Raw genomic sequence first — 56294 nt, 5'->3', positions numbered from 1 at the left:
CCGCAAATGGGAGAATTTGCGATCAGACTGGTCGACGTCCCGTTCGCGCTCTACACGCATCGTGACAGCCGGTTTGACGAGACCGGCTGGGTTTCGCTGCTCGACGCATGCACAACCCGCCGTCCGCCCGCCAAATTTCTTGAGAAATACCGGAGGCGGGGCGAACCCCTGCACATGACGGCAAATGACCCGGGATTGCTGTCCGCAGCGATCGAAAATGGTCTTGGCAAGGGACTGCTGCCGGTTTGCCTGGGTGAGGCACTCCCAAATCTGAAACGTGTCGGCGGCGCCGAAGCGGAAGTCGTGCGCACGCTGCATATTCATGCGCATCCCGATACCGTGCAGTCACTAAGGGTGCAGACTGTCATTCGGAAATTGCGTGAAAATGCCGGCTCACTGTTTTCGCCCTCGCGCTATGAAGAGGAGAGCCGCGTCGCTGCGTGCGGGTGACCGTTGGCCGGGAGTGCAGGGCACAGAGGACGCGTCTTTCGCGGTCGTGATACCGGTCCTGCGGCCGTTTATGGCTTTTAATCAATGAATTGGCACCGGTGACCTGATGCCAGGACCAGTACTGCCATCACCGGCTGGATCAAGTTGCCAGCCGGTTGTATTTCTTGACCCTAGGTAAATTTACTTGCGCTGATCATGCGAGTGATCTAATGCCGTAGATATGCACAAGGCCAAGCGATATCACACAGCCACTGCAGGTGTGAGCGCTACTTCGATCACCTCGGATCGAAGTTTTCCGCGCCACGCCCATGACGATTTTGCGTTCGGCTATATGTTGACGCAAGGGCATGAAAGCTGGTGCTGCCGCGGTCTCGTCGGTGTCGATGCTGGTGACGTCATTGCGATCAGCCCGGAAGAAATTCATGACGGTCTCGGCCGTAAGGGCGAACCAAGGGCCTGGTGCATGATCAATCTGCCGGTTGAGACCGTTGCCGAGCTCATGGATCAGAAGCCGGATCAGCTCGAATTCAGCGCGCCTGTTTTCACCGATGATGCGACTGATATTGTGCGCTCGGTCATCGATGTCGCCATGCAACCACATGCCCATGCTTCGGAGCTGGAAGAATTGCTGCGCATCGCTCTGGGCCGCATGTTGAGGTCTCTTGATAGCCGGCAGGAAGAGATCAGGTCGCCTGAAGCCATCTTGCGCGTTGTCGACCACATACACTCTTGCTGGTCCGACCCGCTTACTCTTGACGAACTCGCCGAGACGGCGGGCATGAACAAGTACCAGACAGTCCGGGCGTTTGCGCGTGAGATCGGGGCGACTCCCTATGCCTATCTGATGCAGTACCGTTTGAACCGGGCGCGGGAAATGATAGTTGATGGGGAAGGGCTCGCCGAAGCTGCCGCCGCCTCTGGATTTTCTGACCAAAGCCACATGACACGGGCCTTCAAAAGGCAGTTCGGTCTGTCACCGGGCCGGTATCTGAGCGCCGGCTAGACGCTGCCGGTGCATTGATTTTTTAGGCCGTTTCTTTACAAATTTCGCCATGTCCGACGAAAGAGATGACCCGGTTCATATCGTTTTGCTGGTGACGCCGCACTTCAATGTTTCGGCTACGACTTCGTTCGTCGATCCATTTCGTGTCGCCAACTACCTGACGGGAACCACCACTTTCTCCTGGGATTTCGTGTCCGAAACCGGAGGGCTGATCCCCTCAAGCAGCGGATTGTCGGTCCAGACGAAATCCTTGGCCGACATCGGAATTGGCAATCCCGCTCTGGTCGTTGTCAGCACAAGCTGGACGCCCGAGCGTCACTACACAGACGTGATTGTCGGGACACTCAAGAAATGGATGCGCGCAGGCGTAACCGTTGGTGCGCTCGACACGGGCGCATTTGTGCTCGCAAAGTCCGGTCTCCTTTCGGGAAAAACCGCCACTGTGCACTACGAACACATCGATGCGCTGATAGAAATAGCGCCCAAAACGACGGTATCGGAAAACCTTTTCACCCTGGACGAGAGGGTGTTCACCTGCTGCGGCGGTTCGGCCTCCACCGATATTGCGCTGCACTTCCTGCGTTCTTATTGCGGGGTCAGTCTTGCGAACGCCGCTTCGCGCTATCTCTTTCATCATGAGGTGCGAGGAGAGGGAAGTACTCAAAATCCGAAAGGAACGGAGCCGACCGGATATGCAACGCCGGGAACGGTCAGACGTGCCATCGATCTGATGGAAGCGCATCTGGAGGAGCCGTTGCCGATACCGGTCATCTGTCAACGCCTCGGTGTTTCACAGCGACAGCTCAGCCGGCTCTTTGGGCAATATGTGCGCCGTTCGCCCGTCGAATACTACCGGGATATCCGTCTGGACAGGGCGCGCGGGCTGGTGACGCAGACCGAAATGAAACTGAGTGAGGTCGCCGCGGCGTCGGGCTTCAACAGTCAGGTGCATTTCAGCCGGGCCTACAAACAACGCTTCGGGCTGGCGCCCGGTGCCGACCGCATCGAAGGCAGAGTGCCGTTCGAGTTTCGCGCCTGGCCGATGCACAGCCCGAAAGCTAGGTCCGATATGGACGGCTAGCCGCCTGCAGGGCCACGAGCATCTCGTCGCGGATCTTGGCAAGTTCGCGGGGGTCCCGGCCTTTCGCCTGATCTTTCATGCCTGCAACAAGTTGCTTGATGACCTCATCATCAAGGCGTGGATCGCCAAGGTTTTCCCACCATCCGTTGAATGTCTCTCTGAAATGGTCGCAAAAGGCCTGAAGTCCGCCATCGCCCGCGCCCAGATGAAACAGCATGGTCGGTCCCATCGCGGCCCATCTTAGACCCGGGCCTGCCCACATTGCCTTGTCGATGTCTTCGACACTGGCAACACCTTCCATCGCCATGAAGACGGCTTCCCGCCAGACTGCCGCCTGAAGCCGGTTGGCTACATGTCCGGGCAGACCTTTCCTGATGCGGATCGTGACCTTGCCGATGTCCTCGTAGAACGCTTCGGTCCTGTCCAGTACATCCGCTGCTGTCTTGTCGTTGGCGGTGAGTTCCACCAGCGGAATGAGGTGGGGTGGATTGAACGGATGGCCGAGGACCAGCCGGCCCGGGTCCTTCCAGCCTGCTTGCAGGTCTTCCAGCGTGAGGCCTGAGGTGGAGCTTGAGACAATCGCGTTCCCTGACAGGACCGGCTCAATATCACGATAGGTCGCGTGTTTGACCGGCAGGCGTTCTGGCACGTTTTCCTGGATGAAATCCGCGCCCTCAACAGCGTTTGCCGACGTATCCGCAAACGAGAGCGCATCGGGCGTGGCACGCTTCGTCAGCCCCAGCGTTTCCAGGGAAGGCCAGGCTGTCTCGATATAGCTGCGCACTTTCCTTTCCGCGTCCGGATCCGGATCGTGGACACAAACGCTGCGGCCTGACGCGAGGAAAAGCGCGGTCCAACTTGCGCCGATGACGCCCGCACCCAATACCGCAACATGAGAGATTCCGGCCATCAGAACAGTCCTGGATTGAGCGGGGATGCAGCGGTCATGCCGCCGTCGATCGTAAAGAGCTGACCGGTCGCGAAGCCGGCCTCGTCCGAGGCAAGCCAGACAGCCATGGCCGCGATGTCAGCCGGCTTCCCGAACCGTCTCACGGCATGACGGGCGATGGCATCCGTCTTTGCCCGGGCCGGATTGTTCGCAAGATCGAAGCCTGCATCCAGCATCCCTGTTTCAATCCAGCCCGGGCAGATCGCATTGCAGCGGATCTTCGGGCCGTGGTCGACTGCAATTGATCGTGTCAGGCCGTGGACGAAAGCCTTTGAAGCGTTGTAGAGCGCCATCGACGGATCGGCGACGGTGCCGGAGATCGACCCAAGATTGATGATCGACCCGCCCTCACGCATGTGCGGGATTGCTGCCCGGCACAGATTGAAGACACCCCGCGCATTGGTATCGATCACGAGATCCCAATCCGCGTCCGTGCTGTCGACAACAGTCTTTTCCACCTGAACGCCGGCATTGTTGACCAGAACATCGAACGCGCCGAGATACTGTATTGTATCCGCGACCGCCTTTGGATCGCAGACATCCAGCGTCAGCCACTCCGTCTCCAGGTCGTCCGGTTTCGGACCACGGCCGCAGGTAACAACGTCAGCGCCTTCGGCAAGAAACGCGTCGACGATGCCCCTGCCGATCCCCTGCCTGCCACCGGTGACAAAAGCTTTCTTTGAGGCAAGGCGCATCAGTGCGCCACCATCACGTGGCGGATCGCGGTATAGGCATCGAGGGCATAGACGGACATGTCGCAGCCCGTGCCCGATCCCTTCATGGCAGCCCAGGGCATTTCAGGTGTCGCAACACCATGGGTGTTTACCCAGGTGAAACCGTAGCGCAGCCTGGAAGTCATGCGCATGGCAAGGCCGACATCGCGGGTCCAGACCGAAGACGCAAGACCGTACGGCCCTGTGTTCGCAATTTTCAGGGCTTCATCCGCATCGGAGAACCGCGAGATCGTGACGACCGGGCCAAAGACTTCGTTGCAGGCAACTTCTGAAGAATTGTCCACATTGGCGATGACAGTGGGATCAAAGAAAAACCCGGGGCCGCTTCCCGCATTTCCTCCCAGTACGATTTCGGCTCCAGTCCGGGCGCGTTCGACAAAGCCTGAGACCCTGTCTCTTTGCGTGGCTGACACGAGAGGCCCCATCTCGGTGCCTTCATCCTTTGGGGCACCTGTCTTGATCTGTCCCACTTGGCCCGCAATCGCCGCGACGAGGCGCTCGTAAGCGCTATCGGCCACCAGAACGCGGCAGGGCTGCGCGCAATCCTGGCCTGCGTTGAAATAACTGCCGTAGCGAATGGTTTCGGCAACGGCGTCAAGATCGGCGTCGTCAAAGACGATGACGGGGGCCTTTCCGCCGAGCTCCAGGTGCACGTGCCGGATCTTGTTGGACGCTGCGCGCATCGCCGCCATGCCGGTCGCCGGAGAACCGGTGACGCTGATTGCCTCCATCTGCGAGCTGTTCATGAGCCTGTCGCCGATCGTCGGCCCGCGCCCGTGGATGATGTTCAATACGCCTTTCGGCAGGACGTCCTGCAAAAGACCGGCGAGATGGAGTGTCGACAAAGGCGTGATTTCAGATGGCTTCAAAACCACAGGGCACCCTGCCGCGATTGGCGCTGCCAGTTTCCAGGAGGCCATCATCAGCGGATAGTTCCAGGGCGCGATGGCCGCGACAGGACCGATTGGGTCCCGGCGGATCATGGACGTGTGTCCGGCAACGTATTCGCCCGCCGCCGATCCCGTCATCGTCCGGGCGGCCCCGGCAAAAAAGCGGAACACATCTATTGTCAGCGGCATCTCGTCGTCATGGGCGGAGGGCCAGGGTTTGCCGACATCCAGGCTTTCCAGTTCGGCCAGTTCCTGGCTATGGGTTTCAATCACCGCTGCGATCTGCAAAAGCAGCTCGGAACGTTCGGCCGGCGATGTCATTGAGAAGGTTTCAAAGGCCTCAGCGGCGCTTCTGACCGCGGCTTCTACCTGTTCTTCACCTGCTTCCCTGACCTCAGCGATGGTCTCACCGCTTGCCGGATTGAGGACACTCAGGGCGTCGCCTGTGCCGTCCACAAGCTCCCCGTCGATCAACATGCGCGTTTGCATTTCTTGCTCCCTAGAATCCGACCCGGTCGCCACCCTTGAGGGCCAGCCTCTGACGGGCTTCCGATGGGGTTGCGACGGTAAGGCCCAGATTTTCCAGAATGTCCCGGATGCGTTTGACCTGTTGGGCGTTGGACGTTGCCAGCTCGCCCTTGCCGATAAAGAGGCTGTCTTCCAGGCCAACCCTGAGATTGCCGCCCAGCATCGCGCTTTGCGTGGCAAACGGCATCTGATGACGCCCGGCGGCCAGCACCGACCATTCGTAGTTTTCGGGTCCGAACAACTTGTCGGCTTTCTTGTGCAGAAAAACCAGGTTGTCGAGGTCAGCGCCCATTCCGCCGAGAATTCCAAAAACCATCTGGATGAAGAAGGGCGGTTTGATCAGTCCCTGATCGACGAACCATTTCACCGTATAGAGGTGCCCAAGGTCGTAGCACTCGAATTCGAACTGGGTTCCGTGCTCACCCGACAGTTTCTCGATGGCGTACCGAATGGTCCTGAAAGTGTTGGGGAAGATGAAATCTTCGGTCATCTCCAGGAAGGGACGCTCCCAGTCGTGCTGAAACTCAGTGTATTTCTGAAGCATCGGGAAGATGCCGAAATTCATGGACCCCATGTTCAGCGACGCCATTTCCGGACTGGCGGTGGTTGCGGCGAGGAGGCGTTCGTCCATCGTCATACCAAGGCCGCCGCCTGTCGAGACGTTGATCACCGCTTCTGTCGATTGTTTGATAACGGGCAGAAACTGCTGGAAAATCTCCGGTCTTGGATCGGGCCTGCCGGTTTCGGGGTCGCGGGCATGCAGGTGAATAATGGACGCACCGGCCTCCGCCGCCTCGATGCTGGCCCGGGCAATTTCGGCCGGTGTGACGGGCAAATGGGGAGACATGGACGGCGTATGAATGCCACCGGTGGGGGCGCAGGTAATGATGACGGATTTGGGCATCAGAGTCTCATTTGCTGAACTTGGGCCGACAGGCCGCCATCCAGAACCCAGAGCTGCCCGGAGGCGTAGCGCGCTTCGTCGGATGCCAGCCAATTGACCAGATTGGCGATGTCTTCCGGCGTACCGTAAGTGCGCATCGGATGCACGTCACGCACTGCTTTCTGCAGGGTTTCGATATTGCCGCCACCGCCACCGGACCCGTCGCCGTTGAAGAAACTCTGCAGCATCGGTGTATCGATGTAGCCAGGGCAGATCGCATTGACGCGGATGCCTTCCGGACCGTGATCGCAAGCCATGGCGCGGGTCAGCGCGTGGACAGCGCCTTTTGTCGCGCAATAGGCGGCCAGCCCGGGATCGGCGATGAAGCCGTCATAGGAACCGAAATTTATGAGGCTTGCACTTTTTCCAAGCTTGGCGGCTTCCCGCAAAAGCGGCAGGGCATATTTCGAAGTCAAAAACGTTCCGGTGACATTGACCGCAAAGGACCGGTTCCACTCAGCCAGAGACGTTTCCTCGATGGTTTTCTCGATCTCGATCCCGGCAGCGTTGACAAGTATATCGAGTCGTCCGTGTTCTTCCCGGACGCGATCCATCGCTGCAACCGCGTCTGCTTCGTGCGTGACGTCAAGTTTCACGAAATGACTGCCGTCTTCGACATGCGCCGCAAGCGAGCCTTCCGGTGTCAGGTCGGCTGCAAAGACCGTTGCGCCCTCTTTAACGAACCGGGCCACGATCGCCCGGCCGATTCCGCCCCTTGCGCCGGTTACCAATGCAATCTTGCCATCCAGCATCATTCGGTCGGGTCCTTTCTGGGCGGGTACCGGTAGCGGCTTGCGGCCACGGTCCAATCCATGTGGTTTCTGACATATTGCCGGCTGGCGTCAGAAGGCGGGTTGTAGTCCCAGGGCTCGCTTGCGCCGGCCTCCATCGCTGCGTGAAGTGCCCGGCGCGACTTCTGTGTTGCCATGATCTTCCTGCGAAGGTCCTCGCCGTTCCAGCGCCGGGCGATTTCATTTTGAAAACCCGCCACGATGTTGTGGTACTTCGGGTCGCCGGCAAGATTCCGTCTTTCCTGAGGATCGGACTTCACGTCGTAGAGCTGCGGCGGATCGTAGTCGCAATGAATGTACTTCATCGCTCCGCGGCGGATCATGATCACCGGGTAGCTTGTCATTTCCGCGCAGTATTCGCCGATCGCCTCATCCACCGGGTCCGCTTCGCCCCTGGCCAGCGGCATGAGGCTGCGGCCGTCTATGGGGTCTCCGAGCATATCCGGAGTGCCGCCCCCGATCTCGATGAAAGTCGGCAGAAGATCGACGAGGGAACACGCATTGCCGGCTGTTCCTTTGGCGACGCCGGGACCAGCCATAACCAGGGGAACGCGGGCAGAGTTCTCAAAGAAGTTCATTTTGTACCAGAGGCCGCGCTCACCCAGCATGTCGCCGTGGTCCGCGGTCACGATCACTACGGTGTTGTCGAGTTCTCCGATCTCCGTGAGTGTTTCGACAATTTCGCCGATTTTGCTGTCGAAGTAGCTGACATTGGCAAGATAGGCGTGCCGGGCACGGCGCACCTCTTCTTCTTCGAGCGGGACGTAAGATGCCTCAATCCCGTCAAGCAACCGGCGTGAAAACGGGTCCTGCTGCTCCAACTCCGGGACATAGTCGGGCATCGGGATGTCGTCATCTTCGTAAAGATCCCACCATTCGGGCCGCGCCACATAAGGGTCGTGCGGATGGATGAAAGAGGCAACCAGGGCAAACGGGGCATCGTTTCCCGAGGCCTTATCGCGCGCAACGTTGAATAGCCAGCGCTTTGCGGCAAACCCAACTTCATCGTCGTAGTCGATCTGGAACGTGGCACTCGCAACACCGCTTTCCTTGACGGTCTGCATGTTGTGGTACCACTTGTCGATGCGCTCGTCCGGCGCTTCCCAGTCAGGTGTCCAGGCGAAATCAGCCGGATAGATGTCGGTGGTGACCCGGTCCTCAAATCCGTGCATCTGATCCGGGCCGACGAAGTGCATTTTGCCAGAAAGGCAGGTTCTGTAGCCCAGGGACTTGAGGTAATGCGCGAAAGTCGGGATCGAGGCTTTGAATTCTGATGCGTTGTCATAGGCCGCAATGCGGCTGATCAGCTGACCCGACATGAACGCAAAGCGGGACGGGGCGCAAAGCGGTGAATTGCAGTAGGCCGCATCAAAGCGCATGCCGCGTTCGGCAAGTGCGTCAAGGTTCGGTGTTCTGGCAACGGGGTGGCCGTAGGCACCCGTGAAATGCGGTGCCAGCTGGTCCGCCATGACCACTACAATGTTGGGCGGCCTCACGCGGCCCCCCGCGCATATGCGTCCAGCACGAGCCCATGGAAATGATGCACGGCGTGCTCCGATTTGCCGGAACCGCCGGGATCATGGACGATCCGGCCCTGAGTGAAAGCCGGGGTGCTCATTCCCCGCTGAACGCTCTCAACCAGACCGATGTCCTCAACCTGCAGGACTTCATCGAGATAGCGAATGGCGTCGCGTTCCATGTCATTCGGCTCAGGTGTCTCCAGGAAGAAATCGTACGTTTCCAGCGTGCGGTCCGGACCAGCGGGGACGATGTTCAGAACGATCATGCTTGACCTGCCCGGATAACGCATCAGGCAGGTTGTCGGCCAGAGCCACCAGACGGCATGCGTTCTGACCGTTGCATTCGAGACGTCGTAGGCACGGTTGGAAGCATTGCCGGCATCGGCCATGTGACTGGAATAGATGCCGTGTGTTGTCACCTTGTAGGTGTCCATGTCGACGAGGTCGCAGAAATCCTTGTGAGCCGTCGGGCAATGGTAGCATTCCAGGAAATTGTCGACGACGTTCTTCCAGTTGGACTTGATGTCGTAGGTGAGGCGATGCCCGAAGGTCAGCTTGTCGACGTCCGGCGCCCAGTGGCGGATCTCCGTTTCCAGATCGCCCGATTGTTTCGACAAGGAAACGGCCTGCGGGTCGAGATTGACGAAAACGAAGCCGCAGAATTCTTCGACCAGGATCTCATCGAGGCAGATTGCGCTGGTGTCGAATTCCTTAAGTGTTTCTGTATGCGGCGCGCGGGCGAGTTGCCCGTCCAGCCGGTAGACCCAGGCGTGATAGGGGCACATGATCCGGGTGGTCACGCCCTCGCCCGACAGCAGCTCGTGCGCGCGGTGCTTGCACACATTGTAAAACGCCCTGAGGACGCCGTCTTTTCCGCGCACAACCGCAATCGGATTGCCTGCGATTTCCGTTGTCACGTAGGACCCGAGTTCCCGCGTTTTCTCCACATGGCAGACCCATTGCCACGTCCTGGCGACGATCGACTTCAGGTCTGCGTCGAACCAGCCGGCATCGGTGTAGGCCGACGCAAGCAGCGAATTGGATCGGGACGGATCAGGGTCATAGCCGGACGAAATCTCGATTTGCTTGGACACGTTGCACACCTCCCAGGGCCAGCTTCAAGCTTGCCTTTTCGAGGCGAATGCAGCCAAACATTTTTGGTCATTGCATTATCTTTTTTGGACATGCTGGGCGAAGACACCTATTGAAGCCGTTTCTCAGATCGTGCGCCAAGCTAAAAGCACAAAGGCCGCGCCTCGTCGGCCAAACTAGTCTCTTTTCGTGTTAGAGGTCTTTACGGTCCGGATGGCTGTGATTTTTCCGGGTGCGCGCTATCTTTGCCGTTGAATTGCAGAGACCCGTTCATGGTTCGCATGAGGCAGGAGCAAGTGAGCAATGGCGGTTGACGTGTCCATTTCAAATCCAGGTCGCGGAACGCCGATCCTCCCCATTTTGTCGGTGAACTTTGTCGGGACACTGGGGTTTTCGATCGTCGTGCCTTTCATGGTGTTTCTGGTCGCAAAGTGGGGCGGCAACGCGATTGTCTACGGCGCACTGGCAGCCACCTATTCCGCGTTTCAGCTCATAGGCGCGCCCATTCTTGGGAAATGGTCCGATCAGGTCGGACGCCGAAAGGTACTCTTGCTGTCCCAGCTGGGGACCATGTTGTCCTGGTTCATATTTCTGCTTGCGTTTTTTCTGCCGACTGGTGCGCTGATGAGCGTCGACAACGCGCTCCTTGGGCAATTCACGCTTACGCTGCCGTTGATTGTCCTGTTCGTCGCCCGCGCGGCCGACGGCCTGACCGGCGGCAATGTATCGGTTGCCAATGCTTATCTCGCCGACATCACCGATGAAGAGCACCGCACGGAGAATTTCGGCCGGATGGCCATGTCGACAAATGCCGGCTTCATCCTCGGACCCGCACTTGCCGGACTGCTCGGCGCCACGGTCTATGCCGAAATGCTGCCGGTGATCGCCGCGCTTCTCATTTCCATCGTTGCCAGTGTCCTGATCGTCTATGGCCTGTCGGAGAGCCGGGCTGAAATACTCAAGAACAAGCCAGGCCTTGCAAACGCATGCAAGGTGTTCGGTCAGGAAACGAAGGAAGTCTATCGGCTGAAAGGCTGCACTGAAACGGCCAGGACCGATATCCTGAAATTGCCTTTCATGCCGCAACTCATGTCGGTGAACTTTCTCGTCATGCTGGGCTTCAGTTTTTTCTATATCGCCTTCCCGGTCCACGCGGCAACGCGGCTTGACTGGAGCGTCACCGATACCGGCATTTTCTTTGCGGTGCTGAGCCTTTGGATGATGCTCGTTCAAGGGCCGCTGCTGGCGCGTCTGTCCGGGAAAATATCGCAACGTGCCCTTGTTACCGGAGGCGGCCTCCTCCTTGGTCTGGGCTTCGTGTTTCTGTTGTCGAACAGCACTTGGAGTATCTACGCAGCCGCATTCTTCATTGCTCTGGGCAATGGCGTGATGTGGCCGACCTTCACTGCCGTTCTTTCCAAGTTTGCCGGCGAGCAAATGCAGGGCGCCGTACAGGGTCTTGCGAGCAGTCTGGGGGCTGCTGCAAGTATCGTCGGGCTTATATGTGGCGGACTGCTTTACACCTGGGCCGGACCCTGGGTGTTTCTTTTATCCGCAGTGATCATCGGGGCGGCAGCCTTTGTGGCAAGTTCCCTCAGACAGGTCGAACCCGTCGTTTCAGGGAGCGGGAATTAGAACCCCGACGAAATTCGTGTCTTTTCGGCTTCACCACTGATCCATGCATGAAACACCTTTGCTTCGGGACCAAGTTCCGCGCCTGCAAGGTGAAGGAGGTGGTACTGCTCGACGCCTTGTATGTGCAGTCCGGGCAGGCACGGCTTGAGGTTGTAACGTCGCACCAGATCGTCGCTTGCGGGTGGGCGGGCCAATGCCACACCTTCACCGGCAGCGGCGAACGCGAGTGCCGTGAGGGTCGTGTCGACAAACAGGGTGCGCGCGTCGGGTGGCAGCACATCCCAGCCGAACATTTGCGCCCAGTTTCTCCTGTGATCGGCAACCTCGATGACCGGATGGTTCAAGATATCCTCAAGGGCCGTAATACGCGATGCAATATCAGGATGGGCGACCGGAACAAGCCGCTCACCAAAAAGGGCGATGCCGTCCGTTCCCGGTGGGGGTGGTCCGAACGCAATCCACAAGGCTGCCTGTCTCGGGGGCGTCTCCGGGCGGCCGAGAAGGGAATAGAGCTCAATCGTCACGGACGGGTTGGCGGATATGAATTCGGGCAAACGAGGCGCAAGCCACCCGATTGAAAAAGCGAGGGAAACACCAACGACCAGTGGAGGGGCACCCGGGGCAGCCAAGGCGGCGGCGGCCGATTCCATCCGTCCCAATGCCTCGCCGACGACACCGAGAAGACTGCGCCCGGCTTCCGTCAGTGAAACGCCAGCGGCAGCACGCTTGAAAAGTGGCCGGCCCAGGTGAGCTTCGAGTGCTCGAATTTGCTGACTGACGGCAGGCGGAGACATCGCCAGTAGCTCCGCAGCGCGCGCGAAACTGCCGGTTCGCGCCGCAGCTTCGAAGACACGAAGCCAGTTAAGGGAGGGAATACGCTTTGTCATAATTCAGAGTAAGCTGAGCTTATCCTCGTGGGCAAGAGATCTGTCTTCTCAACAAAATCATTCGCTGTAGCTTGAAGCCGAAATGAGGAGGATTTCATGCTTGATCCCGGCCAGGGCTACCTGAGCGATTATCGACGGAACGGGTTTGTTGCCGGACTTCCGATCTTCACCCGTGCTGAGGTTGCGGCAATACGAAGCCGGATCGAAACACTCGAGGCAGACCACTCGGAGGGCGCTGGTGGACACGACCTGGCGCAGTTTTTCCGCGTCAACGGACATGTGGTGATCCCGTTTCTGGCCGAGCTTGCACGTACACCCGTGGTCCTGGACGCTGTTGAAGGAGTTCTCGGACCTGACCTTTTGGCGTGGTCGGTTGAACTTTTCATCAAGGAACCGGGTAGCATGAAGACAGTATCCTGGCACCAGGACATCACCTATTGGGGGATGGGCGAGACCGACGACGAGGTGACCGCCTGGATTGCGCTTTCCGACGTGTCGGTTGAGGCAGGCTGCATGCGCTTCATTCCGGGCAGCCACAAGGGCAGCATAGCTCGTCATGAAGACACGTTTGACGCCGACAACCTGCTTTCGCGAGGGCAGGCGATTGCCGGTGTCGACGAAACCAAGGCCGTGGCCGGACCGCTCCGGCCGGGTGAGATGTCGCTCCATCACGGCCGATGTTTTCATGCGTCCGGTGTCAATTACAGTTCCGACCGCAGGATCGGTCTGGCCATTCGCTACGTGACGCCTGCAGTTCGCGATCACGCGCCTGGGCGGGATTGGGCGCTGCCTGTGCGTGGAGAGATTCCCGCCGGCGGCTGGGATTGTCTTGCGGGTCCGCGTGCACTTTTCCACCCGGCTGACCTTGCACTTTACGATCGTATACTTGCAGGGCAATCTGCCACCTTGTCCGAAGGCGCAGAACAAAGTGTCGGCATGTACGCAAAAGGAGAGGCCAAGTGAGCCAGACTGTCAGCTTCACCGCCATGAAGGACGGTACCCGTGAGGATTATGAGCTTCTCGAGCGGCTTGAAAAGCCGTTCCTCGCGCTGACCGCGGACCGAGTGCTTGAAGAACTCAGGCGCGCCGGAGATGCGACGCTCGAGGGATACAAGATCACCCGCCTGGAGCACGGGCTTCAGTCCGGCACACGTGCCCTCAGGGACGGCGTGGATATCGACTGGGTCGTCGGCGCGCTCCTGCATGATGTCGGTGACGGTCTTGCGCCGCAAAACCATGACAAGATGTCAGCGGAGGTGATCCGCCCATTCGTGCGTTGGGAGGTCGCCTGGACCGTCGAACACCACGGGATCTTCCAGACGCTTTACTTCGGCCATCACTATGGATGGGACCGCAATGCGCGAGATCGTTACCGCGATCATCCGCTGTTTGAGACATGCGCCACGTTCTGCGACCAATGGGACCAGTCGAGTTTCGATCCGGATTATCCATGCGAACCTCTGGAGACATTCGAGCCAATGGTGCGGGAGGTCTTTTCCCGCAAGGCTTACGATCCCGTTGTGATCCGCGAAAACGAGGTGACGGGTCTGCCCGCCAGATTCAAGGCCGATTGACAATCGGACAACCTGGAAAGTTGACCTGACATGAAGAGGATTTACGACTTCAGCCGGACGCCGGCGAAGCGCAACTACACTGTTGCGGATTTGCGTGCGCTCAAGGGATCGGGACGCACACTCTCCATGGCCAATCCGGCAAACAACGACGAGCTGCAGGCCTGCGTCGAGGCCGGCATCGACCTGTTTGTCGTCGGTGCCGACCAGATGACAGATGTTCGCCGGATCGCGCCGCATCATTTCACCGGGGCTGGGTCGACCTGGGCTCAGTTCGGATCGGAGGATGAAATCGTCGCCCACGCCTATGAGACCATGCGCGACGGCGCCGACATGTACTATACGCTGCGGTCCTTCGATGTCATGGAGCGCATGGCCCGGGAGGGCATCCCGGTGCAGAGCCACATAGGTCTCATTCCGACCTTCAGCCATCATTGCGGCGGTCTTCGTGCCTGGGGCCGGACGGCCGATGAGGCCATGAAGATCTACGAGACGCTCAAGCGGATGGAAGACGCAGGCGTATTTGCCGTGGAAGCGGAATGCATCGCCGAGGAAGTTCTGGCAGCTGTGAACGAAAAGACCACAATCGTCACCTTTTCACTTGGATCGGGAAATGCTGGCGATGCCATCTTTTCGTTTGTCGCCGACATCTGCGGCGAGGCAAGCGAAGAAGATACGCCTCCAAAACATGCTTATGCCTTCGGCAATGTCGGCCGCCTGCACAGGCAAATCCATGAAGAGCGTGTTCGCTGCCCTCGGCAGGTTCCACGAGGAAGTCACGGCCCGGAAATTCCCTTACGCCGAAACGAATGTGAGCATGCGTACCGGCGAGCTGGAGAAGTTTCTGGAAACGCTCGACAAATGGACGCCAACGCACCGGTGAGGCTGCGCGGATGGCATAACTGTCTCAGTCGGCTTCCACGCTTGCGATCAACAACGGGATCCTGTCGAGAGCCGTGTCGATAAATGCGCGCACGGCCGGGCGCATCAGGCGTTGTGGCTGGTAGACGAGATTGACCGGAACCTGTCGCGCAAACCAGCCGGTGGCGACCCGGAACAATCGGCCATTTTTCACTTCCTGTGCAGCAATCAGCTCCGGAAGCACAGTGACAACGTCACTGGATAACGCGGCGTCGCGCAGCAGCCAGGGGTTCATGCAAACCAGGCGGGGCTTTACGGTGAGAAGGCGCTTTTCGCCGTCTTGCGATACCAGTTGCAAAGATGGTTCAGCTTTCATGCCCCTGTGCAGCAGGGCAACGGATTGCTGCTCAAGGTTTTCTACATCGACTTGCGGTGCGCCACTGCGTCGGTAAAGTGCGGCGCGAACGCTGCCGAGATTTCTGGCGACAAGCGATTCATCGACGATCGGACCGACGCGGATCGCCGCGTCATAGCCATCTTCGACGATATTCGTGTGCGTGTCTGAAAGGTCAATCTGCAGATCGCAGTCTGCGTAGGTATCGAGAAATGCGGATACGATCGGTCCCAAAAGTGCCTGTCCGAATATGGATGGTGTTGTAATCCGGACGGTGCCGACGGGGGCATCGCGCATTGAGGACAGCGACCGTTCGACGGCATCGACTTCGGCAACCATGCGCTCGGCATGGTTCACGGCGAGAACCCCCGCCTCGGTTGGGCGCACCATGCGCGTCGTCCGTTCAAACAAACGCAAACCTGCCCGGTCTTCCATGCGCATTAGGCGCCTGCTCACTGTCGCAGGCGGAATGGCGAGGGCTTTTGCGGCTTCGGCGAAACTCAGCTTCTTGTGCAGTTCGACGAGAATGCGCGCGTCAACGAGGTCTTCGATAATCATTTCATTTTCGTCATTAATACGATGCATTTGCGGCCGCTAGTCGCATCAGTGCATCAATCTATATCGCGTCTTGAGCTTGTCTCACAAGGCGCAAGAAGTTGCGGACAGTCAGGCTCTCAAATCCATCCGGCGCGGCTACAGGTCTTAAGCCGCCCGCAAGAAGCAGGAGTACTTGAATGGCCCTTCCTTCGTCCGAATTGACACCCGACAACTGCGTTTTCGTCATGATCGATCACCAGGTCGGTCTGATGCAATTTCTGTCGTCCATCGATCCGATGCTGCTAAAGAACAAAATTCTCGGTCACGCCAAGACGGCAAAGGCGCTGAATATTCCTGTCGTCATGGGCACAAGCTGGCCACTTGGGCCGAATGGTCCAACCATGCCGGAGCTGACCGCGCTTTTTCCGGAAGTGAGTGTCGTCGATCGGCCGTTCGTCAATTTCTGGAACGATGAAACGTCCCGCAAAGCGGTCGAGGCAACAGGCCGCAAGAAGTTGGTTATCTCCGGGCTCGCCACTGAAGTGTGCGCCGCTTTCCCGGCTCTTGCCGCCTTGCGCGACGGGTACGAAGTCTACGTGGTCATGGATGCAAGTGCCGACTTCAATCCGTTCATTCAGGACGTTACAATGACGCGGCTTGCGTCGGCAGGCGTGATCGTGACGACCTGGGTCGCGGTGCTGGCCGAACTTGCTGCCAACACGGAGATCAACGGGAAGCACATCGGGCGATTGCTGAGTGAACACATGGGTCAGTATCAGGCATCGATGAACAACTTCCTAGGCACTGCGCAGAATGCAGAGGCTGTGCGCGCGGGGGTCGGGTTGATTGGCCATCCGCCGATTCCAATGGCGATGGACTAAATCGAGGAAATCGGGCTGCGCGTTTCTCAGGTGAAAGGCCAGGGTTCAGAAAGTGGTTCGAAAGTAACGCGCAGTGCCTAAGCGAACGGATCGTTCCGGCCCCGGGCGTCAACATGCCCTGGGCCAGGCGCATGCCGATTGGTCCGCCTTAAGGGCCGGCTCAGATATAGTCAAATGCCCACTCATTGTAACCTTGCGCGCCTCGATACCAAAGCACGCGGTCCGTTTCGTTTTCGTCATGATTCCAGCGCTGCGTTCGACCCGTGTTCATCGCGTCGCGAACCAGTGCGCGTCTTCTCTGGCTGAGCAGGATTGCCTTTGTAAGCTCTTGCTCGTCCCACTTTCTGTTCACCTCTACGCAAAAACCGCCCAGCAGTTTTTGGTGATCCGGCGACGCGGCGAGGTTAGTTCTTTCTTCCGGGTCGTCCGCCAGATCGAACAACATCGTTCCGTCGTGGGATGAATAGATGAACTTGTAGTTCCCACGCCTGATCATGAAAATCGGCACAGGCGTCGCCTCTGCCAGGTATTCCGCATAGACCGTTCGCTGAGATTGGGTATCGCCACGGTCCAGCAGGGACGTCAGGTCAATACCTTCAAGGGGTTCGATAGCAGCCGGGGTCCCGGCAAGACCCTTGAGTGTCGGCACCAAATCGACAAGCGACGCCAGTTCACTGACGCGCTGCGCCTTAATCCAGGGTGCGTAGACAATGAGCGGCACCCGCATCGCTTTTTCGAAAAAGTGCTTCTTGAACCACATGCCGCGTTCACCAAGCATTTCACCATGGTCTGAGGTAAAGACAATGGCCGTATTTTCCCTGGCGCCTGTTTCCTCAAGTGCCTGGAGGAGCCTGGATATCAGGCTGTCGAGGTAGCTGATGGATCCGTAATAGGCGCGGATCGCCCGACGGACATCCGCGTCGCTGAAGCGGATGCCGAGCATGCCAAAGTCATTCAAGAGCCGCGCGGAGTGCGGGTCATGCTCCTGAGCGGAAAGCGCGGGGACTTTCGGCATCGGAATGTCTTTGTCTTCGTAGAGGTCCCAGAACTCCTTGCGGCAGAGATAGGGCTCATGCGGGTGCGTATAGGAGACTTGCAGAAAGAAGGGGCGCTTATCGTCTGAGCGCGCCATGTCGAAGATGTGCTGCACCGCCTTGAAGGTGACTTCCTCGTCATAGTCGATCTGAACCGAGCGCGCGCAAATGCCGGCAATCCGCACGGCCCGATCGTCGTTCGTGTCCCGTTTGCCTTCGTTGTTCCAGTTCGGCACCCAGGCGAAATCGGCGGGGTAAAGGTCCGCTGTCAGGCGTTTTTCAAAGCCGTGAAACTGATCGGGGCCTATGAAGTGCATCTTGCCGGAAAGAGCTGTCTGGTAACCCGCCACTCTCAGATAATGGGCGTAGGTCGGAATTTCTGCCGAAAACTCAGCCGCGTTGTCATATGCACCGACTGCGGAGCAAAGCTGCCCTGTCGCCATGGAAAACCGCGAGGGAGCGCAAAGCGGAAAGTTGCAGTAGGTGTTTTCAAACACCACACCTTCTTCAGCGAGTGCGTCCAGCGTTGGTGCGTGACAGATCTTGTCGCCGTACGCTCGAAGGGCGAAAGCCGTAAGCTGATCGACCTGGACAAACAGTATGTTCGGGGGCTTCGTCATTTTCATTTGCGAACCAGTGTTCTGACCGCCCCGACCGGACCGGTTTCATACCATTTCTGATGGTTGCGTGCGCGCGACGAGGTGCCAAAGCTCTGCGAGACACGATCAATCACGATTGCCAGGAAGACGATGCCAAGGCCGCCGACCGTTGCCAGACCCATGTCCAACCGGCCAATTCCCCGTAGCACCATCTGTCCAAGTCCGGTGACGGAAATCATGGAGGACACCACCACCATCGACAGAGCCATCATGATCGTTTGATTGACGCCTGCCATGATTGTCGGCATCGCGAGCGGAAGTTCGACCTTGTAGAGGGTCTGCCGGTTTGAAGCGCCAAAGGCGCGGGCAGCCTCAACCATGTCGGGCCGGACCTGCCTGATCCCAAGATTGGTCAGGCGCACGACCGGTGGCAGCGCATAGATGAATGTCACGATCACGCCCGAAACGTTGCCGATGGAAAACAGCATTACGATCGGCACGAGATAGACGAAGGAGGGAATGGTCTGCATCAGATCGAGCAACGGCTGCAGGACCATCCAGAATCGGTCTCGTTTGGCGGCGATCACCCCAAGGGGGATGCCGATCAACGAGCAGAAAACGACGCAAGTCAGAACGATGGAGAGCGTTGTCATGCTCTCTTCCCAGGCGCCCATCAGTCCGATGGCGGTCATGCAGGCTGCCGCGATAAGGCCGAGTTTGCGGCCTCCTGCCTGCCAGGCAATCAAGATGATGATTGCCAGAACGAGTAGGTCCGGTGCCTGTGTCAAACCGTCCTCAAGCGCCGTCAGAACGAGGTCGAACGGCACCTTGATTGCCTGGAAAATGAACCGGAAATTCACGACCACCCATTGCAGGGCGCTTTCGACCCACGTGCCGACCGGTATCCATTCCGTGTCAAAGATGTTCCATAGATCCATGACCGTTCCCCTATCCCCGCAACGCGGTCAGCGCGGCCTTGATGGTGATGAGCCCGACAGGCGCTTTCTCCGGGTCGACAACCGTGACCGGAGACTGATCATCCATGAAGTTGTCGATAATCTCGCCGAGTTCCGCATCGGTGCGCACGTGTTTCGGCGTATGTGCGCGGCCATTCATCGGTTCCATGATTGTTTCCGCGCGCACGAGACTCACGCGGCTGATGCCCTTGACGAAATCCGCGACGTAGTCGTCGACCGGGTTCGTGACGATCTCTTCGGGTGTGCCGATCTGGACGATTTCCCCATCATTCATGATGGCGATATGGTCTCCCATCCGGATGGCCTCATCGAGGTCATGAGTGATGAACAGTGTTGTCTTGTCCATATGGGTCGACAGATTGAGAAACTGATCCTGGAGCTGGCGCCGGATCAGCGGATCAAGTGCAGAGAACGGTTCGTCCATCAAAAGGATTTCAGGATCAGCCGCGAGCGCACGCGCCAGTCCGACACGCTGCTGCATGCCGCCGGACAACTGGTCCGGATAATGGTCGATCCAGCCGCTGAGCTCCATGGCCGCCAGTGCCGCCTCTGCTGACTTTCGACGCTCCGGGAGAGCGACACCGCGCACCTCGAGGCCAAAGCCGACGTTCTCGCCCAGGGTCCTGTGAGGCCAAAGGGCCATGTGCTGGAACACCATGCCGATCGTCTCGGCGCGCAACTGGCGCAGAGCATCCTCTGCCATCGTGTCGACGCGCCTTCCGGCGACGTGGATCTCTCCCGATGTCGGTTCGATCAGTCTGTTGACGTGGCGGACCAACGTGGATTTACCGGATCCGGACAGGCCCATGATGCAGAAGATTTCGCCCTTGCTGACGGAAAAACTCGCATTGCGTACGCCGAGGACGCAGCCAAACCGGTCACGAACCTCATCCTTGGACAACCCCTCGGTAAGAACCGCTTTCATGGCCTCGTCCGAGCGTTTGCCGTAGATTTTCCACAAATCCCTGCATTCGATCTGCGCTTCGCTCATCACGCATTCCCTCTGGCAAAAAAATGGCGCGGCATTTGCCGCGCAGGGAAAAGGGGAAAGGCTTTCAGTTCGCCTCGGCCGCTTGCTGCACCCATCCGTCGAACTCCGCCTGGTTCGCAGCGACCCAGTTCTCGGCATGCCGGCGGAAATCATCAAGCGAGTTTTCGCCGTCCCGCAGTTTGACCTGGGCGGCGTTCACGGCGGAAATCGGGATCTCGACGAGCTCGAAGAATTTGGCCGCAGCGGGATTATCCTCCAGAAACTGATTGTTGGCGACGATGTAGACGTCGTTCACGGCAAAGCCGGCATCAAACTCACCGTCGGCTGGAACACCAATCTGTACGACGTCGGTCCCGGGGACCAGAACATCGCTGATCCAGTTGGTTGTCCAGGTGTAGTAGAGGATCGAGCCGCCCTCGTTGTAGCGCGTGATCGTGTCCGCCATGATGGCGAAATAGCTGCCCTGATCATGCTGGACGGTGTCACGCAATTCGTATTCGTCGAGGTGGTTCTCGATCGCCAGTTCGCATCCCCAGCCCGGATTGCAGCCTGAAAGGTTTGCGCGCCCGTCACCGTCGCTGTCGAAAATGGCGCTTTTGGCGGGATCCTTGAGCTGGCCAATATCGCTGATGCCCTCCGCTTCAGCTGTTTTCTTGTCGATAAAATAGCCCTGGCCAGCGCCTGTGATCGACGCATTCACGCGGGTCATGACGGCTTCGCCGCCAGACTTGTCGAAGAAGTCGTTATGAAGCGGTTTCCAGTGGTTGAATGTGTAGTCCGCATCCCCGGAGGCAACGGCGAGGTGAACAGCAGGGAAGTCTGCTTCCAGGGTTTCCTCGACCTCATAGCCGAGTGCCTCGAGCCCCAGCTGCACGACCATATGCTGGAACCAGGCATTTGCCGGAGATCCTTTGATCGGTGAAACCGAGATGCCTTTGCCTGGCAGATCCTGTGCCGAAGCCGGCAAGGCGCACGCCAGCGCTGTTGCGAATGTCAGTAGCGAAAGCTGTCTCATGTTTTCCTCCCAAGCATGCGATGAAGCCGCTCATCGGCAACATGTTGGGTCTATGCGTCCGGTTTGTGAAGTTCCAAAATCCGGTTCAATCTGTTAACCTGAGTGTTATGGGAAATTTGCGCCAAACTCTGGCAAAATTACCGCATCTCATTACGTTTGAAGTTGTTTGCAGAAGCGAAAACTTTACACGAGCGGCAGAAGCACTCGGCATCACCAGAGTGTCCGTTAGCCGGCAGATTGCCGAGCTGGAAGAGCAGCTTGGCGTCCGGCTGTTTCACAGAAGTCATCGGAAGGTGGTGCTGACGCAAACCGGACGCATTCTGGAAGCCGAAGTCTGTCCTGCTCTCCATCAGATTGCCAGCGCTTTGAACAACGTGTCCGCCGTAAAGGGACGCGCGCGGCTGACGGTCACGACGACGTCGGCCTTTTCCACTTACTGGCTCATGCCCCGTCTGGTGAATTTCAATAATCTTCATCCGGATCTTGAGCTCAATCTCGTCGTTTCCGATCGAAAACTCGACCTTGCGGCCGAAGGCGTCGATGTCGCGATCCGCTATGCACAGAGCCCACCTCCCTGGGACAAAGTCACAAGGCTGATGCGTGAGCGTATCTTTCCCGTTGTCAGTCCGAAATATGTGGCGCGTACCGCTCTCAGCTCAGCGCAAGACCTGTTAAGCGAAAATCTCCTGCACCTTTCCGGGATCTACCGCCCGGGCGCCCGTTGGCCAAACTGGTTCCGCCGTAATGGACTGCATGCGCCTCCAGAGGCAAGCGGTGTCGTGATGAACACCTACATCAACATGCTTCAGGCAGCGATCGCAGGGCAGGGTATCGCGCTTGCAGGGTATCCGCTCGTGGATTCCTATCTGGCGGATGGATCACTCCTGAAACTTGACGGATTTCTGGAACTTGACCGGGATTTCTTCTACCTGATCGACACAACGAAGAACCGCACGGATGCCCGGCTGTTCGCGGACTGGATCGTTGCCGAGACACAAACACTGTCAGACGTCAGCTCTTAGGTGGCGTCCCCGGCCTGCCTTTGGAGAGTTCGGTAATAGCGACGACGGATGGCGCCGATCTGCACTCTCACCGCTCAGTGAGTTTCAATTCGATGCGGCGGTTCTTGGCGAGGATATCCGTGCTGTCGCCTTCTTCCAGTGGCTGGAATTCGCCGAAGCCTGCCGCAACAAGGCGTTTCGGATCAACGCCCTTCTCGATGAGGTAGCGCACCACGGAAATCGCGCGCGCGGCGGAAAGTTCCCAGTTATTGCGCAAACGGCCTGCGCCGGAAAGCGGTCTGGCGTCGGTATGGCCGTCGACACGCAGGACCCAGTTGATCTCGTCGGGGATCTGCGCGCTCAGTTCCTGAATGGCGTCGGCAAGTTTGTCGAGTTCCTGCTCCCCGGCCGGGTTGATGTCCTCCGAACCGGAATCGAACAGAACCTCGGACTGGAACACGAAGCGGTCGCCGACAACCGAGATGTCGGACCGCTGTGAGAGGATTTCTCGCAACCGGCCAAAGAAGTCGGACCTGTAGCGAGAAAGTTCCTGCACGCGCTGAACGAGCGCCGCATTCAGGCGCCGTCCAAGACTGGCAATCTTGGCCTGACTTTCTTCTTCCTTTGCCTCGGACGCTTCCAGCGCCGCGTTCGCAGCGGCAATCTGGCGCCGGAGCGCCGCGATCTGCTGGTTGAGAAGTTCGACCTGTGCGAGCGCTTCCTGGCTGACCTGACGTTCGTCATCAAGAAGGTTTTCCAACCGTGCCGCGCGGCCACCGGCCGCATCTGCAGCGCCTGAGCTGCTGTCAAGCAGACCGAGAAGACGGCTTTGCTCGGCTTCGGCATCGGACAGGCTGGCCTGAAGTCCGAGGATCGTGTCTTCCAGCTCACCGGAGGAAGCACGTTCCAGCGCGAGCAGCTCGGTCAATTCGCTGATCTGGGCGTTGAGCCGGTTGAGCACGGTGTCCCGCCCGGAAAGCTGCTGGGACAGGAAGAACTGCGCGATCATGAAGATCGACAGGAGGAAAATGATGACGAGCAGGAGCGTCGCCATCGCATCGACGAAACCGGGCCAGTAATCCGTTGTCTGAGCGCGGCGGCGGGCGCGCAATCCGGCGGCCATCGCTGGTTACTCCTTCGCGCGCTCGAAGGCGGCTGAGATTGACGTCAGCAAACCTTCAATCCGCTTTTGCTGCTCTCCCTGGGCTTCCGCCCAGTCGCGCATCATCTGCTGCTCGGAGCGCACATGCTTCACCAACCCCTGGATACCTTCGGCAAGGTTTGCCATGGCCTGAGCCGCGTTCTTGCTGCCGCCGTCCTCGATGCTTTTCTGCAGCGACTGGATGGAGGCCTGGATCTGTTCGACGCCAGGGGCATCCGGTGCATTGAAGAGCCCGTCTTCCGGATCGATATCCGTCACGGTGGAGAGCCAGTCTTCGAGTTCGTTATAGAACCTGTTCTGGGCCTGGCCTGCCTGCAGATCGAGAAACCCGAGAATGAGCGATCCTGTCAGCCCGAACAGGGAGGAGGAAAACGCTGTGCCCATGCCGGAAAGGGGGGCTTCAAGCCCGGCTTTCAGGTCTTCGAAAATGACATTGGCATCACCCGATCCGACATCGAGCGACTGGATCGTCGCGCCGACGGAACTCACCGTCTGCAGCAGGCCCCAGAATGTACCGAGCAGGCCAAGAAACACGAGAAGACCCGTCAGATAGCGCGACATCTCGCGCGATTCCTCAAGCCGCATGCCGATAGAATCGAGGATGGATCTTGCCGTTGTTGGCGTCAGCGCCATGTCCCCGGCCTTGTTGCCGAGTAGCGCTGCCATCGGCGCCAGCAGAACCGGTGAGCGCGTGTCGAGCGCCGGATCACCGATACGGAAACTGTTGACCCAGGCGATTTCCGGAAACAGCCGGATAACCCTGCCGAACAGCAACATAACGCCGAAAGCGCCGACAAAGACGATCAAACCGTTGAGCCCGGGATTGCTCAAAAAGGCGGTCGAGATCTGCGGGAACAGGATGAAGGCGATGAAGGCAACGATCACCAGAAAGATGATCATGAAGGTCAGGTAAGCCCTCGGGCTGGACAGGCTGTAAGGGTCGAATTCACGGGCCATATTGCGCAATCAATCACCTTATGCAGAGGTAACCCATTGATAGCGTGATTTTTCGCACCTTGGAAACCTCTTATCGCGGTCGGGGGGCAATAATGTCTGGAAAGCTTGGGCGCAGGAGGGCAGGGGACGCCATCAAGGTCGGTTCCAGACAAATCCGTCCAATTGCAGATACAGAATCACCTGGCCGCCAAGCAGCGGAACTTTGAACAGGCAAAGGCCTTCACGTCTCCAAGGCCGCTTGCCCGAGGCGCATGATCTGAGCGCGCAAGGCGTCAGGCGATTTCTTGGCGAGGGCGTTGGTCTGGAAATTCTTGCGCATCAGTGCCATTCCGAACAAGACCGCCAGGAGTGTAGCCGCGTGATCCTGCGCGTGCGCGCCGCCAATCTTTTCGGCAAGTGGATCTGCGAGCTGTTGCTGCACCATCTCGCGTATCTTCCCGCCCATTTCCGGGTCGATGACATTCGCGATCAGCATGGTGAAGACATTTGCAGCATCGGTCTCAGGATCAAAGGGGTGGGCAAAGCTTTCCGCCGCTTTCGCCAAAAGGTCTTCGGGACCCGCTTCCAGTGCCTCCCATGGCGGGATTTCGGCAAGCGTCGCCTCAAAGAGCCCCTGCTTGCCGCCGAAATAGCGCGACACCAAGGCCGCATCGACGCCGGCGGCCCCCGTGATATCGCGCACGGAAACATTCGAGTAGCCACGTGTCCAGAACAGCGTTCTGGCCGCATCCATCAGTTTGTCTCTGGTTGTTACCGCTTTGGTCATGTCCTCCACCTAGTGGTTTGAGGGTTTTTTGTCAACAAGTGTTGACATGGCGTTTGTCGCGCACTATCTGGGTGTCAACAGTTGTTGACTCAAATTGGAGAAAGACATGTCGAATACAGCCCTGATTACCGGTGCGTCCTCGGGCATCGGCATGGAGTTCGCTCGTTACCATGCGCGAAAAGGCGGTGATCTGGTGATCGTCGCACGGCGAAAAGAGCCTCTCGATGCGCTGAAGAGCGAGTTGGAACAGGCGCACGGAGTGAACGTGACCGTAATTGCCCAGGATGTCGGTTCGCCGGCGCGGGCAACGGAGTTGTTCGAAAAGGTCAAGGCGGAAGAGATCGCTGTCGACTTCCTGATCAACAACGCGGGCTTTGGCGGTCATGGCAGCTTTCTCGACCGGGATCTGGCGAAAGATCAGGCGATGATCGACCTGAATATTTCCGCGCTGGTTACGCTCACTCATCATTTCGGCAATGACATGAGAACCAGGGGCGGCGGCAAGATGTTGCACGTGTCATCGACCGCGGGATTCATGCCGGGTCCCTACCAGGCTGTCTATTTCGCGACCAAAGCCTTCGTGACCTCCTTCAGCCAGGCCATCGATCAGGAGATGCGGGACTACGGAATTACCTCCACCGCGCTTTGTCCGGGACTGGTCAATACGGAATTTGTCGCCACTGCCAAACTGGAAGGCACCGGTCTTGCCGGGCAAAAGGGCGCTACGCCTGCCTCTGTCGCAAAATGCGGCTATGATGCGATGATGAAGGGCGAGCTGATCGCCATCAATGAACCCCGGCTGTCGTTCCTGCTGAACTGGCTGACGCCGCTTATGCCGAGGCGTCAGGTGCTGAAGATGGTGGAAGGCATGCAGACCAAATAGCCTTGGCGTCACACCCGACCGGATCAAGAGATTACTGGCTTACAACTAGTTTGTTGCGGCCGAGCCTGTTGTTGCTTCGATAGCTGCAAATGCCCCAGATCCACGAGATTGCGACATATGCATCTCGACGTCCGCGGTCGGATGCCCCTCGGCGTCTGTGAGGTAAAGGGGCTCAAAGTCCGGTGCAAATTTTGTGTCCAGGCGGTGCGACGGACGATACGCGACACTGAGCGGATCGCTCATGGCGCAAAAGGTGCGCTTCGGTTCCTGCCAGGTGCGGTGCATCTGGCGGACACTGCCGATCCGCAGCCCGCCTCCAAAACGCACCAGTGGACCCAGCATGCTGATGGCTGTTTGGAGGTGATCGAACGCGTTTCTGCGGGACCAGGCATGTCTGATCGCGTGCCGAGCAAGCGCGGTTTTGCGGCCGCGAAACCGCAGCAGGTCAGCCAGGAACGGGACCACGCGTTCCACGGGTTCTTTTGGCCACTCGACCAGTTTTTGCCCGTCGAGATCACTCAGACGCAGATTTGGCATGAGACGGCCTGCCCGCACCGTCTCCTCAAAATGCGGTGTCCCCGGGATCGGAATGGTCAGGGACAGGAGAGCAGGGAGCGGCGTTTCGATACTTTCGAGCACGGCATCGATCTGGCTATCAACCTCGTCTATGGTCTGCCGGCCGAAATCGAGCATCATTCCATAGTCGAACAATACGCCGTGTTCGGCGCAAAGGCGCGCCAGGGAACGTGGGTCGGAACTGAGGCTGTGGCGCTTGTTGTAGTTTCGTAGAACCTCCGGGTCGAGAGATTCAACGCCTGAAAAGAGTGCCTTGCAGCCATTCGCAGAGACCTTTGCAAGGTTCTTCGGGTTCTTGAAGAAATCGCCGGTCACCAGCGCGCCCCAGCCACGAAAATCGCCCCGGCGCCACCTTTCGCCCAAAAGATCAACCCTGCGTTCGAAATCTGCCCGGTTGTTGCCGTAGAAATTGTTGTCGAGCACCATCAGCATGGATCGGCGACCCGCGGTGTCCAGTTGCCTTGAAATCTCCTGCGTGGAATAGGGCAGATAGGCGCGGCCCTCTCCCGTCAGCGAGCAAAAGGAGCAACTGAAATTGCAGTTCTTCGTCGTCTCGACAAATCCAAGGCCGAACGACCATCCTGCAAGGTCGAAGCGAGGTGCGGGGTCAACGGCCAGGTAGTCGGCTCCGAGAACATCCTCCACAAGTCCGTCGAGCGCCTCCACATCGTCCTGGCAGACATGATCGAAAACGCCAGCGCATGTTTTGGGAAAGGCGCGGGCGATCGGGCCTCCGATGACAGTGCAGACGCTGGGGTTCGCATTGCGGAAGTAGGCCGAGAGTTGCCGCGCCCGGTCAAAAGCCGCCGTGAGGCCGGTGAAGATAACAAGATCGGGCCAGTCAAACTGACGGGGATTGAGCATGGCGCCATGGTGAACTTCGTCATAGACGCGCACATCGACCTGTTTTGGAGAAAACCGGCCCGCCAGGTAGTAGGGCGCCATGGCTCTCGGTATGAAAAGACGCATGGGTGCGGCAGAGCGCCAAGGATCGACATAGGCATTTACGATCAGAACTTTCGGGCGTCTCGTTGCTTTCACGTTTTTTCTTTTCAAAGCCGCTAGATCGTTTCGTCAGATCTGGTCCAGTCCTGCAAAAATCCCCAGAATGAAGATTGCGTAGACGCCGATGATCGCATGGGAGATGATGGGGGTCACGACACTTCCCGACCGCATGAACAGCCATCCCCACAATAGTGAGGGAGCGATCACCGCAAGCGACACGACGGGGTTAAGGTGTGCGTGCAGGACCGCAAAAAGCAGCGTTGACACCAGATTGGCTACCCAGCCTGCAGGTCCGATGACGCCCGTCAGAAAATTCTGTAGAGGGGCCTGGATGGCACACCGCATCGCGAATTGCTGAAAGACCACCGAGACGAGATAGATCGACAATGCAGCCAGGAAGAGGCCGGGCGATCTGACATGTGTGCCATCGTCCAGAACAAGAAATGCAAAAAGCGGGGCCGTTTGGCCGTTGGTGTGCGTTGTGCCGAGTAACACGTACTTACCGGCCGTCATGGCGGCACAGAAGCCCAGAGACCACAAGATGCTCTCGATCACATCACGCGATCTGGGCCGGAGATTCAGCTTGAAGGCTGTTGAATTCGGTGCCGCCCAACGGTCGATGAAGTAGGCGATAATCACCAGCGTCAACAACGCCACGACCGGTCCGAGATCGTAGAATTTGGCACGTGCCAGTTTTTGAACAGGCTCAAGCAGCAAGGTGAAGAGACTGAAGATCGTCAGGATCGCAACTATGAACCGCCCCGTCGCCGCGCGTTCCTTTTCGCGCTCTGCAGTCTTTTTCAGCAATTCGACCCGTTCGCTTTCATCTGCAAGCATGACCAGAACGCCGAGACGTTCATCCGAGCCGCGCCGACTAAGGAGCACGGCTCGAACGTTGAGGTGAAGAATGCTGTTGTCACGTTCCAGGCTTATCGCAGCAACATGCTCAAGGTCTGGCCGTTGAACGGCCTCAAGAACGCAATCGGTGAAAGCGTCCAGGTCCTGTAACGGGACAAAAACTTCTGCGACGGTCTTTCCCACGACATCGGCTGCGCGCAGCCCGAATATTTTTTCAGCACGTGGGTTGCACGACGTCAGAATGCCCTGCGGGTCAATCGTGATGATGCCGTCGGTCGAAGACGCAACGATGTCGTCTGTCATCGCGACCGGAAGCTTGGGCAAGGGCTCAGAATTGTTCAACGTGACTGCCGGTCAAAGCCAATGGGATTTTTCCGAAAGACACAAACCGCTTCTCCTGACACATGATCGAATCGCCAGGAGATCACGCTAGTACAGGGCCCTGACTGCGTCCAGATTGGAGGCATTGTCAATCAGGGTTTCGAACCGAAGATTTGTAATGTGCCGTCTTGTCTGAACACAAGAGCCGTTCTTGGCCTTACTGAGTGTGCCTCGCCCAGCTCCACATCCAATGCGCTATGGCGAGGAGGCTCGAGTCGCCACCCTTTCGGCCGACAAGCTGTACGCCCATCGGCAATCCATCCGCCGTTTCAAGGAGGGGCAGCGTGATTGCCGGATTGCCGGCCATGGTCCAGAGCCCGTTGAATATCGAATCTCCTGTTGAGCTCAATCCGGCGGGCGCCGGACCTAGCGCTGCCGGACATAAAATGCCATCGCAACGCTCGAACAGTGGCTCGAGGAGCGCTTCCATCTTGTCCTGGAAGGCCTTCGCTGCGAGATAGTCGACCGCTGGAAGCGTCAGGCCTTCCTCGATAGTCACCCGTGTCGGCGAACCGAGCTGATTTGCACCGCGCTCCAGATAATCCTTGAAATAATGCCCCATCTCGGCGGTGTTGATTACGGCGCGCAGACGTGCAGCATCGTCGAAAGCGTCCGGCAGCGATAGCGGGATGACGCTATCTGAAAGCGCCGTTCGCAAGCGGTCAATTGCGGCGTGTAGCACCGGGTCCGCCCGATCCCAACCCGGAAGCGCCACGAAGCCGAGTATCGGCGGCTTGGCAGCCTTCGGAACTCCATCCAAGTTTACATTGCTTAAGACGTCCGCCAAGAGCGCAGCCCCTGCGGGGTCATTTGCAAAGACGCCAAGCGTGTCGAGCGAATGGGACTGAAGCAGTGTCCCCTTCCGCGGGATTGCGTCGAAGCTGGGCTTCAGACCGACAACACCGCAAAACGAGGCAGGGCGCACAACAGAGCCGCCGGTCTGCGTACCGATGGCCAGTGGTACCATTCTGTCAGCCACCGCCGCAGCTGAGCCCGAAGAGGATCCGCCGGGCGTATGCTGCAGGTTCCGCGGATTTCTTGTCTTATTGGGGTGCAGAAAAGCGAGTTCGGTCGTGACCGTTTTGCCGAACATGATGGCTCCGGCTTCCTTGAGCCGTCTCACCACTTCCGCATCTTCCTGAGGCACACGGCCGGCATCGACAGGACATCCATTTTCGGTTGGAATGCCTGCCGTGTCGATCACGTCCTTGACGCCAACAGGTAAACCGTGAAGGGAACCCAGCGGCGCGCCACTTGCCTTGAGTGCGTCCAGACGCTCCGCTTCCTGCAGGACCGCCGCGGCATCGAACCATATCCAGGCCCGCACTTCATCCTCGCGCGCCTCGATCCGTGCGATACAGGCTTTTGAAAGATCGACGGCGGACAGATTGCCATCGGCAAGCCGGTCGCGAAGATCAATTGCACTCAACGCAAGCAGGTTTTGATCTTTACTCATAATTGCCTTCGCATTTCGGCGTAACACGAGTGTCGCTCGCTTGCTCCTGCGTCAGGACACCAGCGAACGAAAACTCGTTTCCAAGCGCACCCGATATCGGGCACATGTTGTTGCGGTCGTCCTTCCTGAAGAAGAGCGCTTCAAGCCAGCCTTACTAATTCCCATAAGCAACCGAGGGAAGCCACGTCGTCAACGCCGGGAAATAGAAGACAATCAGCAGCCCGAGCAACTGGAGGATCACGAAAGGCACGACACCCCTGTAGATGTGTCCCAGGGTTACGCCTGGTGGACAGACGCCTTTCAGATAGAACAACGCAAATCCGACCGGAGGGGTCAGGAACGAGGTTTGTAGCGTCACCGCGACCAGGATCGCGAACCAGACAACGGACGGGTCGCGCACCTGATCAAAACCGGGCACAGCAAGCTCGAGCCCGACGATGATCGGAAGCATCAGCGGCATGATGATAATCGTGATCTCGATCCAGTCGAGCAGGAAGCCCAGAAGAAATATGATCAGCAGGATGAAGCCGACGATCATGTAAGGATCATCAAAAGTTGACAACACCAAGTTTTTGACGATCTCGTCGCCCTTATAGTACCGTAGTATCAGTGCGAAGAAGTTGGCGGCGAGAAAAATGCCGACGATGTAGCCCGATGTGTTCAGGGTGGACCGGCTGACATCAGCAAGCACCTTCCAGTTCAGCTTGCGATTGACCAGCGCCAGCAGTGTTGCACCCATCGCGCCTAGACCGGAGGCTTCTGTTGGCGTTGCAATACCCGCAAAAATCGATCCCAGAACAAGCAGGATCAAGAACAAGGGCGGCACCACGGCGAGCAGCACTTCCTTTACATCTTCCCAATGGACTTGCTCCGGTTTTTCAGGAGCCGGCATCGCTTTTGGATTGATCAGGCCGTAGATGACGATGAAAACAATGTAGAGCGCCCCCAGTATCAGGCCCGGAAACAGTGCGCCCATGAAGAGATCGCCCAGGCTGATCGCCAGCTGATCGGACATGATCACAAGCATGATCGAGGGCGGGATCAGAATCCCGAGCGTCCCGGCAGAGGCGATCGTTCCCGTGGCGATGGGTTTGGAATAATCCTGCTTCATCATCGCCGGTAGCGCCATAACGCCGAGGAGTGTTACCGATGCACCAATGACACCGGTAGATGCCGCCAGGATAATTCCGATCAGCATCACTGTCAGGGACAAGCCGCCGCGCAAGGATCCGAAGAGCTTCTGCATCGAATGCATCATCCGCTGCGCCACGCCGGATTGATCGAGCATCAGACCCATGAAGATGAACATCGGCAAGGCAACTAGAACCGGGTTCTTCACGATACCGCCGAACAGTCTCCCGGACAGTAGCTGTATGCGCTGGTAGCTGATGCCGGTTCGTTTAAACTCGATGAAATCGCGGAAAAAAGATCGGTGGGGGTCGAGCAGAAACTCCGCCACCAGCACGAAGATTAGACTGACCCCGACAAGGGCCATTGCGACGGGAATGCCGCGAAACAGCATCCAGATGAAGGTTGCGAACATCGCCATGACGGCGATCTCGTTCAGCGTGAGAAACTGGCCAATGAATTCAAGCATCTATCTGTCTCACGCCGTCCTGTTGCGGCTGAAAAGCCTGGCTGCGCCAATCACCACGAAGGTCAGGATCAGCGTGATCATAATTGTGTACTTGATGTCGTAGTTGCCGAACTCAGCCTCATCGAAGAACACATGCCGGCCGACCTCGCGCGGCGTCGTACCTTCTGGACTGCCCAACCAGATGGCCCACCAGATCGCGTAGTAAACGGCGAGATTGACGAGGAACATGGTTGAGGGAAACGCAAAAAGCAGTTGTTTCCACAACACAGGCCGCGTCAGTCTGGAAAGAAAGCGAATGTAAAGTGACCAGGCTGCTATACCCATCAGGATAAACGAGAGGTTTATGAACGTCTTAAGGATCCAGAGATTGTGCAGCCCGTTGGGGCTGTCGGATCCTTCGTCCGCCTGGATCGACGAAAGCGTGTAATGAAACGTCACGTCCCAGCACAGAATGATGAAAGGCAGAAACAGCCAGACCAGGGCGAAGATATTGGTCCGCAGCTTTTTTCCTTCCGAAAACCCTTCGTATAAAATATCGACGCGCACGTGGCTGTCCGTCGTTACGGCATAGGCGATCCCGACCAGGACGGCTGCACCGTAGAGCCACCATTGAAAATCGTCCAACCAGGCCTGGTTCATTCCCGCGCCGCGCAGGATCACCTGCGAACAGATTGCGATCATCAGGATCGGGAACAACCACGCCACCAGGTTGGAAATTCGCACAACGAAACGGTCGCCCGCGTTTTGTCTCTCGCGTCCAATCGCGCCCGGATCCGTTATGGCAACACTGCCGTCGGCTGAAATGACTTCTTCAGGCTTATCCATATGCTCCCCGCCTTGCCTGCATAATGCCGGACGCCTCCACGCCCAGCAGAATACCGGGGCGATGTCGCCCCGGTATGCATTGTGTCGTCCGAGACTTAGGACGGATCAGTGCAGCCCGCTTAGTTGCGCGGACGCGGCAGGTAGATGTTGTCGTTCCAGACCTTGTAGCCGGCACGGAACTCCTGGAGATTGTCCCAGACTTCCTTGAAGAAGGCATCTTCTGCGGCCAGCTCGGCGGCGACTTCAACCCATGCTTCTTCGAAGGCGGCGAGCATTTCCGGGGACCACTGCTTGATGGTCACGCCGTTCTTCTCGACGTTTTCCTGCATCGCATCGAAGTTGGTGGCTTCACCTTCCGCGAAGTTGTCGGTGATGTTCGCCATGCACGCGATCTGGATCTGGTTCTGAGCAACTTCGTCGAGGTCGTCCCAGCGGTCTTTGTTGATCAGGAGTTCGAACATCGTTGCCGGCTGGTGCCAGCCCGGGAAGTAGTTGTACTTCGCGATGTTATGGAACCCGAGACGCGCATCGATCCGCGGCATGGAGAATTCGGTCGCATCGATCGCACCGCGCTCCAGCGCCGGGAAGATATCACCACCCGCCAGAAGCGACGTGGACACGCCGAGTTTCTGCATCACTTCAGCACCGAGACCGAAGAAACGCATGTTCAGACCTTCCAGATCCTCAAGGCCGTTGATCTCGTTCTTGAACCAGCCGGAGGTTTCCGGAGCGATGATGCCGCAAGGGATGACGTGAACGTTGTAGCCGTTTTCGTCATACATGCGCTGGAACAGCTCCGCACCGTCGCCATAAAGCATCCACGCGAGGAATTCGCCGGCTTCCGGACCGAAGGGCACAGCTGCAAACAGGGAGGCGGCCGGGATCTTGCCCTGCCAGTAGCCGGATGTGGTGTAAGCGGCGTCAACCGAACCGCTGGACACGGCGTCAAGCGCTTCCAGAGCCGGAACCAGCTGGCCCGGATCAAAGTGTTCGAACTCGACATCGTTGGAGATGGAATTGATCTTTTCGGTAAAGCCGACGGCGGCCGTGCCGAGAATTGGCAGGTTTTTGCCGAAGGCGGACGTCATCTCAAAGGCTTCCTGCGCGCTGGCAGGCAAGGTGAAAGAGATACTGATTGCCGCCGCGACAGCGAGTTTGCGAATAGTCATAAATCCTCCCGTTTATTTTTTTCGGGCCCTCCTCTGACCCGTTGGAAAAACTTTTCCAATCCTTATTTAGCGCATGAATCCAAAGCTGTTAACACATAGCCATTAGAATAAGAGATCCGCCTTGAGCAGCCATAGCCTGGCCGAATGCAGACTCCGGTGCATGATCTGGAAGTGTCCGGTCGCTAATCGGGTCAATCCGAGCGTCAGGTGCCAACGCTGCGGACCTTTCAGAAACTAAGTCACTTTCTGACATACCAGGCCAACTTCCATTGCCGGGATAGGGTGGATGTCCGTCGTCGCGACAATATCTTGAAGGTGTTTGAACCGCCTTGCACGAGCCGGCGGTCGACGTGTCCTGAAATACGCGCGCGGCTGGTTCAGGATGCGCTTGGTGCACACTGGGCTGCGGCCCCATGCTTAGACCGGATGCAGCTCACTATCGATGTGAGCTCCCAATCAGAATTCACGCGGACGTTTCGGCCTGTTTCAGCAGCCGGAGCATATGCCGGTGGGCAAATTCGTTGCCGACAAGCACATCGCCCGTTTCCAGCATTTTGTTTTTGCCCTGAAGATCGCTTACAAAACCGCCAGCTTCGCGCACCATGAGAATTCCGGCAGCGATATCCCAGGAGTTCAAGTTGTGCTCCCAATAGGCGTCCAGGCGTCCGGAAGCAGTCCAGGCAAGATCGAGCGCGGCGGCGCCGGCGCGCCGGACGCCAGACACTTCCGGCATGACGTGGCGCAATTCACGCAATGCGCGGCCATGGTCGCCATGCCCAATGAAGGGCAGACCCGTACCAATGAGCATTTCCGGTAGCTCGGTGCGTCCTGCGACCCGCAGGCGGCGATCGTTCAAAAAAGCGCCCCGGCCGCGCTCGGCCGTGTAGAGCTCGTCCATGACAGGGTTATAGATGACGCCGGCGACGATCTCGCCCGCCCGCTCCAGAGCAATGGATGTCGCGAAGATCGGAATGCCGTGCAGAAAATTCGTCGTGCCGTCGAGCGGGTCGATATGCCAGCGATGCTGCCCGTCGGTGCCTTCTACGATGCCGCTTTCTTCCATGACCAGACCATAAGTCGGGCGTGCCTTTGTCAATTCTCCACGCAGGAGCTCCTCGGCACGACGGTCTGCCGCTGAAACGAAATCCCCCGGTCCCTTGCGAGAGACCTGGAGATTTTCCACTTCACCGAAATCGCGAACCAGATTGCGTCCGGCCTTGATTGCGGCTTGAACCATCACGTTAAGGAGTGCTGTGCGAGCCATTGAATGTCACTTGTTGTTGGGCGCAGCCCGAACCGTTTCGGACACGCCAGATTTTGGCGTTCGAATACCGGGGTCAATCCTAAGGATCAATCCGCGCGGCGAACATATTCCAGTGTACCGGTGTCGACGATGATCCTCTCACCGGCGGTGATGAAGGGAGGGACCATGACGCGGACGCCGTTTTCCATCAGGGCGGGTTTGTAGGAAGAAGACTGTGTCTGTCCCTTGACGACTGCATCGGCTTCACTGATTTCAAGCGTTACATGTTGCGGAAGGGTAATGCCGATCGGACGCTCTTCGTGCAGTTCCACGGTGACCATCATGCCGTCCTGCAAAAAGGCCGCACGGTCGCCGACGAATTCGGACTGCAGCTCCAGCTGTTCATAGGTTTCGGTGTCCATGAAGATCAGCATGTCGTCCTGCGTATAAAGGTACTGAAAGTCCTTTTGCTCCAGGCGTACGCGCTCGACCTTGTCTTCGGAGCGGAACCGCTCGTTGAGCTTGCGGCCATCGATCAGGTTTTTCATTTCGACCTGAGCGAAGGCGCCGCCCTTGCCGGGCTTCACATGCTGGACTTTGACAACGGCCCAGAGCGTGTCCTGATGCTGCAGCACGTTACCGGGCTTGATTTCGTTTCCGTTGATTTTCATGGAACGACCGACTTTATGTATTGTTAGGATCTGACGCGGTGCGGTCCCCTGCCGACGACTGGGGCGCCCAAAATGCTCGCGCCTGTCCACCACAAAAGCGAAAGCGTTTCAAGGAAAAAAGGCAAATATTCCTACGTTTGGGCCGAGCAATGCGCAAATTACGGTGATTCCGCAGCCGGATCTTCGGTTGGGGCCATGAGCGTTGCCGAGTGCTGTTCAGCCAGTTTTCTGGCTTCCTCCAGGGTCTGCTCGTCAAGCGTTTCCACGATCCTGTCAAGGGCGTGGTCCGGAACGCCATTTGTGCGAGCCGCAAGATGCCATCCGGCCGCTGAAGCGAAATCCTGTTCGCGTCCGCGTCCGTATGCGTAAATCCGGGCAAGCCGGTTCATTGCAACCGGATTGCCGGCGATCGCGGCGCGCTCAAACCAGTCGGCCGCCTCGGCTTCGTCCGGGTCGACGCCTTTTCCCTGATGCCGCAGGATCCCATAGTAGACCTGCGCCGATGTGTGGCCGCGACGGGCGGCGCGGCCAAGCCAGAAAGCGCCCTGGCCGGGGTCGTTCAGGCCGGTCTGCGATTCAAGAAAAGACAGTCCCAAAGCGTATTGCGCTTCCGGATCGTTTTTCCGGGCAGCTTCTTCCAGCAACTGGCGGGCTTTTTCTTCGTTGAACGGGCGTCCCTCGCCCTCCTGATAAAGGATCGCAAGGTTGTACAGCGCTGAGGCGTTGCCCGCGTCGGCTGCCTGTTCGAAGAGATCCGCGGCCTTCGCCTTGTCGACATCGACACCCGTGCCGAGAAGGTAGAACTGGGCCAGTTGCAGCGCCGATCCGTTGTCGCCCGCCGCGGCTGCCAGTGAATACCAGTCAGCAGCCTTCGACTTGTTCAATTCGATGCCGAGGCCTTCCTCGTGAAGGACGCCGAGCAATGCCTGGGCAGCCTTGTCGCCTTGTTCGGCAAGTGGTGTTGCAAGTCCGAGTGCGGTGAGGAACCAGCCGCGCTGAAAGGCAGAATAGGCTGTTTCCGGTGACGGCGATTTGCTTTCGTCGATCGCGGGCGGCCCGGCATCAATGATGCTGAAGAGCGTCTTGTCGCGCGTTGTCACATCGATGATTGCAGGCTCTTCGACTTTGGTTTTTTCGGCGGAGACGGCATCTAAATCCGCTTCCTGTGCCTCTGCTCCAGGATCGGAAAGCGTTGAGAAGAATGCTGTGGCAAGTGCGAATACGGCCATCTTCGCCATGCAAGGGCGGGCGGCTTTCGTCGGCATCACGCTTACTCCATATTCGATCAGCAGCTTCCGGGAGCTTATTCCACCTCCGGAAATGGGTGTTCTTCCAAAATGCGGTTCGCAGCGGCGACTACGGTTGAGATGTCGCCATCAGAATTCCAGACGACATCCTTCACCGCGATAAAGTCCGCACTGGTTGCGGCAACGTCCTCCAGGGTCTCCAGGCTGTTCCCGGCCATGGCAACACAAGGCGTTTCGAACAGTTCAGCCCACCATGTGGCGCCTGACAGCGTCCTGTCGTGCGCTTTTTCACGCTCATCCAGGTCCAGCTTGCCGAAAAAGATATAGTCGACGCCTGTTTCCGCCAACTCCATCGCATCGTGTTTGAGCTTCGTGCCGCCGGTTCCCACGATCCTGTCCGGCTGAAAACTCTCAACCGCGAGTTTAACGTCTTCGAGCGAGCTGTCGACATGGACGCCGTCGGCGCCGCTCCTACCTGCAGCCTGCGTATCGCGGTAGACAAGCGCGGCGGCACCGCCCTCCTGAATAACAGGTACCAGTATTTGCGCCGCGTCCTGTATGTCCTTGGTGGCCGCACCGGGCATATAGATCAGGACGCAGGCAATATCGCCGCCGGCAAAGGCCTGTTCGAGCTTTGCCGCCAGGTCGGACGTAACGAATTCCGGGGGCGTGACTAGAAAGAGGCGCGGACGATTCACAAGCGGGTTCCTGACTGACGGAAGTGTTCGATTCTCGTTCTTGTCCCTAAAGACGGCAAAAGAGGGACGCAAGGCCCCTCTTTCAACAAAGTGAATATCTCGACCGGTCGGACCGGGTCAGGTCAACCGATTTTCGGGTCGAGGCTGCCGTCCTTGTAGCGGTTGGCCATATCTGCGAGCGTGACTATTTTTGAGATCTTGGACGCCTGACCTGCCGTGTTGAAGGCTTCGAGGCGCTCCACGCAGAGCTTCTGCATGGCTTCACGTGCAGGCTTCAGGTATTTGCGCGGATCGAATTCACCGGGGTTTTCGCTGAGGACGCGGCGGATCTGGCCGGTCAAGGCCATGCGGTTGTCCGTGTCGATGTTGATCTTCCGGACACCGTTCTTGATACCGCGCTGGATCTCTTCGACCGGGACACCCCATGTCTGGGGCATCTCGCCGCCATACTGGTTGATGATGTCCTGCAGGTCCTGCGGGACGGAAGAGGAGCCGTGCATCACCAGGTGCGTGTCGGGCAGGCGGCGATGGATTTCCTCAATGACATGCATGGCGAGAATTTCGCCGTCCGGCTGGCGCGTGAACTTGTAGGCACCATGACTGGTGCCCATTGCGATCGCCAGGGCGTCGACCTTGGTTTCCTGAACGAACTTTACCGCTTCGGCGGGATCGGTCAGAAGCTGGTCGTGGCTCAGCTTTCCTTCCGCGCCATGGCCGTCTTCCTTGTCGCCCATGCCGGTTTCGAGCGAGCCCAGAACACCGAGTTCGCCTTCCACCGAGATGCCGCCAAGATGCGCCATGTCGGTGACTGTCTTGGTGACGCCGACATTGTAATCCCAGTTGGCCGGTGTCTTTCCGTCCGCTTCCAGCGAGCCGTCCATCATGACGGATGTAAAGCCGGCCTGGATGGCCGTCATGCAGGTTTGCGGCGCGTTGCCGTGGTCCAGATGGACGCAGACCGGGATATGCGGATAAATCTCGACGACGGCGTCCATCATGTGCTTCAGCATGATGTCGTGGGCGTAGGCGCGGGCCCCGCGGGACGCCTGAATGATGACCGGCGAATCCGTCTGGTCCGCTGCAGCCATGATCGCAAGCGCCTGCTCCATGTTGTTGATGTTGAAGGCCGGAACGCCGTAGTCATTCTCGGCAGCGTGATCAAGCAACTGGCGAAGGGTAATACGAGCCATCAATTGTCTCCCAGATCCGGATACGTGCTCCGTCCACAGCAGAACAAAGATGACCTTGCCGTGTGGCCGATGCGTCAAACTGTGGCCGTTCTAACAAGATTTTCGGTTATGGAAAGAGCAACGCGACCGCTTAAATCAATTAAAATAGAAGCGCCTGATCGAAAATCTTCGCACACAATTAATTCGGTAATCAAATTAATCATGGGTGTGGCGCTGCGAAGGCGGAATCTTGTTAGATCAGCGAGCTGATATCGAGAAAGGTTCCCGCAGGGTCCCGAAGAATCATCCGTTTCTGGCCGTATGGCATCTCCCGGGGCGCTTCAACGACAACCGCGTTGAGTTCGAGAGCCCGCTCGTGAACGGCGTCGCAGTCTTCCACGACGAATGTCAGGATAACGCCGGCCGGCGCCCGCTGGGCCCTGGCCGGAACAATGTCGCTCGATTGCCTGAGGATGCCGAGTTCAAGACCCGGCGCCTCGGGATCCGCCAGGTTCACGAACCAGTCGGAGGAAAATTTCGGCGTCATTCCCAAAAGATTCTCGTAAAAAGCGGCGGTAACGGCCACTTCTTCGGTCAGAATATTCGTAAAACAACGCTGCATCTTCACCTCCTCTGAAATCGGATCAGGCCTGAAGCGCCTTCACGCCGGGCAACTCCTTGCCCTCGAGCCACTCAAGAAAGGCGCCGCCTGCCGTGGATACATAGGAAAAACTCTGGGCTGCACCAGCGTGGTTCAGCGCGGCCACGGTGTCGCCGCCTCCGGCGACCGAATTGAGTTTTCCCGCCTTCGTGTTTTCGGCTGCGTGCCTGGCTGCCGCAACCGTTGCCTTGTCGAAGGGTTCGATCTCAAAAGCACCCAGCGGGCCATTCCAGACCAGGGTTTTGGCCGCATCAATTTTCGACCTGACGGTTTCGATGGAGGCCGCACCCACATCCAGGATCATGCCGTCGGCGGGAATGGCATTGAGCGCGACGGTTTCGTTTTCCGCCCCGGCCTTGAATTCTTTCGCGACGACGGCATCGTCGGGCAGCACGATTTCGCAGTTGGCCGCTTCGGCCGCGACCATGATTTTCCTGGCTGTGTCGGCCAGGTCATGTTCGCACAGCGATTTGCCGACATCAGTGCCCTTTGCAGCCAGGAAGGTATTGGCCATGCCGCCGCCAATGACGAGCATGTCGACCTTGGACACAAGGTTCTCCAGCAGGTCGATCTTGGAGGAAACTTTCGCGCCGCCGACAACCGCCAGAACGGGGCGGACAGGCTCGCCAAGGGCGGAGCTGAGCGCTTCCAGTTCGGCTTGCATCGTGCGGCCTGCATAGGCGGGCAGAAGCTTGGCGATGCCTTCGGTGGAACCGTGCGCGCGGTGCGCGGCTGAGAACGCGTCGTTGACGTAAATGTCTCCGTTTTCCGCAAGTGCTTTCGCAAAGTCCGGATCGTTCTTTTCTTCACCCTTGTGGTAGCGGGTATTTTCCAGAAGCAACACACCGCCGTCCGGCAGAGCGGCAATGGCATCGGCCGCCGCGGAACCGATGCAGTCGTCCGCAAAGGCAACAGGCTTTCCAAGAAGGTCCGCGACCGCCGGGGCAACAGGCGCGAGAGACATCTCGGCGACACGCTCTCCCTTGGGTCGTCCGAAATGGGCCAACAGAACAACCTTGGCGCCTTTTTCAGAGAGTTCGCGGATCGTCGGCAGCACACGTTCGATGCGCGTTGTGTCGGTGACCTTGCCGCCATCCATCGGTACGTTCAGGTCAACACGCACAAGCGCGCGCTTGCCGGTGAGGTCGGACAGGTCGTCGAGAGTTTTGAATGCCATGGGATCACCTGTTGTCAGGGCGGAAAGCGTCAGTCGAAAGGGCCTGCCCCGGCGCAAACCAGGCCGCGGCGTTGACAGGACTTAATGCAAGGAGCGCATTGCTTGCAACAAGGAAGGCAAGAGTATTTTGGCAGATTGTGCCCTAAGCCGGTCACCCGTTGGTGCTTAAGCCTGGGAAGGGATCAGTGACTGTGGCTGCGCGATTGCTGCGCTGCCAAGCGTAAGCAATTTTTCGGTGAAGGTTTTCCAAGTGCTGCCGAGCTCAGACAATGGAATTCGACAATCATTGGTGCGATGTGCTGCATTCGCTTTTGACGCAGAATGTTGTGCTGGAGGGGATAAGAAAGCGCATATGTCGGCTTACTTCCTCCCAGGTCTCCCGTGAGGACTTGGAATTCGATAGCCCTATTTTCCGGGTGGTGTTTCCAAGTTCTTCATGGTCTCTGCTTTGGCCCGGTCCACCTCCGGGTGCCACTGGCGGTGGCTTTTTGGGCGGTCAGGGTCCCTCGAACGATCGATAAAGTAGTATCCAACGCCAATCACCAAAAGAAACGCTACAGCTATCAGGATCGATTCCAAATCACGTCCTCCATTTCATTTTGTATAATTTCTACCAATGCATGTAGAAATTGTAAAAACTTGGCGGCTCATGTCTGAGGTGCATTGCTGTGGCTGAGAGCAAATCAAACAAAAAGAGCCGGTACATCGACCGGCTCTTGTTATTAAGTTTCTGATTGCAATATCAGATCAGCTTCGCCATGGCGATTGCCGTGTCGGACATGCGGCAGGAGAAGCCCCACTCGTTGTCATACCAGGACAGGATGCGGACGAAGGTGCCATCCAGCACCTTGGTCTGGTCCATGTGGAAGACGGAAGAATGGCTGTCATGGTTGAAGTCCATGGAAACCAGCTTGTCGTCTGTGTAGCCCAGAACACCCTTCAGCTTGCCGTCGGCAGCTTCGCGGATCGCGCTGTTGATTTCCTCAACGGTTGTTTCGCGCTTGGCGATGAAGTTGAAGTCGACAACAGAGACGTTCGGCGTCGGGACGCGGATCGCGACACCGTCGAGCTTGCCATTCAGCTCCGGCAGAACCAGGCCGACGGCCTTGGCAGCGCCGGTGGAGGTCGGGATCATGGACATGGCCGCTGCACGCGCGCGGTAAAGATCCTTGTGCATGGTGTCCAGCGTCGGCTGGTCGCCAGTGTAGGAGTGGATCGTCGTCATGAAGCCTTTTTCGATACCGATGGCTTCATTCAGCACGTAGGCGACCGGCGACAGGCAGTTGGTGGTGCAGGATGCGTTGGACACGACGAGATCGTCGGCGGTCAGCGCACTGTCATTGACGCCAAAGACGATGGTCTTGTCCGCGCCGGCAGCAGGCGCTGAAACCAGAACGCGTTTCGCGCCGGCTTCCAGATGCATCGATGCCTTTTCCTTGGCGGTGAAGATGCCGGTGCATTCCATGGCGACTTCAACGCCAAGCTCACCCCAGGGCAAATCCTTCGGGTCGCGGATCGCGGTCACCTTGATCGGCTTGCCACCACCGACGGTGATGGTCTCACCCTCGACGACAACCTCCGCAGGGAACCGGCCATGAACCGAATCGTAGCGCAAAAGATGCGCATTTGTTTCAACCGGTCCGAGATCGTTGATCGCAACGACTTCAATGTCGGTGCGGCCGCTCTCGACAATTGCACGCAGAACATTGCGGCCGATACGGCCGAAGCCGTTGATTGCTACCTTGGTTACCATTTTCCACTCCCGCAATCTTGAGCGCCGTGTGTGGATCCGGCGCCGATTGGTGCGCCACCTTTTGGTGGCAACGATTGAGAGCACAGCTGTGCTCAGGGCCCGGCAGCTTAAGGAGGAAAGCGCCGCCGGGAATTGATCTGACTTAAGCTTCGAGCTTTTCCTTCACGGCAGCGACAACTGCATCCTTCGTGATGCCGAAATGCTCATAAAGTTCCTTGTAAGGGCCGCTTGCGCCAAAACCCGTCATGCCGACGAACAGGCCGTCATTACCAATGAAGCGGTCCCAGCCCATGCGGATACCGGCCTCGATAGCGATCTTGACACCGGCTGTGCCGATGACAGCGGCCTTGTAGTCGTCCGACTGGGCTTCGAACAGCTCGAAAGATGGAACGGAAACAACCCGAACCTCTATCCCTTCCCCGGTCAGTTCCTTGTGAGCGTCAACGGCAATTTCCACTTCCGAACCCGAGGCGAAAATGGTGACGGCCGCATCGTCTTCGCTGTCAATGAGGACGTAGGCACCCTTTGCGCAAAGGTTCTTTTCCTCAAAGGTCTTGCGCACGGACGGAAGGTTCTGACGTGTCAGGGCCAGGATCGACGGACCGCCCTGGTTTTCCAGGGAGAGCTGCCAGCATTCCAGCGTTTCCGTGATGTCTGCGGGCCGGAAGAAGGTGAGCTGGGGAATGGCGCGCAGAGCCGCGAAATGCTCGACCGGCTGGTGCGTCGGTCCGTCTTCGCCAAGACCAATGGAATCGTGCGTCATCACGTGAATGACACGCTGTTTCATCAATGCGGCCAAGCGGATCGACGGGCGGCAATAGTCGGAGAAGATCAGGAAACCGCCGGAATAGGGAATAACCCCGCCGTGAAGCGCCATCCCGTTCATGGCTGCCGCCATGCCGTGTTCGCGAATGCCGTAGTGAATATAGCGACCCGAGAAATCTTCTGCGGTCACGGGTACGGTCTGCGCGGTCTTGGTGTTGTTTGATCCGGTCAGGTCCGCCGAACCGCCGATTGTCTCCGGCACGACTTCGTTGATAACACCCAGTACGGCTTCGGACGCCTTGCGGGTTGCCATGGTCGGCTGATCTTCAGCCAGTTTCTTCTTGTAGTCCAGAACAGCCTGCGGGAAGCCGGCAGGCAGGTCGCCGCGCGTGCGGCGCTCGAAATCGGCGCGCGTTTCCGTATCTGCTTCGGCGAACCGCTTCTGCCAGTCCTTGTGGGCATGGGCTGATCTGAGACCTGCAATGCGCCATGCATCGAGGATGTCGCTCGGGACTTCGAAAGGCTCATGCGGCCAGTTCAGTGCTTCGCGGGTTCCTGCGATTTCCTCCGCTCCGAGAGGTGCGCCGTGAGCCTTGGCGGTGCCGGCCTTGTTGGGTGCACCGAAGCCGATGGTGGTCTTGGCGGCGATCAGGGTGGGGCTGTCGCTCGCCTGTGCCTGGCGGATCGCGTCGGCAATCGCCTCCGGATCGTGGCCATCGATATCGATCGTGTTCCAGCCGGATGCCGCAAAACGTTCCTGCTGGTTCGTGCTGTCCGTGAGATCGACCTTGCCGTCGATGGAAATGCCGTTATCGTCCCAGAACACGATCAGCTTGTTCAGTTTCAGATGTCCGGCAAGCGTCAGGGCTTCCTGACTGATGCCCTCCATGAGGCAACCGTCTCCGGCAAGCACATATGTGTAGTGGTCGACAAGCTTTTCGCCGAAGCGGTCCGCCTGAAGACGCTCGGCGATTGCCATGCCGACAGCGTTGCCGAAACCCTGGCCGAGCGGTCCGGTGGTTGTTTCAATGCCTTCGCCGTGGCCGAACTCAGGATGTCCGGCCGTGCGGGATCCGAGCTGGCGGAAGTTCTTCAGCTCGTCCAGTGAAAAGTCTTCATAGCCGAGGAGATACAGAAGGCTGTAGAGCAGCATGGATCCGTGGCCGGCCGAAAGAACGAACCGGTCGCGATCCGCCCAATTCGGGGCGGTCGGGTCGAATTTCAAAAACTCTGTGAAAAGGACCGTTGCAATATCGGCTGCGCCCATGGGCAATCCGGGGTGACCGGATTTCGCCTTTTCCACCGCGTCGATTGCAAGAAAGCGGATCGCGTTTGCCATGCGCTGGTGTTTTTCAAGATCGGTCATTGTCATCCCGTTGCTTGCTTTGAAGCCGACATTGCCGGAACGAACGCTCCGGCAAAGTGATTGTGAGGTGCATTTTCAGAGCCCGACTGACGCCGGTTCCGTTCAGGCGCCAGACAAATATCAGGAACGCGCACCGAGTCAATAAAGCTGCGGACCGGGCGAGGAGGAACAAAATTCCTATGTCGCAGGTTATAGAGTTGAGGATTCTGCCAATGGCGCCATTGACGGCGGCAAGATGCGTTGCCTAATCTTCTTGTGCTGACAAAGATTTGCTTTTTCGCCGAATTATGCGTGATTGAACGCGCCGGGCAGCGCGGCTGACAAGTTACGTGTGATTTGTTTAAGCGAAGGCGTCAAATCTGAACTTTCAGGGTTAGCGAAGCTTGGGCGGGCCGCCGCATAAAGATCAGGACGACTTAAAATAATGGCGGAAATCGACTGCATTGAAAAAACCAGCCTTGCCGACGCGGTCAAGAGACTGGATGCGGCTGTCGGACAACTGGAAACGGCGGTCCAGCGACGCATGGATGCGGACAGGTCCTTGAATTCTCTTCAAGACGATCTGCAGAGACTTGGGGAGGACAGGTCTCAGCTGGCAGCCTCGCTTGACGAAAGCGAAGCGCGCGCATCGCGCTTGGAAGAGGCGAACAAAGACGTTTCCAGAAGGCTTGTTTCAGCGATGGAAACGATCCGCAGCGTGCTCGACGCACACGGGGGCTAGGTGCCGGAGGACTGACAGCAGATGACGCAGATAACGGTCACGATCAACGGCAAATCCTTCCGCATGGCGTGCGACGACGGTGAAGAAGACCGTTTGATGGGTCTGGCCGCACGTTTTGATGGCTGGATTTCGGAGCTCAAAGGCGCGTTCGGTGAGATCGGCGACCAGCGCCTCACCGTGATGGCGGGCATCATGGCCACCGATCAGCTTTCAGAACTGGAGCGTAAGGTCAAACAGCTGGAAGGTGAGCTGGAAGACGCCCAAAAGCGGCAAGTCGCAGCGCTCGACAATATGAGCCAGAACGAGGAAGAACTTTCTCGCGCGGTCACGACGGCCGCTGCGCGCATAGAAAGCCTTGCCGACAGTCTGACGAGAAGCTTGCGGCCCCCAGAAACACCCTGATCGTTCAATCGAACAATGGCATCCGCGGGAAGTCGTTTGTGATGTTTCCCCAGTCGCTCTGGTAATTGCTCTTTGCCGGGTCTATATGCGGTAGCTGCGGCTGCCCGATACGTCAGGATAATATCCCCGGGGCCTTACGCATTCCTTCGGGAGCTGTCCCTGCTCTGGGCCGTGGTCCGCTGCACACGGCGCCCACCTACATTGTAGGTTTCCCGGGATTGCAACTCCAACGGTCGGACGGCTGCGCTTTTGCATTATTTTGAGCGAATGCGGCTCGGTGTCGAAAATGCTGGAAACCCATGACTGAAGTTTCGGACCCGGCCGCTGAAAAGGACCGGCTGCGCAAACAGGCCCTGTCCCGCAGGAAGGAACTCGACGAAGTCGAGCGGATTGAGAAAAGCCTCCAGATCGTCGATCACCATGACGCATTGCCCTTGCCCTCCGGCGCAATCGTTGCCGGTTTTTGGCCAATTCGGGATGAAATCGATCCGAGGCCGCTTCTGGACAGGCTGCGCCAGCGCGGTCACCGCCTCGGTCTGCCGGTGATGGTAGGCCCGAGCCTGATATTCAGGCACCTTCAGAGGGATACGGAACTTGTGCCCGCAGGCTTTGGCTGCCTGGAACCCGGCCCGGAGGCAGAAGAGTTGCGCCCGGATGTATTGCTGATGCCGCTGGCGGGCTTTGACAATTCGGGCAATCGCATTGGCTACGGCAGAGCTTATTACGACAATACGATCGCATTGCTTGAGAATTCGGGCCCGGTCCTGCGCATTGGAGTTGCGTTTTCCATTCAGGAGGTTGACCGCGTGCCGACAGAAGCGCATGACAAGCCTTTGGATGGAATTCTGACCGAACACGGCTACCGGTCGTTTGGCTGATTTGGCGAGGGTATATGCGTATTTTGTTTCTTGGCGATCTGGTCGGTCGGTCGGGACGCTCGGCTGTAATTGAAAGTCTGCCGGGCCTGGTGGAAGACAATCAGCTCGATTTCGTGATCGTCAACGGTGAAAACGCTGCTTCCGGATTCGGTATCACCGAGGCGATTCTGCAGGACGTTCTTGATGCCGGCGCGGATGTAGTCACGACGGGCAACCATGTCTGGGACCAGCGAGACACTCTTGTCTATATCGAACGGCAGGACAGGTTGTTGCGCCCCTTGAACTATCCGGCTGGAACACCGGGCCGTGGAGCCCATCTCTATACAGCGCGCAACGGCGCTCAGGTGATGGTCGCAAATATCATGGGCCGGGTGTTCATGGATGCCATGGATGATCCGTTTTCCTCGATCGACAAGGTCGTCAACGATTGCCCGCTCGGCCAGGTCGCCGACGCAATCATCGTTGATATGCATGCTGAGGCAACCAGCGAAAAACAGGCGATCGGGCACTTTCTCGACGGGCGTGTCAGTCTCGTCGTCGGGACCCACACGCATGTGCCGACCGCAGACCACCAGATCCTGGAGCAGGGGACGGCCTATATGTCGGATGCCGGCATGTGCGGGTCCTACGACAGCGTGCTTGGGATGGAAAAGGAAGAACCGGTGAACCGCTTCCAGCGGAAGGTTCCAGGTTCCAGGTTCACGCCGGCATCGGGCGTTGCCACGATTTGTGGTGTAGCCATTGAAACGGACGATCGCACAGGACTTGCGGAGCGGATCGCTCCGGTTCGCATCGGGGGGCGCCTGGAACCCGTGCTGCCGCCATTTTGGGGCCGGTCCGACTGACCGATGCCCAGCTCGCGTCTGCGTGCTGGATTTTCAGTGCCAATTTGCCTATAAGCGGCGCAGTTTTCATCAAGATCATCTGCAAAGAACAGAGAAGAGCCATGGCAGGCCATTCAAAATTCAAGAACATCATGCACCGCAAAGGCCGTCAGGACGCCGCCAGGTCGAAGATGTTCTCCAAGCTTTCCAAGGAAATTACCGTAGCGGCGAAAATGGGCGATCCGGATCCGGACTCCAATCCCCGTCTGAGGCTGGCGGTGCAAAATGCCAAGGCCCAGTCCATGCCGAAGGACAATATCCAACGGGCCATCAATAAATCCCAGACCGGAGACGGCGACAATTACGAAGAGATTCGCTACGAGGGCTACGGGCCCGCGGGCGTTGCCGTTGTTGTCGAGGCGCTGACGGATAACCGGAACAGGTCGGCGTCCAATATCCGCTCCTATTTCACCAAGTGCGGAGGCTCGCTTGGGGAAACCGGTTCAGTGTCCTTCATGTTCGACCGGGTTGGCGAAATCGTCTACAAACCGGAAGCCGGTGAAGCCGATGCTGTTCTGGAAGCCGCCATCGAAGCGGGTGCAGAAGACGTCCAGTCCGACGAGAGCAGCCACACGATCTACGCAGCGTTCGAAGACCTCAATGACGTTGCCAAGGCTCTGGAACAATCCTTGGGCGAAGCGGATTCCACCAAGATTATCTGGAAGCCTCAGAACCTGACGCCTGTCGACGCGGATAAGGCACAGACGCTGATGAAGCTGATCGACATGCTCGAAGACGATGACGACGTGCAGAATGTTTATTCCAACTTCGACGTCGACGAAGAGACCATGGAAGCGTTGGCGTCCTGACCAGTTGATTGCATTTATTTGAAAACCCCGGCCAGGCCGGGGTTTTTGCTTTCCGGGCCGAGATCGCAACCGTCGTGTCCGCGTTCTTTTGTTTATGCTGAAAGTACAGAGGAAACCATGTTCGGTATCTACGAGCTGACGCAATCAGACCCGAAAACTCTTCAGGAACGGGCGCTCAAATTGTCTGAAGAAGCCGGTGAGCTTGCGCAGGCGGTTCTTTCGGTCACCAATGCGCCAGGGAGTGCCTACAAAAACCATACGCTCGCCGACATTCGTGAAGAAGCCGTCGACACGGCAATCGTGGCGCTCAGTCTGCTAGCGCATGTAAGCGACACCCAAGATGACTTCGATGCGCATTTGAACCGGCTGATGGCCGATAAGTGCGCCAAGTGGCGGGAAAAACTTCCTGAGCCGGCGCAATCAGCGGAATAACGTGTCAAGCGCGGGCATGCTGGTCAGCGCGGCAAGCGCGATCAACGCATAGGCGATCTTTCGGTAAACTTGAGGGTTTGCATTTCTGAAGCTGCGGGCACCTGCATATATCGCAAGGCCGTACACAGGAACGGCAATGACGAGCAGAGTGAACACTTCCCGGGTGAAGAAGCCGTTGAGCGTGTAGGCAACAAAGGTTCCGACACTCGCCAAGGCGAAAAAGACGATCAGGTTCGCCCGAACAACCTCAGGGTCTTTTGAGCTGGAAAGCCACATTGCGACGACTGGCGGCGCCGAAACCTGAGATATTCCGCCCAGCACACCCGATACGCCTCCCGTTGCGAATGACACAGGTGCCGCCGGCGGCTTGTGGTAGCGCCATCCGGAGATCAGCAGGAGCAGGAGGCATGCAACAATTGCGAAAATCGCCCACCGCAAGACCAGGATGTCTGTGTTTCCGAGCAACCACGCACCCAAATGAACGAAAATCACGGACCCCAGAACGGCAGGTATCACGGTCGGCCATTCGCACCGGCGAACGGCGCGCACCAGCAAAGGCAGCGTTACGATACTGTCAATGAAGAGGAACGTTGCCGCAGCTGTGGACGGCAGAATGAATGCAGTGGCAACAGGAATGAAAATCATGCCGGCGCCAAAGCCTGAGAACCCCCGGACGCAGCCGGCGATGAACAACACGACTGCGAGCAAAAGCAGCAGATGCGGTGAAAAGGCGTCGAACATAAAAGGCATGCAGGTTCACAAGCAGGTTGCGGCGGCCCGGCGGAAAGAGCCGGATGTCCGCGAGACGTGCCGGATTGCAGGGTTATGTGACGATCTTTTGGCGCGCACTGGTCTCAAAAGACGTTTCAATCCGGTTTTGGACAGTCTTTCAGGTGGTAAGCCGTGCTTGGTCTGGCGTCAACGAGCAAGTTTTGTTACCGATTTGTTCCATGACACACGCGATTCGATTGCTCGGCATTGACCCGGGTCTGCGGCGCACCGGTTGGGGCATGATCGAAGCGGCCGGCAACCGGCTGTCCTTCATTGCATCCGGTACGGTTACATCCGACAACAAAAAGAGCCTGGCGGAGCGGCTTGTCCAGCTCCACGACGGCTTGCACGAGATTGTCCGGGCGCACAGTCCCGTCGAGGCTGCGGTCGAGCACACATTCGTGAACAAGGATGCGGGCGCGACGCTGAAACTTGGCCAGGCACGTGGAATTGCGCTGCTGGTTCCCTCGCTCGCCGGACTTCCGGTGGCCGAATATGCTCCCAATCTGGTGAAAAAAACGGTTGTCGGCACCGGCCATGCGGAAAAGGAACAGATAAGGGCCATGGTCAAGGTTTTGATGCCACGGGCAACGTTCAATTCCGACGATGCTGCCGACGCCCTTGCAATTGCCATTTGTCACGCGCAGCACCGTGCCAGTGGTGCTGCGCGTCTGGCGGCTCTGGGGGCGGCATGATCGGTAAACTCAAGGGTACGATCGACAGCTTTGGCGAAGACCACGTGATCCTGGATGTCCACGGTGTCGGTTACCAGGTGCATTGCCCGTCACGCATTCTTCAGGGGCTTCCGCGCGCTGGCGAGGCGGCGGTACTGTTCATCGAGACCATCGTGCGGGAAGACATGATCCGGCTCTATGGTTTCGGCCAGGAAGCCGAGCGGGAATGGTTCCGGATCCTGATGACCGTCCAGGGTGTCGGTGCAAAGGTTGCCCTTGGCATTCTCGGGATCCTGAAGGCCAGCGAAGTTGCAAATGCGATTGCATTGGGCGACAAGGCCACGATCTCACGCGCCCCGGGAGTCGGCAAGCGTGTGGCTGAACGTATCCTGAGCGAACTCAAGGACAAGGCGCCGGCTCTGGCAAGTGTCGATCCGGGAACGATTGCGGTTTCACAGAGCGTTGCGGAAAACGTTGCCGCTCGGCCGGTTGCGGAAGCCGTATCGGCACTTGCAAATCTGGGGTATGCCCAGGCACAAGCGAGCGCAGCCGTGGCAAAGGCAGTGCAGACCGCCGGCGAGGATGCGACTACCGAGACGCTTATCCGATTGGGTTTGAAGGAATTGGCGGGATGATCGCCTTCACGTATACGGTTATCGCGGTTGTGTTTGTGTCCCTCGGGATCGGCGGGATCATGTATCTCGATCACCGGTTTTCGAAGTCCGTCGGAGACAGGCAGTTTGCCATGAAGGGGCGCCGCATTGAGACGGAAGATCCCTTTGTGAGAAGCCAGTTCCGCAAGTTTTACGCGCTCAGGGTCGCATGGTCCCTACTGCTCATCGTGCTCCTGTTTGTGGTGGTAAGCCATGTCGGATGACACCCGTATCGTCGCGCCGGAAATTCGCGGTGACGAAATCGACAGCACCATGCGGCCACAGGTGCTGGATGACTTTGTCGGCCAGGCCCAGGCGCGCGCCAACCTGAAGGTATTCATCGGTGCCGCCAAAGCCCGGGGTGAAGCCCTGGATCATGTCCTTTTCGTCGGCCCGCCCGGTCTCGGCAAAACGACGCTGGCCCAGATCATGGCCCGAGAGCTCGGGGTGAATTTTCGCGCCACATCGGGACCGGTTATTGCCAAGGCGGGCGATCTGGCCGCGCTTTTGACCAATCTGGAAGAGCGCGACGTTCTGTTCATCGACGAAATCCACCGGCTCAACCCTGCGGTTGAAGAAGTGCTTTATCCGGCGATGGAAGACTACCAGCTCGATCTGATCATCGGCGAGGGTCCTGCAGCAAGATCGGTCAAGATCGATCTTGCCAAATTCACGCTGGTTGCCGCAACCACCCGTCTCGGGCTTCTGACTACGCCGTTGAGAGACCGGTTCGGCATCCCGGTCCGGCTTCAGTTCTATACGGTTGGCGAGCTTGAGCACATCGTGAAGCGGGGCGCTGCCATTCTCGGAATAGGCATTGCGGAAGATGGTGCGCATGAAATCGCCAAGCGCTCACGCGGAACGCCCCGCATTGCCGGCCGTTTGCTGCGGCGGGTCCGTGACTTTGCTGTTTTTGAGGGCATCGAACGGGTCGATAGAGCGCTTGCAGACAAGGCCCTGCTGCAGCTGGAGGTCGATAGTGCCGGCCTCGACGGGCTCGACCGAAGGTATCTGAGGCAAATCGCAGTGAATTTCGGCGGTGGACCGGTCGGGATTGAAACCATTGCGGCCGCGCTGTCCGAGCCGAGAGATGCGATCGAGGAAATCGTGGAACCATACCTGATCCAGAACGGTTTCCTGCAACGCACGCCTCGAGGGCGGCTTTTGACGCCAACAGCTTTTGCCCATCTCGGGCTTGCAGCACCGGAGCGATCCGAGAGTTCCCAGATCGGTCTTTTTGCCGATCCGGATTGAAAAAACTACCATAAGTTGATTCTACGTCATCCGTATTTTTATCGATGACTAAGCCGTTGTGGTTAAGTATTTATTGGCGAATCCGGGCCTATTGTCGCCGCAACTATGCGGGGGACACTATGCGTAAGCGGCTTTCATCAAAACTGGCTCTTATGTTCTTGGCGGGCGCACTCACAATGTGCGTCGCAATTGTGACAGTTACATCCACACTTTCCAGAGACGTGGCGAATGGTCAGGCCGACAACAGCCTGCAAAGCGCGACCAAGGCCAAGCAAAAAGTGCTTGAGCTGGCGCTGGACCAGGTGACCTACAGCGCGAAGTTTTTCGTCTCGCTGGAAGAAGCCAAAGACAGTCTCATGAAGACGATGGTCGGTTGGAAGAACTTGAAGGAGGGTCAGAATGGAACCCTTCGCAAGATTTTCGTGACCGACAACCCGCATCCGGCTCACGAGCGCCACCTGCTTCTGGAGCCTGCGGAATCGAACTACTATGTGAACAATCACAAGGTCGTTCACCCGGTCTATCAGGATGTTATCGCACAGGGGCTTTTCTCCGACGCAGCACTTGCGAACCCGGATGGCTTCATCACCTATTCCTACAAGAAGGGTCCTGAGTTTGCGTTTCACGTCGAAGACGAGGCCATAAAGGGCAATCCCGTTCAAATCGCGATGGGCAGGCTCTATGACGCGGCGAAGGCGGAGACACTCGCTGCCGGCCAGATCTACTCATCCGGCTTCATTGCAAGTGAGGATGGCACGGTTTCACTGGTTCTTGCGGCGCCTGTGTTCTATCTGGAGCGCTTTTTTGGAGCGGTCGCCTTCACAGCCGACATGAAACAACTGGCGATGTTGCTGAATGAACCGACAGGCATTGGTGACAGTGAGCAGATCTTTCTGGTCGATTCCCTGGGCACAATCGTCAAGCTCGACGATGCGGGTGGCGCATCGGCCACCTATGAGCTTGCAAACATCGCCGTGGGCGACCGACTGATCAAGTTGAATGACAGCGATTACCGGTTTGCCGAAGCCAGGAACACGTTTGAAAACACGCCTTATGGCGTTGTTGAAGCTGTCAAGCAGACTGAATTGTCGGCAGCTGCGGATCGTATCACCTACGGTGCCGTTATTTCCGGGTTCCTCTGCCTCGTGCCGATTGTCGGCCTGATCTGGTGGGTCACGCGGCGCATGTTCGCGCCGATGGAACACCTGGCCGTTGCTGCAAGCAAGATTGCCGACGGCGATCTGGAAGTTGCCGTGGAAGCCACCGAGCGGCAGGATGAAATCGGCCATATGGCCCGTTGTATCGAGGTCTTCAAGGATAACTCGGTCGAACGGGAGCGACTGGCCTCCGAACGCAAGGTGGGTCATATTGCCCGTGAAAAACGGGAGAAGCTGATCGACTCTCTCATCGCTGATTTCCGCGCCGAGTCCCAGTCGGTCCTGGAGTTGGTCGAAACCAATATTGCACGTGTTGAAGATGTTTCCTCAGCACTCAACGAACGCTCCGCTTCTGCTTCCGAACAAGGGCAAACGGCTGTTTCCACATCCGAAAACGCCTCTTCGAATGTTCAGGCGGTGGCGTCGGCGACTGAAGAGCTGAATGCGTCGATTTCTGAGATTTCCAGGCAGGTTGAAACAACCGCGTCGATCGTGGAGCAGACCACGGCAGCTGCGCAGAGCTCGAACTCCAAGATTTCCGGGCTCGCCGAAGCAGCCAACAAGATCGGTGATGTTCTCTCGCTGATTTCCGAGATTGCGGAACAAACCAATCTTCTGGCGCTGAATGCAACGATCGAGGCGGCACGTGCGGGTGATGCAGGCAAGGGCTTTGCAGTTGTCGCATCCGAGGTCAAATCTCTGGCCGGCCAGACGGCTAAGGCGACGGAAGAGATTTCCGCGCAAATTTCAGCCATTCAGGCATCCACTTCGGATGCGGTTGAGGAAATTGCACGCGTTTCGGAATCCGTTGAGGAAGTCAATTCCTACACAATGACCATCTCGGATGCGGTTCAGCAGCAAGGATCCGCCACGAGCGAGATATCACGGAATGTCGCCGAAGCAGCTGACGGTACGCGGAGCGTTGCGTCCACGGTTGTCTCCCTAAATGAGGGTGTTGCGGAAAATTCGGCCGCTGTTGGCGATATGCTGACGGCGACCATCGAGATGAAACAACAGGCTGAGCATCTCAGGGCCTCTGTCGAGAAATTCCTGTCAGAGGTTGCAGCTGCCTAAGCCAGATCCTAGGTAAGCGACAGGCCGTCCGGTCGACTGACCGGACGGCCTTTGACTGTGTGAACGAGAGGATGGCTCCGTGACGGATTGGCCGGACTTGTCCGGCCGCCTTGAAAAGGGCGGTCATGTGCTCCCACTGCGGGTATATTACGAAGATACCGATTTCACCGGCATCGTGTATCACGGTGCCTATGTGCGGTTTTTCGAACGGGCGAGATCCGATTTTCTTCGCCTGATCGGCATTCATCACAGTGAATTGGCGGCAGGCAAGCATGGCCGCGCCCTGGCCTTTGCAGTTCGCGGCATGTCGCTCGATTTTCAAAAGCCGGCGCGAATTGACGACGTGCTGGAGATCCATACGAGCCTGTCTGAGTACATGGGGGCCAGAATCAAGCTTGATCAGCTTGCTTACCGGGGTGAGGAACTTCTTGTTTCAGCTGCCGTCACGGTCGCTGTGATCACCACGGAAGGCCGGCCGACGCGTCTTCCGGTCAAACTTTCAGAAAAACTGGCTCAGCACGCACCGAGCGAATTGCGTGACGAATGAACGGTTTGCGCGTGCGCCGTATTCTCAAGTCATCAGATCTCATCAAAATATTGGGAGACAGTTTTCTGCGTTAATCTTGCAGTAACCTTAATTGATTCCTTTTAAGAAGGGCTTGCTTTGCTCGGCAAAGTCCCAGTTTTGACAAATTCAAACGTCAGAGAGGCGCTGGCTATCGATTACTGGCGTTCTGATTCCGGTCTGCCGACGCGCCACCGGAGAATTTGGGACACGTACAACGTCAGACGGCCAAGGGGTCATTGAATTTATGGAAACACTTGTCCAATCGACATTGGCAGCGCCGGAAGGCGACATTTCTTTCTTCTCGCTGTTCTGGCAAGCGCATATCGTCGTCAAGATCGTTATGGTCGGGTTGCTCGCCGCGTCTGTATGGTGCTGGGCGATCATTGTCGACAAGGTCTTGCTGATGGGCCGCACACGGCGTCAGATGAGCCGTTTCGAAACGGTGTTCTGGTCCGGTCAGTCTCTGGAAGAGCTTTACGGCACATTGCACAATCGGGTGAACCACTCCATGGCGGCGCTTTTTGTTGCTGCCATGAGGGAGTGGAAGCGCAGTCACGAGGGCGCCAAACCCGCGATCGGGTCCTTGCAGCAACGCATCGACCGGGTGATGGACGTGACCATCCAGCGCGAGGCCGAGCGACTGGAAAGCCGATTGCTGATCCTTGCGACCGTCGGCTCAGCGGCGCCGTTCATCGGGCTTTTCGGCACTGTGTGGGGTATCATGACGGCGTTTCAGGCTATCGCCGCATCCGAAAGTACCAACCTGGCTGTGGTCGCGCCTGGTATCGCCGAAGCGCTGTTTGCGACGGCTCTCGGGCTGCTCGCCGCGATACCGGCAGTGATCGCCTACAACAAGTTCGCCTCCGACGTCGGCAAGGCCGTTGCCCGGATGGAAGGATTTGCCGACGAGTTTTCGGCAATCCTGTCACGTCAGATCGACGAAAGGGGCTGAGCCATGGGTATGCAGATCGGCGCAGGAGATGCAGGCGGCGGACGGCGGGGACGCCGGCGCAAACGCGCCGTACTGATGACAGAGATCAACGTGACGCCATTTGTGGATGTCATGCTCGTGCTTCTGATCATCTTCATGGTCGCAGCGCCGCTGCTGACTGTTGGTGTGCCCATCGACTTGCCGGAAACGCAGGCGAAGGCGCTGGAAGGCGATACCGAGCCGATAACGATTTCGGTCAATTCGGGCGGTGAAATTTTCATCCAGGACACGCCGATTGCGATCGACGAAGTCGTTCCGAAGCTCGAGGCGATTGCCG

56 protein-coding genes and 1 other RNA gene (2 of these 57 running past the window's edge) are annotated in these 56294 nt (G+C 58.0%); 25 read left to right on the top strand and 32 right to left on the bottom strand.

The annotated features are described in order from the left end of the window. The 3 genes from Q0915_RS28100 to Q0915_RS28090 form a co-directional block, all read left to right on the top strand. A protein-coding gene (locus Q0915_RS28100) for a LysR family transcriptional regulator (protein ID WP_299482937.1) crosses the window boundary here: on the top strand, positions 1-450 show its 3' portion. 435 nt of this gene lie to the left of the window's left edge; only the last 450 of its 885 coding nucleotides appear in the window; its start codon lies off the left edge, out of view; the stop codon is at positions 448-450. A gap of 220 nt (positions 451-670) precedes the next feature. Next, complete coding sequence (locus Q0915_RS28095) at positions 671-1453, top strand: AraC family transcriptional regulator (RefSeq protein ID WP_299482940.1); 783 nt, start codon at positions 671-673, stop codon at positions 1451-1453. A 49-nt stretch (positions 1454-1502) separates the two neighbouring features. Further along, positions 1503-2534, top strand: coding sequence for a GlxA family transcriptional regulator (locus Q0915_RS28090; RefSeq protein WP_299482943.1), 1032 nt, complete (start codon positions 1503-1505; stop codon positions 2532-2534). Here the strand turns inward: Q0915_RS28090 and Q0915_RS28085 are convergent. Genes Q0915_RS28085 through Q0915_RS28055 form a run of 7 tightly spaced genes read right to left on the bottom strand, consistent with a single transcriptional unit; the run spans position 2512 to position 9983 of the window. Continuing rightward, positions 2512-3444 carry a 3-hydroxyacyl-CoA dehydrogenase NAD-binding domain-containing protein gene (locus Q0915_RS28085; protein ID WP_299482947.1) on the bottom strand — a complete coding sequence of 311 codons (933 nt, stop codon included), beginning with the start codon at positions 3442-3444 and terminating at the stop codon, positions 2512-2514. The genes Q0915_RS28090 and Q0915_RS28085 overlap by 23 nt on opposite strands. Beyond that, positions 3444-4178 (bottom strand): SDR family oxidoreductase, encoded by a 735-nt coding sequence (locus Q0915_RS28080; RefSeq protein ID WP_299482950.1) that lies wholly within the window; start codon positions 4176-4178, stop codon positions 3444-3446. The genes Q0915_RS28085 and Q0915_RS28080 overlap by 1 nt, the downstream gene beginning before the upstream one ends. Further along, positions 4178-5596, bottom strand: a complete 1419-nt coding sequence (locus Q0915_RS28075) for an aminobutyraldehyde dehydrogenase (RefSeq protein ID WP_299482953.1) — start codon at positions 5594-5596, stop codon at positions 4178-4180. Before Q0915_RS28075 ends, Q0915_RS28080 begins: the two co-directional genes overlap by 1 nt. Positions 5597-5606: 10 nt before the next feature. Continuing rightward, complete coding sequence (locus tag Q0915_RS28070) at positions 5607-6542, bottom strand: 3-keto-5-aminohexanoate cleavage protein (protein ID WP_299483419.1); 936 nt, start codon at positions 6540-6542, stop codon at positions 5607-5609. Continuing rightward, positions 6539-7333, bottom strand: a complete 795-nt coding sequence (locus Q0915_RS28065) for an SDR family oxidoreductase (protein WP_299482956.1) — start codon at positions 7331-7333, stop codon at positions 6539-6541. Before Q0915_RS28065 ends, Q0915_RS28070 begins: the two co-directional genes overlap by 4 nt. Continuing rightward, entirely contained in the window at positions 7330-8865 is a 1536-nt protein-coding gene (gene betC, locus Q0915_RS28060; RefSeq protein WP_299482958.1) for a choline-sulfatase, read from the bottom strand. The genes Q0915_RS28065 and betC (Q0915_RS28060) overlap by 4 nt, the downstream gene beginning before the upstream one ends. Continuing rightward, positions 8862-9983 carry a ring-hydroxylating oxygenase subunit alpha gene (locus tag Q0915_RS28055; RefSeq protein WP_299482960.1) on the bottom strand — a complete coding sequence of 374 codons (1122 nt, stop codon included), beginning with the start codon at positions 9981-9983 and terminating at the stop codon, positions 8862-8864. Before Q0915_RS28055 ends, betC (Q0915_RS28060) begins: the two co-directional genes overlap by 4 nt. A 301-nt stretch (positions 9984-10284) precedes the next feature. On the opposite strand from Q0915_RS28055, the gene Q0915_RS28050 reads away from it, so the two are divergent. Further along, positions 10285-11616, top strand: a complete 1332-nt coding sequence (locus Q0915_RS28050) for an MFS transporter (RefSeq protein WP_299482963.1) — start codon at positions 10285-10287, stop codon at positions 11614-11616. On the opposite strand, the gene Q0915_RS28045 is transcribed toward Q0915_RS28050, so the two are convergent. Continuing rightward, complete coding sequence (locus tag Q0915_RS28045) at positions 11613-12503, bottom strand: LysR family transcriptional regulator (protein WP_299482966.1); 891 nt, start codon at positions 12501-12503, stop codon at positions 11613-11615. The genes Q0915_RS28050 and Q0915_RS28045 overlap by 4 nt on opposite strands. A 96-nt stretch (positions 12504-12599) precedes the next feature. On the opposite strand from Q0915_RS28045, the gene Q0915_RS28040 reads away from it, so the two are divergent. From Q0915_RS28040 to Q0915_RS28030, 3 genes are read left to right on the top strand one after another with little or no spacing between them, the layout of a single operon-like run. Continuing rightward, positions 12600-13466, top strand: coding sequence for a phytanoyl-CoA dioxygenase family protein (locus Q0915_RS28040; protein WP_299482969.1), 867 nt, complete (start codon positions 12600-12602; stop codon positions 13464-13466). Further along, complete coding sequence (locus tag Q0915_RS28035; RefSeq protein WP_299483020.1) at positions 13463-14077, top strand: HD domain-containing protein; 615 nt, start codon at positions 13463-13465, stop codon at positions 14075-14077. The genes Q0915_RS28040 and Q0915_RS28035 overlap by 4 nt, the downstream gene beginning before the upstream one ends. Before the next feature lie 30 nt (positions 14078-14107). Continuing rightward, positions 14108-15040 carry a 3-methyl-2-oxobutanoate hydroxymethyltransferase gene (locus Q0915_RS28030; protein WP_299483045.1) on the top strand — a complete coding sequence of 311 codons (933 nt, stop codon included), beginning with the start codon at positions 14108-14110 and terminating at the stop codon, positions 15038-15040. Here Q0915_RS28030 and Q0915_RS28025 read toward each other — a convergent pair. Then, the gene (locus tag Q0915_RS28025) at positions 14982-15887 is read right to left on the bottom strand and encodes a LysR family transcriptional regulator (RefSeq protein WP_299483048.1); all 906 of its coding nucleotides are present in this window, start codon (positions 15885-15887) and stop codon (positions 14982-14984) included. The genes Q0915_RS28030 and Q0915_RS28025 overlap by 59 nt on opposite strands. A gap of 176 nt (positions 15888-16063) precedes the next feature. Between Q0915_RS28025 and Q0915_RS28020 the strand changes: the two genes are divergently transcribed. Further along, entirely contained in the window at positions 16064-16747 is a 684-nt protein-coding gene (locus Q0915_RS28020; protein WP_299483053.1) for an isochorismatase family protein, read from the top strand. Positions 16748-16907: 160 nt separating this feature from the next. On the opposite strand, the gene betC (Q0915_RS28015) is transcribed toward Q0915_RS28020, so the two are convergent. The 4 genes from betC (Q0915_RS28015) to proX all read right to left on the bottom strand — a co-directional run bounded on the left by betC (Q0915_RS28015) (position 16908) and on the right by proX (position 21363). Next, the gene (gene betC, locus Q0915_RS28015; protein ID WP_299483056.1) at positions 16908-18401 is read right to left on the bottom strand and encodes a choline-sulfatase; all 1494 of its coding nucleotides are present in this window, start codon (positions 18399-18401) and stop codon (positions 16908-16910) included. A 2-nt stretch (positions 18402-18403) separates the two neighbouring features. Further along, a complete protein-coding gene (locus Q0915_RS28010) occupies positions 18404-19318 on the bottom strand; it encodes an ABC transporter permease subunit (protein ID WP_299483059.1) in 915 nt (304 codons plus the stop codon). A gap of 10 nt (positions 19319-19328) precedes the next feature. Then, the gene (locus tag Q0915_RS28005; protein ID WP_299483062.1) at positions 19329-20348 is read right to left on the bottom strand and encodes a betaine/proline/choline family ABC transporter ATP-binding protein; all 1020 of its coding nucleotides are present in this window, start codon (positions 20346-20348) and stop codon (positions 19329-19331) included. A 64-nt stretch (positions 20349-20412) separates the two neighbouring features. Further along, a complete protein-coding gene (gene proX, locus Q0915_RS28000; RefSeq protein WP_299483065.1) occupies positions 20413-21363 on the bottom strand; it encodes a glycine betaine/L-proline ABC transporter substrate-binding protein ProX in 951 nt (316 codons plus the stop codon). 107 nt (positions 21364-21470) lie between these two features. On the opposite strand from proX, the gene Q0915_RS27995 reads away from it, so the two are divergent. Continuing rightward, positions 21471-22385, top strand: a complete 915-nt coding sequence (locus Q0915_RS27995) for a LysR substrate-binding domain-containing protein (RefSeq protein ID WP_299483068.1) — start codon at positions 21471-21473, stop codon at positions 22383-22385. 67 nt (positions 22386-22452) lie between these two features. On the opposite strand, the gene Q0915_RS27990 is transcribed toward Q0915_RS27995, so the two are convergent. The 3 genes from Q0915_RS27990 to Q0915_RS27980 form a co-directional block, all read right to left on the bottom strand. Beyond that, entirely contained in the window at positions 22453-23487 is a 1035-nt protein-coding gene (locus Q0915_RS27990; protein ID WP_299483071.1) for a peptidoglycan -binding protein, read from the bottom strand. 6 nt (positions 23488-23493) lie between these two features. Next, entirely contained in the window at positions 23494-24483 is a 990-nt protein-coding gene (locus tag Q0915_RS27985) for a flagellar motor protein MotA (protein ID WP_299483420.1), read from the bottom strand. A gap of 220 nt (positions 24484-24703) precedes the next feature. Further along, the gene (locus Q0915_RS27980; protein ID WP_299483073.1) at positions 24704-25249 is read right to left on the bottom strand and encodes a TetR family transcriptional regulator; all 546 of its coding nucleotides are present in this window, start codon (positions 25247-25249) and stop codon (positions 24704-24706) included. 106 nt (positions 25250-25355) lie between these two features. Between Q0915_RS27980 and Q0915_RS27975 the strand changes: the two genes are divergently transcribed. Beyond that, positions 25356-26132 carry an SDR family oxidoreductase gene (locus Q0915_RS27975; protein ID WP_299483076.1) on the top strand — a complete coding sequence of 259 codons (777 nt, stop codon included), beginning with the start codon at positions 25356-25358 and terminating at the stop codon, positions 26130-26132. Positions 26133-26177: 45 nt separating this feature from the next. Here the strand turns inward: Q0915_RS27975 and Q0915_RS27970 are convergent, their stop codons facing one another. From Q0915_RS27970 to tkt, 15 genes are all read right to left on the bottom strand, one after another. Continuing rightward, positions 26178-27749 (bottom strand): radical SAM protein, encoded by a 1572-nt coding sequence (locus Q0915_RS27970; RefSeq protein ID WP_299483079.1) that lies wholly within the window; start codon positions 27747-27749, stop codon positions 26178-26180. Between the two features lie 33 nt (positions 27750-27782). Next, positions 27783-28913, bottom strand: a complete 1131-nt coding sequence (locus Q0915_RS27965) for a PAS domain-containing protein (protein ID WP_299483082.1) — start codon at positions 28911-28913, stop codon at positions 27783-27785. A gap of 196 nt (positions 28914-29109) precedes the next feature. Continuing rightward, complete coding sequence (locus Q0915_RS27960; RefSeq protein WP_299483086.1) at positions 29110-30408, bottom strand: amidase; 1299 nt, start codon at positions 30406-30408, stop codon at positions 29110-29112. 154 nt (positions 30409-30562) lie between these two features. Continuing rightward, positions 30563-32005 carry a TRAP transporter large permease subunit gene (locus tag Q0915_RS27955; protein ID WP_299483089.1) on the bottom strand — a complete coding sequence of 481 codons (1443 nt, stop codon included), beginning with the start codon at positions 32003-32005 and terminating at the stop codon, positions 30563-30565. Between the two features lie 9 nt (positions 32006-32014). Next, complete coding sequence (locus Q0915_RS27950) at positions 32015-32830, bottom strand: TRAP transporter small permease subunit (RefSeq protein ID WP_299483092.1); 816 nt, start codon at positions 32828-32830, stop codon at positions 32015-32017. A gap of 119 nt (positions 32831-32949) precedes the next feature. Further along, a complete protein-coding gene (locus tag Q0915_RS27945; protein WP_299483095.1) occupies positions 32950-33999 on the bottom strand; it encodes a TRAP transporter substrate-binding protein in 1050 nt (349 codons plus the stop codon). A 463-nt stretch (positions 34000-34462) separates the two neighbouring features. After that, positions 34463-35263 carry an inositol monophosphatase family protein gene (locus tag Q0915_RS27940; protein ID WP_299483098.1) on the bottom strand — a complete coding sequence of 267 codons (801 nt, stop codon included), beginning with the start codon at positions 35261-35263 and terminating at the stop codon, positions 34463-34465. Positions 35264-35349: 86 nt separating this feature from the next. Continuing rightward, positions 35350-35913 carry an elongation factor P gene (efp, locus tag Q0915_RS27935; RefSeq protein ID WP_299483101.1) on the bottom strand — a complete coding sequence of 188 codons (564 nt, stop codon included), beginning with the start codon at positions 35911-35913 and terminating at the stop codon, positions 35350-35352. A gap of 158 nt (positions 35914-36071) precedes the next feature. Then, positions 36072-37178, bottom strand: coding sequence for a tetratricopeptide repeat protein (locus Q0915_RS27930; RefSeq protein WP_299483104.1), 1107 nt, complete (start codon positions 37176-37178; stop codon positions 36072-36074). 38 nt (positions 37179-37216) lie between these two features. After that, entirely contained in the window at positions 37217-37858 is a 642-nt protein-coding gene (locus Q0915_RS27925) for a thiamine phosphate synthase (protein WP_299483107.1), read from the bottom strand. Between the two features lie 122 nt (positions 37859-37980). Beyond that, positions 37981-39048 (bottom strand): class II fructose-bisphosphate aldolase, encoded by a 1068-nt coding sequence (gene fba, locus Q0915_RS27920; RefSeq protein WP_299483110.1) that lies wholly within the window; start codon positions 39046-39048, stop codon positions 37981-37983. A gap of 232 nt (positions 39049-39280) precedes the next feature. Beyond that, positions 39281-39649, bottom strand: coding sequence for a VOC family protein (locus tag Q0915_RS27915; protein ID WP_299483113.1), 369 nt, complete (start codon positions 39647-39649; stop codon positions 39281-39283). 22 nt (positions 39650-39671) lie between these two features. Then, a complete protein-coding gene (locus tag Q0915_RS27910) occupies positions 39672-40865 on the bottom strand; it encodes a phosphoglycerate kinase (protein WP_299483116.1) in 1194 nt (397 codons plus the stop codon). A gap of 742 nt (positions 40866-41607) precedes the next feature. Next, the gene (gene gap / locus Q0915_RS27905) at positions 41608-42618 is read right to left on the bottom strand and encodes a type I glyceraldehyde-3-phosphate dehydrogenase (protein WP_299483120.1); all 1011 of its coding nucleotides are present in this window, start codon (positions 42616-42618) and stop codon (positions 41608-41610) included. 142 nt (positions 42619-42760) lie between these two features. Continuing rightward, positions 42761-44749 carry a transketolase gene (gene tkt, locus Q0915_RS27900; protein ID WP_299483124.1) on the bottom strand — a complete coding sequence of 663 codons (1989 nt, stop codon included), beginning with the start codon at positions 44747-44749 and terminating at the stop codon, positions 42761-42763. A 424-nt stretch (positions 44750-45173) separates the two neighbouring features. Here tkt and Q0915_RS27895 point away from each other — a divergent pair, with 424 nt between their 5' ends. The 7 genes from Q0915_RS27895 (at position 45174) to Q0915_RS27865 (ending at position 48875) form a co-directional block, all read left to right on the top strand. Further along, entirely contained in the window at positions 45174-45470 is a 297-nt protein-coding gene (locus tag Q0915_RS27895; protein ID WP_299483127.1) for a DUF4164 domain-containing protein, read from the top strand. 21 nt (positions 45471-45491) lie between these two features. Further along, the gene (locus tag Q0915_RS27890; RefSeq protein ID WP_299483130.1) at positions 45492-45872 is read left to right on the top strand and encodes a cell division protein ZapA; all 381 of its coding nucleotides are present in this window, start codon (positions 45492-45494) and stop codon (positions 45870-45872) included. Positions 45873-45966: 94 nt separating this feature from the next. After that, positions 45967-46120: non-coding RNA, 6S RNA (gene ssrS, locus Q0915_RS27885), on the top strand. A 51-nt stretch (positions 46121-46171) separates the two neighbouring features. Then, complete coding sequence (locus tag Q0915_RS27880) at positions 46172-46750, top strand: 5-formyltetrahydrofolate cyclo-ligase (RefSeq protein ID WP_299483133.1); 579 nt, start codon at positions 46172-46174, stop codon at positions 46748-46750. A 14-nt stretch (positions 46751-46764) separates the two neighbouring features. Beyond that, positions 46765-47595 carry a TIGR00282 family metallophosphoesterase gene (locus Q0915_RS27875; RefSeq protein WP_299483136.1) on the top strand — a complete coding sequence of 277 codons (831 nt, stop codon included), beginning with the start codon at positions 46765-46767 and terminating at the stop codon, positions 47593-47595. Positions 47596-47696: 101 nt separating this feature from the next. Then, the gene (locus Q0915_RS27870; protein ID WP_299483139.1) at positions 47697-48443 is read left to right on the top strand and encodes a YebC/PmpR family DNA-binding transcriptional regulator; all 747 of its coding nucleotides are present in this window, start codon (positions 47697-47699) and stop codon (positions 48441-48443) included. Between the two features lie 117 nt (positions 48444-48560). Continuing rightward, the gene (locus Q0915_RS27865; protein WP_299483142.1) at positions 48561-48875 is read left to right on the top strand and encodes a MazG-like family protein; all 315 of its coding nucleotides are present in this window, start codon (positions 48561-48563) and stop codon (positions 48873-48875) included. Here the strand turns inward: Q0915_RS27865 and Q0915_RS27860 are convergent. Next, on the bottom strand, positions 48864-49625 hold the full coding sequence (locus Q0915_RS27860) for a sulfite exporter TauE/SafE family protein (RefSeq protein ID WP_299483145.1): 762 nt from the start codon (positions 49623-49625) through the stop codon (positions 48864-48866). The genes Q0915_RS27865 and Q0915_RS27860 overlap by 12 nt on opposite strands. A gap of 200 nt (positions 49626-49825) precedes the next feature. Here Q0915_RS27860 and ruvC point away from each other — a divergent pair, with 200 nt between their 5' ends. From ruvC to tolR, 8 genes are all read left to right on the top strand, one after another. After that, the gene (ruvC, locus tag Q0915_RS27855; protein WP_299483148.1) at positions 49826-50341 is read left to right on the top strand and encodes a crossover junction endodeoxyribonuclease RuvC; all 516 of its coding nucleotides are present in this window, start codon (positions 49826-49828) and stop codon (positions 50339-50341) included. Continuing rightward, positions 50338-50955: a Holliday junction branch migration protein RuvA gene (gene ruvA, locus Q0915_RS27850; protein ID WP_299483151.1), complete on the top strand. Its 618-nt coding sequence runs from the start codon at positions 50338-50340 to the stop codon at positions 50953-50955. Before ruvC ends, ruvA begins: the two co-directional genes overlap by 4 nt. Next, on the top strand, positions 50952-51197 hold the full coding sequence (locus Q0915_RS27845) for an endonuclease (protein WP_299483154.1): 246 nt from the start codon (positions 50952-50954) through the stop codon (positions 51195-51197). Before ruvA ends, Q0915_RS27845 begins: the two co-directional genes overlap by 4 nt. Further along, the gene (gene ruvB, locus Q0915_RS27840; RefSeq protein ID WP_299483157.1) at positions 51187-52227 is read left to right on the top strand and encodes a Holliday junction branch migration DNA helicase RuvB; all 1041 of its coding nucleotides are present in this window, start codon (positions 51187-51189) and stop codon (positions 52225-52227) included. The genes Q0915_RS27845 and ruvB overlap by 11 nt, the downstream gene beginning before the upstream one ends. Positions 52228-52346: 119 nt before the next feature. Next, positions 52347-54458, top strand: a complete 2112-nt coding sequence (locus Q0915_RS27835; protein ID WP_299483160.1) for a methyl-accepting chemotaxis protein — start codon at positions 52347-52349, stop codon at positions 54456-54458. A gap of 79 nt (positions 54459-54537) precedes the next feature. Continuing rightward, positions 54538-55005 carry a tol-pal system-associated acyl-CoA thioesterase gene (gene ybgC, locus Q0915_RS27830; protein ID WP_299483163.1) on the top strand — a complete coding sequence of 156 codons (468 nt, stop codon included), beginning with the start codon at positions 54538-54540 and terminating at the stop codon, positions 55003-55005. Between the two features lie 265 nt (positions 55006-55270). After that, positions 55271-55978: a protein TolQ gene (gene tolQ, locus Q0915_RS27825; protein ID WP_299483166.1), complete on the top strand. Its 708-nt coding sequence runs from the start codon at positions 55271-55273 to the stop codon at positions 55976-55978. 3 nt (positions 55979-55981) lie between these two features. Continuing rightward, positions 55982-56294 carry the 5' portion of a protein TolR gene (tolR, locus tag Q0915_RS27820; RefSeq protein ID WP_299483169.1) on the top strand. It continues 140 nt past the right edge of the window, so only the first 313 of its 453 coding nucleotides appear in the window; it begins with the start codon at positions 55982-55984; the stop codon falls past the right edge of the window.

The organism is uncultured Roseibium sp. (assembly GCF_947494555.1).
Classification (GTDB): Bacteria; Pseudomonadota; Alphaproteobacteria; order Rhizobiales; family Stappiaceae; genus Roseibium.
Note: the sequence above shows the minus strand (reverse complement) of the source record. Positions and strands in the feature narration are given on the sequence as shown.

What these genes read in the sequence shown, in the direction of transcription:
- Q0915_RS28095 (WP_299482940.1), top strand. Translation starts at nt 671, where the DNA reads ATGCACAAGGCCAAGCGATATCACACAGCCACTGCAGGTGTGAGCGCT.
- Q0915_RS28090 (WP_299482943.1), top strand. Translation starts at nt 1,503, where the DNA reads ATGTCCGACGAAAGAGATGACCCGGTTCATATCGTTTTGCTGGTGACG.
- Q0915_RS28085 (WP_299482947.1), bottom strand. Translation starts at nt 3,444, where the DNA reads ATGGCCGGAATCTCTCATGTTGCGGTATTGGGTGCGGGCGTCATCGGC.
- Q0915_RS28080 (WP_299482950.1), bottom strand. Translation starts at nt 4,178, where the DNA reads ATGCGCCTTGCCTCAAAGAAAGCTTTTGTCACCGGTGGCAGGCAGGGG.
- Q0915_RS28075 (WP_299482953.1), bottom strand. Translation starts at nt 5,596, where the DNA reads ATGCAAACGCGCATGTTGATCGACGGGGAGCTTGTGGACGGCACAGGC.
- Q0915_RS28065 (WP_299482956.1), bottom strand. Translation starts at nt 7,333, where the DNA reads ATGATGCTGGATGGCAAGATTGCATTGGTAACCGGCGCAAGGGGCGGA.
- Q0915_RS28050 (WP_299482963.1), top strand. Translation starts at nt 10,285, where the DNA reads ATGGCGGTTGACGTGTCCATTTCAAATCCAGGTCGCGGAACGCCGATC.
- Q0915_RS28045 (WP_299482966.1), bottom strand. Translation starts at nt 12,503, where the DNA reads ATGACAAAGCGTATTCCCTCCCTTAACTGGCTTCGTGTCTTCGAAGCT.
- Q0915_RS28040 (WP_299482969.1), top strand. Translation starts at nt 12,600, where the DNA reads ATGCTTGATCCCGGCCAGGGCTACCTGAGCGATTATCGACGGAACGGG.
- Q0915_RS28030 (WP_299483045.1), top strand. Translation starts at nt 14,108, where the DNA reads ATGAAGAGGATTTACGACTTCAGCCGGACGCCGGCGAAGCGCAACTAC.
- Q0915_RS28025 (WP_299483048.1), bottom strand. Translation starts at nt 15,887, where the DNA reads ATGATTATCGAAGACCTCGTTGACGCGCGCATTCTCGTCGAACTGCAC.
- Q0915_RS28020 (WP_299483053.1), top strand. Translation starts at nt 16,064, where the DNA reads ATGGCCCTTCCTTCGTCCGAATTGACACCCGACAACTGCGTTTTCGTC.
- betC (WP_299483056.1), bottom strand. Translation starts at nt 18,401, where the DNA reads ATGACGAAGCCCCCGAACATACTGTTTGTCCAGGTCGATCAGCTTACG.
- Q0915_RS28010 (WP_299483059.1), bottom strand. Translation starts at nt 19,318, where the DNA reads ATGGATCTATGGAACATCTTTGACACGGAATGGATACCGGTCGGCACG.
- Q0915_RS28005 (WP_299483062.1), bottom strand. Translation starts at nt 20,348, where the DNA reads ATGAGCGAAGCGCAGATCGAATGCAGGGATTTGTGGAAAATCTACGGC.
- proX (WP_299483065.1), bottom strand. Translation starts at nt 21,363, where the DNA reads ATGAGACAGCTTTCGCTACTGACATTCGCAACAGCGCTGGCGTGCGCC.
- Q0915_RS27995 (WP_299483068.1), top strand. Translation starts at nt 21,471, where the DNA reads ATGGGAAATTTGCGCCAAACTCTGGCAAAATTACCGCATCTCATTACG.
- Q0915_RS27990 (WP_299483071.1), bottom strand. Translation starts at nt 23,487, where the DNA reads ATGGCCGCCGGATTGCGCGCCCGCCGCCGCGCTCAGACAACGGATTAC.
- Q0915_RS27985 (WP_299483420.1), bottom strand. Translation starts at nt 24,483, where the DNA reads ATGGCCCGTGAATTCGACCCTTACAGCCTGTCCAGCCCGAGGGCTTAC.
- Q0915_RS27980 (WP_299483073.1), bottom strand. Translation starts at nt 25,249, where the DNA reads ATGACCAAAGCGGTAACAACCAGAGACAAACTGATGGATGCGGCCAGA.
- Q0915_RS27975 (WP_299483076.1), top strand. Translation starts at nt 25,356, where the DNA reads ATGTCGAATACAGCCCTGATTACCGGTGCGTCCTCGGGCATCGGCATG.
- Q0915_RS27960 (WP_299483086.1), bottom strand. Translation starts at nt 30,408, where the DNA reads ATGAGTAAAGATCAAAACCTGCTTGCGTTGAGTGCAATTGATCTTCGC.
- Q0915_RS27955 (WP_299483089.1), bottom strand. Translation starts at nt 32,005, where the DNA reads ATGCTTGAATTCATTGGCCAGTTTCTCACGCTGAACGAGATCGCCGTC.
- Q0915_RS27950 (WP_299483092.1), bottom strand. Translation starts at nt 32,830, where the DNA reads ATGGATAAGCCTGAAGAAGTCATTTCAGCCGACGGCAGTGTTGCCATA.
- Q0915_RS27945 (WP_299483095.1), bottom strand. Translation starts at nt 33,999, where the DNA reads ATGACTATTCGCAAACTCGCTGTCGCGGCGGCAATCAGTATCTCTTTC.
- Q0915_RS27940 (WP_299483098.1), bottom strand. Translation starts at nt 35,263, where the DNA reads ATGGCTCGCACAGCACTCCTTAACGTGATGGTTCAAGCCGCAATCAAG.
- efp (WP_299483101.1), bottom strand. Translation starts at nt 35,913, where the DNA reads ATGAAAATCAACGGAAACGAAATCAAGCCCGGTAACGTGCTGCAGCAT.
- Q0915_RS27930 (WP_299483104.1), bottom strand. Translation starts at nt 37,178, where the DNA reads ATGCCGACGAAAGCCGCCCGCCCTTGCATGGCGAAGATGGCCGTATTC.
- fba (WP_299483110.1), bottom strand. Translation starts at nt 39,048, where the DNA reads ATGGCTCGTATTACCCTTCGCCAGTTGCTTGATCACGCTGCCGAGAAT.
- Q0915_RS27915 (WP_299483113.1), bottom strand. Translation starts at nt 39,649, where the DNA reads ATGCAGCGTTGTTTTACGAATATTCTGACCGAAGAAGTGGCCGTTACC.
- Q0915_RS27910 (WP_299483116.1), bottom strand. Translation starts at nt 40,865, where the DNA reads ATGGCATTCAAAACTCTCGACGACCTGTCCGACCTCACCGGCAAGCGC.
- gap (WP_299483120.1), bottom strand. Translation starts at nt 42,618, where the DNA reads ATGGTAACCAAGGTAGCAATCAACGGCTTCGGCCGTATCGGCCGCAAT.
- tkt (WP_299483124.1), bottom strand. Translation starts at nt 44,749, where the DNA reads ATGACCGATCTTGAAAAACACCAGCGCATGGCAAACGCGATCCGCTTT.
- Q0915_RS27895 (WP_299483127.1), top strand. Translation starts at nt 45,174, where the DNA reads ATGGCGGAAATCGACTGCATTGAAAAAACCAGCCTTGCCGACGCGGTC.
- Q0915_RS27890 (WP_299483130.1), top strand. Translation starts at nt 45,492, where the DNA reads ATGACGCAGATAACGGTCACGATCAACGGCAAATCCTTCCGCATGGCG.
- Q0915_RS27880 (WP_299483133.1), top strand. Translation starts at nt 46,172, where the DNA reads ATGACTGAAGTTTCGGACCCGGCCGCTGAAAAGGACCGGCTGCGCAAA.
- Q0915_RS27875 (WP_299483136.1), top strand. Translation starts at nt 46,765, where the DNA reads ATGCGTATTTTGTTTCTTGGCGATCTGGTCGGTCGGTCGGGACGCTCG.
- Q0915_RS27870 (WP_299483139.1), top strand. Translation starts at nt 47,697, where the DNA reads ATGGCAGGCCATTCAAAATTCAAGAACATCATGCACCGCAAAGGCCGT.
- Q0915_RS27865 (WP_299483142.1), top strand. Translation starts at nt 48,561, where the DNA reads ATGTTCGGTATCTACGAGCTGACGCAATCAGACCCGAAAACTCTTCAG.
- Q0915_RS27860 (WP_299483145.1), bottom strand. Translation starts at nt 49,625, where the DNA reads ATGCCTTTTATGTTCGACGCCTTTTCACCGCATCTGCTGCTTTTGCTC.
- ruvC (WP_299483148.1), top strand. Translation starts at nt 49,826, where the DNA reads ATGACACACGCGATTCGATTGCTCGGCATTGACCCGGGTCTGCGGCGC.
- ruvA (WP_299483151.1), top strand. Translation starts at nt 50,338, where the DNA reads ATGATCGGTAAACTCAAGGGTACGATCGACAGCTTTGGCGAAGACCAC.
- Q0915_RS27845 (WP_299483154.1), top strand. Translation starts at nt 50,952, where the DNA reads ATGATCGCCTTCACGTATACGGTTATCGCGGTTGTGTTTGTGTCCCTC.
- ruvB (WP_299483157.1), top strand. Translation starts at nt 51,187, where the DNA reads ATGTCGGATGACACCCGTATCGTCGCGCCGGAAATTCGCGGTGACGAA.
- Q0915_RS27835 (WP_299483160.1), top strand. Translation starts at nt 52,347, where the DNA reads ATGCGTAAGCGGCTTTCATCAAAACTGGCTCTTATGTTCTTGGCGGGC.
- tolQ (WP_299483166.1), top strand. Translation starts at nt 55,271, where the DNA reads ATGGAAACACTTGTCCAATCGACATTGGCAGCGCCGGAAGGCGACATT.